Raw genomic sequence first — 49,880 nt, 5'->3', positions numbered from 1 at the left:
CAACTGCATCGACAACGGCGCCACCGAGCAGGTCTTCGGCCATATCAAGGACGAGTTCTTCCGAGGCCGGAGGTGGCCGAGTTTCGAGGAATTCAAGCGAGACCTCGACGCGTACGTGATTCATTGGAACACGAGGCGGAGGCAGGTTAAACTGAAAGGACTGACCCCGGAGGAGTTCCGGAATCAGTCCTTAGCGGCCTAGCCGCTCTTTATTTAGGCCGTCCAAGTTTTGGGTTGCAGTTCACGGGGGGGTCGGCGCCTTGTCGTATGTTGGGGAATACTCAGCGGCTGCGGAGCGGCTTGTTGCCGTTGCGGAATACGAGATAGCTGTAGGCGTAGGTCCCGATGCTCGAGGCAAGCACCGACCCCAGGAGAATCCACAGCGAGGCCTGGCCATGCCAGATCGAGATCAGGCCCCCTGCGATGGTGGCGAAGCCCGAGATGACGAACGCCGTGCCGCAGAAGCGATGGGTAAGACGCCAGTTCCATTCGTCGTGGAGTGCCCAGGGGGTCTTGCAGCCGAACGTGTAGTTGCGCTTGATCTTGGGCATGTAGTTGCCCAAGAGAATGAAGCCCATGCCGACCACCAAAGTCGTGATCGTGCCTATGGGGCTGCCGTTTTCGGGCAGGATACCGAATACGGTGAGCTCGGAGGTCCAGGTCATCCCGACCATGAAGAGCGTGAACAGGACGACAAAGCCGTTGTAGAACGACCCCATGCGCATATAGGCCTGGCCCCGTGGATCCATGCCGGGGAGATAACGGAGCATGGCGAGCAACAGGAGCGGCAGCGCATCGAGACCGATGATCGCGACGCGCCCGGTGTATCCGTTGACGTTGCCGGCGCTGTCCCAGTGCGTGGGGATCATCTCGGGCATATGGGGCAGGAGCACGAGATGACCGATGAAGCTTGCGACGCATATCGCAACGAGCACGAGGAACGTCCGACGACCGACGGGGTTTATCTTGGCCGGGGCCGCCTGCTGGGTCTTTGCCGCCTGTTCGCTGGATTTCGTCGAGACGTCGAGGTTCTTATCGCTCATGATCTTCGCTCCTATCGGTGAATGTGTAAAACCAGCCCATAAGGTCCTGCAGGACCGAGGTGTTCAGGCTGTAGATGATGTTTTGGCCGTCTCGCTCGGCGTCGACCAGACCGGCCGTTTTGAGGGCGTTCAGATGGTGGCTGAGCGAAGGCTTGGTCATGTCGAAGTGCTCGGCGATTTCGCCGGCGGTAAGGTCCTTGGTGCGTAGCAGTTCAAGGATGTGCCTGCGTGTTGGATCGGCAAGCGCCTTGAAGGCTTCTCCTCCCATATCTCCTCCTTAAAGATTCGTAGGTGTGCGCGGTCTCACGTCGTTGATGCGCCGGCACCGTGCACATGTGCCAAGCGGTTGTACGGACAAATCGACTCGCGGTTGAACGTTAGACAATTAGACACTCATCTAATAATGAAGTCAAGAAGTATTTAGACAAACTTCTAATCATCTATATGGTCTGGATGAAAAGGCAGGGGTCCGATTATTCCCAGCGATAGTGCCGGTAGGCCTTGCAGGTGGGGGCGTAGAGGAAGCGCGGGACCGGGCATGGCGCGATGATGAGGTCCGATGAGTTTTGATTGGGCAGGGCGCTCACGCCGCAGCTCGAGCGTATGGCGGCAATGAGCATGTCGATCGCCTCGGAGCGGCGTCGGCGCATGCGGCCCATACGCGGGCTGCGCACGGAGGCGCTCACGAGCAGGCCTCCGCCCACGGCGATGCCTCCGCCCCAGGGGACATCTTCCGCACGGCAGGCGGAACCGAGGTGTTCGAGTGCCATGCGGGCTTGGATTAAGCCGTGCTTATCCGCGCATGCAATCGCGTACAGCAACGGCGTGCGTGCGTGACCGGCATGCTCGTCGCTGTGTAGCTGCGCGCAAAGGGATGTCCAGGTGCGGGAGGTGTCTGCATCGGCGGGGGAGAGGGTGTAGACACGCGAGTCGATGACGCGCGCGGCACCGTAAGCGGACAGGGGGATGTGGTGCTCGTAGACATCGAGCGCTTCAAGCAGGTCGTGGGAGAGATGGTCGAGACATGCGTGGGGGTCGGACAGCCCCGCATCAACGAGGGCGAGTCGGACGGGAAGCGCGGTGCGCTCGCGCGGCGGCTCCTCGCGTTCGATGGGGGTGTGTGCCATGGTCTCGCCCTTTCTATCCCGAGAGCCGTACGGAGTACTGTACCCCGTGTCGACTCCCCGTGCCACGCGCATGCTCGAGCCAATGTGAAGGTGCGGCGGAGTGCAAAGGTACGACGGAGCAGGTGCGGCGGAGTGCAGAGGTGCGGCGGAGTGCAGAGGTGCGGCGGGGCGGGTACGCGCACGTAGCATCATGAGCGCGCAAGGGAATGGTCGTAAAGTGCCAATCTGATGCAGCCTGGCATTTTACGGCCATTTCTGAGGGCAATTGGGCTGGAAAACGGTCGTAAAATGCCATTCTGTGACAGCTTGGCACTTTGCGACCAAAATATACGGTCGCACGCGGTTGGGAGAACGTTGCCGTGGAATCACGAGTTCTCGCCCTCGCGGCGGGGCTTTGCAAACGCGGCCGATGCGCGCCGTCGGACGTGTCGATCCTCATCCGCTGTGTCGCTCGCCCGCTGCGGCACCTCATAGTCGAACCCTGGAGGAGCATCCATGTTTACAACGTTGTATCTCGTGCGTCATGGTCAGACGGTGTTCAACACCCGACTGCTCATCCAGGGTCGCTGTGATTCCCCGCTCACGGATCTGGGCCGTGAGCAGGCCCGCGCCGCGGCATTGTGGCTGGGAGAGCGCGGCGTGCGCTTTGATGCGGCGTTCAGCTCGCCTGCCGAGCGCGCGTGCGGCACGATGGAGCTGCTGTGGGGCGGTGCGTATCAGCGTCTCGAGGGATTGCGCGAGCGTTCGTTCGGCGATCTTGAGGGCACCGACGTGCTGGCCCTGCCCAAACCCATGGGGGATTATCCCGTGTCGTTTGGCGGCGAGCCGGAGTCGAAGCTCGAGGCGCGCCTGACCTCGACGCTCGCGGCGGTGATGCGCGGGGACTACGAGGCGAGACCGGTCTCCGCGCCGAAAGGCGTTTTGTCAGGCCAGTCGATCGGTCCGCGCAACCCCGTGCCCGGCCGCACGGATGCGCCGGTCGAGTCCTGCGCGGTACGTCCGCTCGATGAGGGTGCCCCGTGTTCAGGTAACGTGCTCGCGGTGAGTCATGGTGCGGCTTGCAAGGCATTCGCCCGCGCCTGGGAGCATACCGCCGAGGTGGAGCTCCCCAGTCCCTTCCCCAATTGCTGCGTGCTGGTGTATCGCTTCGACGGTTCGTCGTTCACGCTGGTCGAGGTCGCCGACCCGGCGGCGCATCTGGGCGGGGAGGGGCTGCCCATCTAGCTGATGCGCGACGTGTCGGATGGCCGCCTTTCGATGGGGGCTTGTCATGCCGGATCGTTCGTCCGCCCGTCGAGTGCGGCCAATATGGAAAGTTTGCCATGCGTGACATCGTTTGCATGCGTGGGTAGTATGAAGGCTGTTGGAATTTGGCCGCCCGTTGCGGCTGATCGACCATGGGGCGCATCGGGGCGATGCGCCCGTGAGGGGATTGTGCGATATGAGGCTCGACAGGCTTGAGATCGGCAAGGACGCCATCGTGGCATCGGTCGACTCCGATGACGCGGCGCTGTATCAGCATATCTTGGACATGGGTCTGACCCCGGGCACGGAGGTCACCATGATGAAGCACGCCCCCATGGGCGATCCGGTGGAGATTCGGCTTCGTGATTACGAGTTGACGCTGCGCCTCGCCGATGCCGCGCGCATCGAGCTCGTCGACGTGCACGATGCCCATAACGCCCCGCGTGAGAATCCCGCCCCTGCGGCATCCGAACATCCCGCCATCGGAGAGTGCGTCTGTCGGCCGCGCGCAGGCCGGCAATGCGCCCCTGCCGACGAGCCTTTGCGGTTCGCGCTTGCCGGCAACCAGAATTGCGGTAAGACGACCCTGTTCAACCAGCTCACCGGTTCGAACCAGCATGTCGGCAACTTTCCCGGGGTGACCGTCGACCGCAAGGACGGCCGCATACTGGGGCACGACAATGTGACTATCACGGATCTGCCCGGGATTTACTCGCTCTCCCCTTATACCAGCGAGGAGGTCGTGAGCCGTCGGTTCATTCTCGAGGAGGAACCCGACGCCATCATCAACATCGTCGACGCGACTAACATCGAGCGCAATCTCTACCTCACCTTGCAGCTCATGGAGCTCGACCGTCCCATGGTGCTCGCTCTCAACATGATGGACGAGGTGGCCGCGAACGGCGGCACCATCGACGTGAACCGCCTCGAGGGCATGCTCGGCATCCCGGTGGTGCCCATTTCCGCTGCAAAGGGCGAGGGGATATCCGAGCTCGTCGAGCACGCCCTGCACGTGGCGCGCCACCGCGAGCTGCCCGGGCGTCAGGATTTTTGCCCCGCCGACGGTCCGGACCACGGAGCCCTGCACCGTTGCATCCACGCCGTCATCCATCTCGTCGAGGATCATGCGGTGCGCGCGGGCTTTCCGCCCCGTTTCGCCGCGACCAAGCTCGTCGAGGGGGATGCGCTGGTGCGCGAGGCGCTGGGCCTGGACGAAAACGAGCTCGAGGCTCTCGAGCACGTCATCAGCCAGATGGAGGGGGAGTCGGGCAAGGAGCGCCTCTCCGCGCTGGCCGACATGCGCTTCGGTTTCATCGGCGGCGTCTGCCGTGCGTGCGTGGTCAAACCGCGCGAAAGCCGCGAGCACAAGCGCTCAGTGGCGATCGACCGCATCCTCACCGGCCGGTACACGGCGTTCCCGGCGTTTCTCCTCATCATGGCGCTTGTCTTTTGGCTGTCGTTCGGCTCGGTGGGCGCGTGGCTCAAGGGCCTTATGGAAGTCGGCGTGGCGCAGGTCACGGCGATGGTCTCAGATGGCCTCGTTTCGATGGGGGTCAACCCCGTGGTGCGCTCGCTCGTGATCGATGGCATCTTCGCCGGCGTGGGCAGCATGTTGTCCTTCCTGCCCCTGATCGTGGTGCTGTTCCTGCTGCTGTCGATGCTCGAAGATTCGGGCTATATGGCGCGCGTCGCGTTTGTAATGGACAAGGTGCTGCGTCACTTCGGCCTGTCGGGCCGCAGCTTCGTGCCCATGCTCGTGGGATTTGGCTGCAGCGTGCCGGCCATCATGGCCACGCGGACCCTTCCATCCGAGCACGACCGCAAGATGACCGTCATGCTCACCCCGTTTATGAGCTGCTCAGCCAAGCTCCCGGTTTACGGTCTGCTCACCTCCGCGTTCTTCGCGCGGGGGAGCGTCTTGGCCATGGTCTCGCTGTATGTGCTGGGCGTGGTCGTGGCGGCGGTCATGGCGCTGATATTCAAACGGACGGCCTTCCGCGGCGAGCCGGTGCCTTTCATCATGGAGTTGCCGAATTACCGCCTGCCGAGTGCGAAGACGACGGTCATGCTCGCCTGGGATAAGGCCAAGGATTTCCTCCAGCGGGCGTTCACGATCATTTTCGCGGCGAGCATCGTCGTGTGGTTCCTGCAGACCTTCGACGGCCAGCTCAACGTGGTAGCCGACCAGTCGCACAGTCTGCTCGCCGGTTTGGGCGGCATCATCGCGCCGGTCCTCGAGCCGTTGGGATTCGGCGATTGGCGTGCGAGCACCGCCCTCGTGACGGGGCTGCTCGCCAAGGAGAGCGTGATATCCACCTTGGCGGTGCTGCTGGGCACCGAGTCCGCCGCCGCGCTCACGGGATTGTTCACCCCGCTCACCGCGTACGTGTTCCTCGTATTCACCCTGCTCTATCCGCCGTGCGTCGCCGCCATCGGCGCTGTGAAGAACGAGCTCGGCCCCCGTTGGGCGGTCGCCGTCTTCGCCTTGCAGTGCGTCGTGGCATGGGTGGTCGCCTTCATAGTGCGCCTCGTCGGCCTCGCCCTCGGCTTTGTGTAATTGGGGACGGGTGCAATTGGGGACGGGTGCAAATTGCACATGGCGCGCCATTGGCGCTCCGCATGTGTGCAAGCTGTGCATACGTTCTCGATCGCGTCGGCCGTCTTGACGCAATCGGCGGCGGCTGCGATACTACCAAATCGCACACGCACGATTGCTGCCAGAGACAGCCGGTTCCAGCGTGCCCGCGCAAGCGAGCACCACGGAGTAAAGGGGAAACCCGCCAGCCGAGGTGGTTGAGTAGCACTTGTCTTCTCGCCCCCGTCGCTCAAGCAGCGCGGGGGCTTTCTTTTTCGAGGCATGCCCCCGCCCACATCCTGGCGGTCGTGCCCGGAAAAGAAAAAGAAGGAGGTGTACCACATGCCAAAGCAGTACAAGATCGATGCAGTTGCCGAGATCGAGTCCAAGATCGAGTCCAACGCCGGCGTTTACGTCGTGAGCTACAACGGCCTCACCGTTCTTCAGGCTCAGGAGCTTCGCAAACAGCTCCGTGAGGCTGGCGCTCAGATGAAGGTTTACAAGAACAACCTCGTCCGCATCGCCCTGGAGAACAAGGAGCAGCCGAACCTGGACGAGATGCTGGTCGGCCCGCTCGCCTACGTGTTCTTCGAGGAGGAGCCCGTCAGCGCCGCCAAGGTGCTCAAGGAGTTCGCTAAGAAGTCCAAGGGCGTCCTGGAGATCAAGGGCGGTATCTCTGACGGTCAGGCTGTTTCCGCCGCCGAGGTCGACGCCATCGCCGAGCTCCCCAGCAAGGATCAGCTCCTGGGTCAGATCGCCGGTCTCATCAACGGCTTCGCTCGCGACATCGCTGTCTGCGTCAACGGCGTTTCCTCTGGTCTCGCCCGCACCGTTCAGCAGATCTCCGAGCAGAAGGCAGCCTAGTCGGCGGCCTTCCCGCGGCCGCTTGACGGTCGCGACCCCTGGCGCACAACGCGCCGTACTTTAGTTTTGATCTCCCTGCCAAACGCAGGGAAACCGAAAGGACTTAGAAATGGCTAAGCTTACCACCGATGAGATCATCGAGGCTCTGAAGGAAATGACCCTGCTCGAGGCTTCCGAGCTCGTCAAGGCTATCGAGGACACCTTCGGCGTTTCCGCCGCTGCTCCTGCCGCCGTCGTGGCCGGCCCTGTCGCCGCCGCTGAGGAGGCCGAGGAGAAGACCGAGTTTGACGTCGTGCTCGAGGGCTTCGGCGACAACAAGATCCAGGTCATCAAGGTCGTCCGTGAGCTCACCTCCCTCGGCCTGAAGGAGGCCAAGGAGGTCGTCGAGAACGCTCCTAAGGCCGTCATCGAGGGTGCCAAGAAGGAGGACGCCGAGGCCGCCAAGGAGAAGCTCGAGGCTGCCGGCGCTGCCGTTACCCTGAAGTAGTTTCCGCGCAGGTGCATCACCTGCGGACTGCTTGAGCCATATCGCGCTCATATAGGCGGGATCCACGTTGGTGGGTCCCGCTTTTTTCGTAAAACGGCGGCCCGTGACGGGGTATTGCAAAATACTTGCGGGATATCCGTGTGGAATTCGATAAATCGTTCTCGGACGAGTAACATAGCCAAATGTATGCACATTGCGCATTTTAATTCGCGTGCGACGAGCGCGCGTCGTGCTGAAAGGACAGTCAATGAAGGCTATCATCCCCGCCGCCGGCCTCGGCACCCGCTTCCTGCCCGCCACCAAGTGCACCCCCAAGGAGATGCTGCCGGTCCTCGACAAGCCGGTCATCCAGTACGTGGTGGAGGAGGCCCTCGACCCTGAGGAGGTCGACGCCGCCATCATCGTGACGAGCCCCGGCAAGCCCGAGCTGCTGAGTTACTTCCAGCCCGACCGCTCCCTGGAGACCCTGCTGCGCGAGCGCGGCAAGGCCGGCTACGCCGACGCGATCGCCCACGCCGGCAACATGCCCGTGGACTTCCGCTACCAGTACGAGCCCAAGGGCCTGGGCCACGCCATCCGCTCCGCCGCCGACGCCTGCGCCGGCGAGCCCTTCCTGGTCCTGCTGGGCGACTACGTGGTGCCCGCCAAGGACATCTGCGACAAGATGCTCGAGGTCTCCCGCGCCCACGGCGGCGCGTCCGTGATCGCCGTGGCGCCCTGCGCGCCCGACCAGGTGGACCGCTACGGCGTCATCGCCGGCGACTTCGTGGGCACGCTCGAGGGCTGCGAGGGCGCGGGGGAGACCGAGCCGGGCGCCGTGTGGCGCATCGGCGGCCTGGTCGAGAAGCCGAGCCCCGAGGCGGCCCCCTCCAACCTCTACATCGTGGGCCGCTACCTGCTGAGCCCGCTCGTGATGGAGCTGCTCGCCAACCAGCAGCCCGGCAAGGGCGGCGAGATCCAGCTGACCGACGCCATGGCGCGCAGCCTGGACCGCGAGGCCATGTACGCCGTCGTCATCGACCCGCTGTCCGGCTACGACACCGGCACCCCCTCCGGCTGGATCGCCACCAACGCCCTCATGGCCGCGAGCGACCCCCGCTTCGCCGGCGAGTTCTGGGCGGCCGTCGACGAGCGCGGTGGGCTCAGCCGCTAGGACTTGTGCCTGCAGGTTCCTCAATCCTCATATGGCGGGCGCACGTCGCCCTTCCTTGTCCCGCACGGGTTGTTCCGTGCGGGATTTCTGTTTTCGCGTTGCGTCGTGAAACCCCGCGTTATAATTCACAGGTAAAATTCTCATAGACCTACTGAGCTTATGAGAGATTATGAGAAGGGCGCGCCTTTGACCGCGCGTCCGCATATCGAGGACTTCGGTCCTCAGTTGGGGGTTTTATGAACCGTGCAATTGTTAAGACCGGCGCGGCGCTTGCCGTCGTGGCGGGTCTCATGGGGGGCGTTGTCGCTGCGCCTGTAGCCTACGCTGATGCTCCTATCGTCGAGGTTCAGCAGGTGTCCAAGGGGCAGCTGCAGCAGATGGTGGACAAGGTTGCCGCAGCGCAGCCGTTTGTGACTTCTGAGTCTTGGGCCACGAGCAAAGTCGGAAACGCCCTTACGAGCGCCCACTTGATACTGACCGACCAGATAAGTGGCACATACGAGCAGGCTTTCAAGAACCTTGACGATGCGTATGGCACGCTCAAGCCTGGTAAGAACCTCTCCCTGTTCACCGACCCCAAGAGCGATGCAATCCTTGGCGACAATGCTGACGATGCGAATATGGGCACTTCCGACCTGCTTCGCGCTTACTGGCTTGATTCGAGCGTGAGCAATAATCAGCCCACCTATAGGCGTAATCCCCTCAAGCAGGCCGTGAATGGCAAGGCCGTGTGGCGAGAGGGCTCCTTTGCTGGCACTGCGCACGTTGGCGGAAAGGGCATGAAGGCTCCCGTCTATATCCAGTTCGACCTCAAGGCAAGCGAGTCCATCGACACCTTCACGCTGTGGCGCAAGCCGATTGATGGCGCTAGCTATGCGCACACGGCTCTCGTGGTTTCCGACGACCCGAATTTCGCCAGCAAGTCCGTTGTGTATTATTCCGCTGACGATAAGGCCGACGTGTTCAAGCTCGGCGTGAATCCGACCGACTCGTATTACGAGGAGACTGCTGCCGGCAAGGATCTCATGGCCGGCAAGGACCCTGTCAAGGGCCGGTACGTGCGCCTGTATCTCAACGGCACCACAAAGGACAAGGGTGGGGATAGCTATATCCTCGAGGCGGCCATCACCGGCGCTGAGAAGATCGACCAGACCCAGGCTTATGACACGAAGGATCTTGAGGCCACCATCGCCCGCGTCCGCGCCCTCCTGCGCGATCATGCCGGCGACTACTCCGCCGAGACCGTGAAGGCTCTCGAGGAGACCCTTGCCAAGGCCGAGGACCTGCTCGCCCGCATCAAGGCCGGCACCGCCACCGAGAACCTGGGCGCCGTGAGCGACCTCAACGCTGCCATCGCCCAGGCTGAGGGCAACCTCGTCAAGGCCTACACCGTGACCTTCGATGACAAGATCGAGGGCACCGAGGACACCGCCGTCGAGGCCGTCGAGGGCGCCGCCGTCACCCTGCCCGCCAACCCGGTCCACCCCAAGGGCTATGTCTTCGGGGGCTGGTTCCTGGACAAGGACGGCAAGGACGCCTTCGACCCGGCCAAGCACACCTCCGGTGACATTACCGTGTACGCCAAGTGGAGCACTCCGGCCGCCGAGCTCAAACCCGCCGATCCGGTTAAGCCTGAGGTTAAGCCTGAGGTCAAGCCCGAGCATAAGCCGGAGAATGGCGATAAGCCCGCCAAGGGCGACAAGCTCCCCCAGACCGGTGACGCCTCCATGATCGCGGTCGCCGTCTCCGCCCTCGGCTCCGCTGCTGCCTTCATGGCCGCCCGTCGTCGCAAGTAGGACGCGCATCGAGCCCAGGGGCCGAGCGCCATCACGTTGAGCCATCCCGGCCCCACGGTTTCGACCGTGGGGCCTTTTTCGTGCGCCGTTCGTCCGTTCGGCGGTGCCATGCAAAGCCCGTTCACTCAAAACACATGAACAGGTGTTCGATTTGGCTCATCTACCTGCAGAGTTGTCGAAAAGATTTTCTTTAACCCAAAAAGAATCCATAGTCAAGACTTTTATTGCCGAACGAAATTGACCTGATAAACTAGTAGATTGCATTACCTGGCGGAGCTATGCCTATTGCCGGTGTATGTGCGTGCGAGGACGGTAGCATGTGTAATTTGCACCCGTCCCAATTGCACATCGCAGGGCGAGGGGCACGGATTCCGTCGGATCAACCGCCTTTCCCAAGAAGGAGGAAACACCTGGTGCCGAAAGCAAACGCCACACAGACCGTGACCGCCACCGAGCGCACACGCGTCAACTTCGGGAAGATCCCGGAGACGATGGAGCTGCCGAACCTCATCTCCGTGCAGAAGGAGAGCTTCGAGCGCTTCATGGACGAGGGCCTGCGCGACGCCTTCAAGGAGTCCAGCCCCATCCAGAGCCAGAACCACCAGCTCGAGGTGACCTTCGGTCACCATCAGTTCGGCGACCCGTCCCACACCGTGGACGAGTGCCGCGAGAAGGACATGACCTATCAGGCCCCGCTTCTGACCGAGGTCCGTCTCACCAACCTCGAGACGGGCGAGATCAAGGAGCAGCTCGTCTTCATGGGCGACTTCCCCATGATGACCGACCAGGGCACCTTCATCATCAACGGCACCGAGCGCATCGTCGTCTCCCAGCTCGTCCGCTCCCCGGGCGTGTACTACGGCTCCGAGATGGACGGCGGCAAGCAGGTCTACAAGGCCCAGGTCATCCCGGCCCGCGGTGCTTGGCTCGAGTTCGAGGTCGACAAGCGCGACCAGCTCGTGGTCTCCATCGACCGTAAGCGCAAGCAGTCCGCCACCATGTTCCTGCGCGCGCTGGGCATCGCCGTCACCAACGACGAGATCTTCGAGCTCCTCGGTGACTCTGATGTCGTGAAGCGCACCATCGAGCGCGACACCGCCCTCACCCGCGAGGATGCCCTTATCGAGATCTACCGTCGTCTGCGCCCCGGCGAGCCGCCGACCGTCGACGCCTCCCGCAGCCTGCTCGAGGGCCTGCTGTTCAACCCGCAGCGTTACGACCTCGCCCGCGTCGGCCGCTACAAGGTCAACAAGAAGCTCAACCTCACCACGGAGGAGGACGTCACTGTCCTCACCGATGAGGACATCATCGCCACCCTGCGTTACCTGCTGTCCCTGGCCGCGGGCGAGCACGGTTTCAAGGTCGATGACATCGACCATTTCGGCAACCGCCGCATCCGCACCGTGGGCGAGCTGGTGGCCAACCAGTTCCGCATCGGCATGAGCCGCATGGAGCGCGTCGTGCGTGAGCGCATGAGCTCCCAGGACGTCGACGAGATCACGCCCCAGAGCCTCATCAACATCCGCCCGATCGTGGCCTCTATCAAGGAGTTCTTCGGCTCCTCCCAGCTCTCTCAGTTCATGGACCAGGCCAACCCGTTGACGGGTCTCACCCACAAGCGCCGTCTGTCCGCACTCGGCCCCGGTGGCCTGGCCGGTCACAAGTCCGGCTCCAGCCGCCGTACCAACGTGCCGACCGCCGTCCGCGACGTCCACAACTCGCACTACTCCCGTATGTGCCCCATCGAGACGCCTGAAGGCCCCAACATCGGCCTGATCGGTTCGCTGGCCCTGTACGCCCGTGTGAACGAGTACGGCTTCATCGAAGCTCCCTACCGCAAGATCGAGAACGGTGTCGCCACCGACCAGATCGACTGGATGACCGCCGATGAGGAGGAGCTGCACATCATCGCTCCCGCCAACACGCCGATCGATCCCGAGACCAACGAGCTCGTGACCGTCGACGCCGATGGCAACCTCGTGCGTCCCCACACCGTCGTCGCCCGTACGCGCGACTTCGACGGCTCCTTCGGCGCTCCCGCCGACGTGCCGGTCGAAGACGTCGACTACATGGACGTCTCCCCGCGTCAGATGCTTTCCGTCGCGGCCACGCTCATCCCGTTCCTCGAGCACGACGACGCCAAGCGTACCCTCATGGGTGCCAACATGCAGCGTCAGGCCGTGCCGCTGGTCCACCCGGTCGCCCCGTACGTCGGCACCGGCATGGAGAAGCGCGCCGCCATCGACTCCGGCGAGGTCACCCTGGCCAAGCGCGCCGGTGAGGTCATCTTCGCCGACGCCGCCAAGATCACGGTGAAGACCGCCGAGGGCCTGGACACCTACAAGATGCCCAAGTACCAGCGCTCCAACCAGTCCACCTGCATCAACCACCGCCCGCTCGTGCGCGTGGGCGATCAGGTCACGCAGGGCCAGCCCCTGGCCGACGGCCCCTCCACCGATCACGGCGAGCTCGCCCTCGGCCAGAACCTGACCGTGGCCTACATGCCGTGGGAGGGCTTCAACTACGAGGACGGTATCATCGTCTCCGAGCGCCTCGTCTCCGAGGACCTGCTCACCACCATCAACATCTCCCGCTACGAGCTCGATGCCCGTGACACCAAGCTCGGCCCCGAGGAGATCACCCGCGAGATCCCGAACCTGTCCGAGGACATGCTCGCCAATCTCGACGAGGACGGCATCATCCGCATCGGCGCCGAGGTCAAGGCCGGCGACATCCTGGTCGGTAAGGTCTCTCCCAAGGGTGAGTCCGCGCTGACCGCCGAGGAGCGCCTGCTCCGTGCCATCTTCGGCACCAAGGCCCATGATGTCCGCGACACCTCCCTCAAGATGCCCCACGGCGCTGAGGGCCGCGTCATCGACGTCGTGCGCTTCAGCCGTGAGAACGGCGACGACCTCGCCCCCGGCGTGAACGAGCAGGTTCGCGTGTACGTCGCGCAGCGTCGTAAGATCCAGCAGGGCGACAAGATCGCCGGTCGCCACGGCAACAAGGGTGTTATCTGCGAGGTCCTGCCCGTGGAGGACATGCCCTACATGTCCGACGGCACCCCGGTCGACGTCATCCTGAACCCGCTGGGCGTCCCCTCCCGTATGAACGTCGGCCAGCTCCTCGAGTGCCACCTCGGCTGGGCTGCCGCCTGCGGTTGGGACACCGAGTCCGCGGATTCCGACAAGTACATCCCCGGTCCGTTCTTCACTGCGACGCCCGTCTTCGACGGCGCCCACGAGGACGAGATCGCCGAGGTCATCCGTCGCGCCAACCGCAACATGGTGAACCTGGCCACGGAGCGCTTTGGCGAGCACATGAACCCCGCGTTCGTGACCCAGCTCGACGAGCGCGGCAAGACCGTGCTCTACGACGGCCGTTCCGGCGAGCAGTTCCGTGAGCCCATCACCATCGGCACCTCCTACATCCTGAAGCTCGGCCACATGGTCGACGACAAGATCCACGCTCGCTCGACCGGCCCCTACAGCCTCGTCACCCAGCAGCCGCTGGGCGGTAAGGCCCAGTTCGGCGGCCAGCGCTTCGGCGAGATGGAGGTCTGGGCGCTGTACGCGTACGGCGCCGCCAACGTCCTCCAGGAGATCCTCACCGTCAAGTCCGACGACACCGTCGGCCGCGTGAAGACCTACGAGGCCATCACCAAGGGTGAGAACGTCCCCATGGCCGGCATCCCCGAGTCCTTCAAGGTTCTCGTCAAGGAGATCCGCTCGCTCGCGCTCGACATCGAGCCCATTCGCGACGCCGAGCCCGCGCCTGCGCCGGCTCCCGCCGCCGAGGACTCCGAGCTCGACCTGCCCTCCATCGATGAGGCCGACACCTCCGCCGACGCGGCCGACGCCATCCTCGATGAGCTCGCCGCCACCACGACCGATAAGGAGTAGTTGACTGTGGCAGATTTCGAAGCTACTGATTTCGACTCGGTAAAGATCTCGCTTGCTTCCGCCGACAAGATCCGCTCGTGGTCGCGCGGCGAGGTCAAGAAGCCCGAGACCATCAATTACCGTACCCTCAAGCCCGAGAAGGACGGCCTGTTCTGCGAGAAGATCTTCGGTCCCGCCAAGGACTGGGAGTGCTCCTGCGGCAAGTACAAGGGCATCCGTTTCAAGGGCATCGTCTGCGAGCGCTGCGGCGTCGAGGTGACCACGGCCAAGGTGCGCCGCGAGCGCATGGGCCACATCGAGCTGGCGGCCCCCGTCAGCCACATCTGGTACTTCAAGAGCCCGACCTCGTTCCCGATGAGCCGCATGCTCGACATCAAGTCCAAGGATCTTGAGAAGGTCCTGTACTTCGCGAGCTACATCATCACCCACGTCGACTATGAGGCCCGTGAGGCCGACGCCGACGACCTGCGCGAGGAGCTCGCCGCCGACCTCGAGGAGATCGACGCCGAGTGCGCCCGTCAGATCGAGTCTCTGAAGGAGCAGGGCAACCCTGAGAACTTCGATGAGTTCTCCGATGAGGAGCCTCTGACCCCCGAGGAGATCGCTGCCGGCATCGTCGACATCGAGGAGGAGTGTCGCGACGAGAAGGACCTCCGTTCCGAGGCCTTCCAGGCGTTCATGCAGCTCAATGAGCGCGATCTCGTCTCCGACGAGCCGCTGTTCCGCGAGATGAAGCGCTACTACTCCATGTACTTCAAGGGCGGCATGGGCGCCGAGGCCATCCGTGACCTGCTCGACGCCATCGACCTTCCGCAGGAGGCCGCGACCCTCAAGGCCATCATCGCCGACGAGGACAGCCAGAAGCAGAAGCGCGAGAAGGCCGTCAAGCGCCTCGAGGTCGTCGATGCCTTCCTCAAGGGCGGCAACAGCCCCGCCAACATGATCCTCGACGTGATCCCGGTCATTCCGCCGGATCTGCGCCCGATGGTCCAGCTCGACGGCGGCCGCTTCGCCGCGTCCGACCTGAACGACCTGTACCGTCGCGTGATCAACCGTAACAACCGACTCAAGCGCCTGCTCGACCTGGACGCCCCTGCGATCATCGTGAACAACGAGAAGCGCATGCTCCAGGAGGCCGTCGACGCCCTGTTCGACAACGGCCGTCGTGGTCGCCCGGTCTCCGGCCGTGGCGGTCGCCCGCTGAAGTCGCTGGCCGAGGCCCTCAAGGGCAAGCAGGGCCGCTTCCGCCAGAACCTGCTCGGCAAGCGCGTCGACTACTCCGGCCGTTCGGTCATCGTTACCGACCCGAAGCTCAAGCTGCATCAGTGCGGTCTGCCCAAGACCATGGCCCTGGAGCTGTTCCAGCCCTTCGTCATGAAGCGCCTGACCGAGCTCGGCAAGGTCGAGAACATCAAGGGTGCCAAGCGCGCCATCGAGCGTCGCGCCTCCTTCGTCTGGGACATCCTGGAAGAGGTCATCGACGGCCGTCTGGTGCTGCTCAACCGCGCACCGACGCTGCACCGCCTCTCCATCCAGGCCTTCGAGCCCGTGCTGGTCGAGGGTAAGGCCATTCACCTGCACCCGCTCGTCTGCGCCCCGTTCAACGCGGACTTCGACGGCGACCAGATGTCCGTCCACGTTCCGCTGTCCGTCCAGGCCCAGGCCGAGGCTCGCATCCTGATGATGAGCTCCAACAACCTGCGCTCCCCGGCTTCCGGTAAGCCCGTGAACATTCCTTCCCAGGACATGATCATCGGCGTGTACTACCTGACCCAGGCTCGCGACGGCATGGCCGGCGAGGGCCATGTCTTCGCCAGCTTCGACGACGCCCTGCGCGCCTACGACTGCCGCGCCGAGGCCGGCGTCGACCTGCAGGCGAAGGTCCAGGTCCGCGTTTCCGAGGCCGAGGCCAACGTCGAGCTCGAGGACGGCACCAAGCTCTTCCGCGTGAAGACCGGCAAGAACTCCATCGAGGACTACGACGTGACCGGTTCCAAGACCGCTCGCTTCGAGACCACGATCGGCCGCATCATCTTCAACCGTCAGTGCCTGCCGGCCGACTACGAGTTCATCAACTACAAGATGGTCAAGGGCGATATCGCCAAGCTCGTCTCCGACTGCTGCGATCGCTACCCCGAGGCCGAGGTCGCTCCGATCCTCGACGCCATCAAGTACTCCGGCTTCCACTACGCCACCATGTCCGGCCTCACCATCTCCGTGTGGGACGCCCTGATCCCGGACGACAAGTGGCAGGTCCTCGACCGCGCCCAGAGCAACGTCGACCAGATCAACGCGTACTTCGAGGAGGGCTTCCTCAACGAGATGGAGCGCCATATCGAGGTCGTTAACGAGTGGACCGCCGCCACCGACGAGGTCGCTTCCAAGATGCTGTCCATGTTCGACGAGGAGAACCCCATCTACATGATGGCCGACTCCGGCGCTCGAGGCTCCAAGGCCCAGCTGCGTCAGCTCGGCGGCATGCGCGGCCTGATGGCGGACATGTCCGGTGAGACCATCGACCTTCCCATTAAGGCGAACTTCCGCGAGGGCCTGCTCCCGCTCGAGTACTTCATCTCCACCTACGGCGCTCGTAAGGGCCTCGTCGATACCGCTTCGCACACCTCCGACTCCGGTTACCTTACCCGTCGTCTCGTCGACGTGGCTCAGGACGTCATCGTGCGCGAAGAGGACTGCGGCACCACCGAGGGCTGCGCGTACAACCTCATCATCCCCGGTACCGAGGACCTCAACGCCGACCTCGTGGGCCGTTGCTTCCTGGACGACGTCGTCGCCCCGGATGGCACCGTGCTCTTCGAGAAGGATGCCTACATCACCTGCGTCGACGACCTCCAGAAGATGGTCGACGCCGGCCTCAAGAAGGTCTCTCTGCGCGCGCTGCTGACCTGCCGCTCCAAGTACGGTGTCTGCCAGAAGTGCTACGGCTGGGATCTGTCCACCCGTCGCCCGGTTGCCATCGGCACCGCGGTCGGCATCATTGCCGCCCAGTCCATCGGCGAGCCCGGCACCCAGCTTACGATGCGTACGATTCACTCCGGCGGCGTCGCTGGCGTTGCGGACATCACCCAGGGTCTCCCGACCGTTTCCCGTATGTTCGACATCGTCGGCAACGTCAACGAGAAGATCCTCGGTCGCGAGGCCGATCTGGCCCCGTTCTCCGGTCACCTCGCCATCAAGCCCGAGAAGTCCGAGTACGTGCTCACGCTCACCGACACGGACGACCCGAGCCGCATCCTGGACGAGAAGCGCGTCCCCGCTGCCGTCCAGTTCATGCCCGGCATCGAGGATGGCTGCGAGGTCCGCGCCGGTGACCAGATCACCAAGGGCTTCGTCAACTTCCGCAACCTGCGCCAGCTGACCGACATCGAGTCCACGATGCACACGTTCGTCGAGAACGTGAAGGAGGTCTACAACTCTCAGGGCGTCGACCTCAACGACAAGCACATCGAGGTCATGGCTCGCCAGATGCTGCGCCGCGTCCAGATCACCAACCCCGGTGACTCCAAGTACCTGCTCGGCCAGTACGTCGACCGCTACGAGTTCGCCGACGAGGTCGAGCGCGTGGCGCGCGAAGGCCTCAACCCGCCTGCGGCCGAGCCCGCGATCCTGGGTACCCTCAAGGTCGCTTCCTCGATCGACTCCTGGCTGTCCTCTGCGTCGTTCATCCGCACCGCGGGCGTCCTCACCGAGGCCGCCATCGAGGGCAAGGTCGACCACCTGCTCGACCTCAAGTCCAACGTCATCGTGGGCAAGAAGATCCCGGCGGGTACCGGCCTCAAGCCGTATGCCAAGGCCGGCATGACCTACCGCACCGAGGAGGGCTACGTCCCGGTGGACAACCCGTCCTCTCCGCACGCCAAGGTCCTGCCCGAGTGGGCTCCGGAGGAGCTCAAGGAGCTCGATACCGTCCTGCCTCAGCAGCTCGACTTCGGCGGTGGCGACTTCTCGGCCGACGGCGGTCACATCACCCGCAACGGCCGCACCATCTCCGCCGAGGATGCCCGTCTGTACCTCTTCGACGACCTGGGCGTGTCCCAGCGCTGGACCAACAAGTTCAGCGAGGTCGGCATCGAGGTCGTCGGTGACCTGGTTGGCAAGTCCGAGGAGGACCTGCTCCGCATCGACGGCATCGGCGCCAAGGCCATCGAGGAGCTCCGCGACGGCCTGGAGGAGCACAACCTCCTCTACATCCTCGAGAACACCGAGGACGTCGCCGACGAGGAAGACCTCTCCCAGCTGCTGCAGATGGTCTTCTCCCCGGATGGCCCCGACGACATCCTGCTCGGCACGAGCGCCCCGCGTCATCACCTCGACACCGATGAGGAGATGATCGGTGCCCCGGCCCAGTCCAAGGATGGCAACGGTGTCATCAACGAGGACATGGCCTCCCTCGACGAGCTGCTGAACAAGCTCGTCGACACCGATGAGGTCTATCCCGAGGAGCAGGAGGACTAGTTCCTGGCCCGGCTTCCTGGCGTTCGTAGGCGACTTGCGCCTGCAGCCGGCAATCCTGATTGCAGAGCCCGCCTTTCCCGAAAGGGGAGGGCGGGCTTTTGCATGTGCGCATATATGGGGATATTTGCGCGTGTCGATGTATGGGTACCGTGGTGATTGTCGTCGTAGGCGACGTTATCGCCACCCCCCCAACATCGACGAAGATTGCCTATGGAAATCTTCCGTTAGGAATTGATCAAACGGCATGCAAGCATAGGCAATCTCAAAGCTGCCATAGGCAATCGGGACACCGCCATGGGTAATCGGGACACTGCCATAGGCAATCGGGCAGAGCCGTTCAAAACTGTCAGCGCGATGGACGTCTCATTTGTGGTTTATGGAGACTCTACGGAATATGCTCCAAAATAGGAAACGCCCGGGCGCGTGGTCTGTTGACCGTCCAGGTACGCGCGCGTATCATAGCGAACTGCGTGTTTTGTGGGCGGATGCTGACGCCCCTTAATATGCCGTTGCACATGGAATGGAAGCTGGATATTTCGAGAAGGAGTACGCTTTGCCTACTATCAACCAGCTGGTTCGCCAGGGCCGTCGCTCGGTCCCCAAGAAGTCCAAGAACGCCGCTCTCAAGAGCAACTCTCAGAAGCGCGGTGTGTGCACCCGCGTGTTCACCACCTCTCCTAAGAAGCCGAACTCCGCTCTTCGCAAGGTCGCCCGTGTGCGCCTCGTGAACGGCATCGAGGTCACTGCTTATATCCCCGGTGAGGGTCACAACCTGCAGGAGCACTCCATCGTGCTCGTCCGCGGCGGCCGTGTTCGCGACCTGCCCGGTGTGCGTTACCACATCATCCGCGGCTGCTATGACTGCGCCCCGGTTGCCAACCGCAAGCAGGCTCGTTCCCACTACGGTGCCAAGCGCCCGAAGTAGTCTCGCGAGTAGACCCGATCATATTCAGATAGAGGAGATATAACATGCCGCGTCGTGCAGCTAAGAATCACCGCCGCGAGGTTCAGCCTGATGCTGTTTACAACAACCGCCTCGTGACGCAGCTCATCAACAAGGTCCTTCTTGACGGCAAGAAGGCCACCGCTGAGCGTATCGTTTACACCGCCTTCGACATGGTTGCCGAGAAGACCGGCGAGGACGCCCTCTCCGTCTTCAAGAAGGCCATGGACAACATCAAGCCCACGCTCGAGGTTAAGCCCAAGCGCGTCGGTGGCGCCACCTACCAGGTCCCCATGGAGGTCAACGCCCGTCGTTCCACCCAGCTGGGCATCCGCTGGATGGTTAACTTCTCCCGCGCCCGCAAGGAGAAGACCATGGCCGAGCGTCTGGCCGCCGAGATCCTCGACGCCTCCAACGGCGTTGGCGCTTCCGTGAAGAAGCGCGAGGACGTCTTCAAGATGGCCGAGGCCAACCGCGCGTTCTCTCACTACCGCTGGTAATTCAGGGAAGGGACTTAAGACATGGCTAAGCCCAAGTACAAGCTTTCCGATACCCGTAACATCGGCATCATGGCTCACATCGATGCTGGTAAGACCACCACGACCGAGCGTATTCTTTACTACACCGGTAAGACCCACAAGATCGGTGAGGTCCATGAGGGTGCTGCCACCATGGACTGGATGGTTCAGGAGCAGGAGCGCGGCGTAACCATTACCTCCGCTGCTACCACGTGCTTCTGGAACAAGGACGGTAAGGACTACCGCATCCAGATCATCGACACCCCGGGCCACGTTGACTTCACCGCCGAGGTCGAGCGCTGCCTGCGCGTCCTCGATGGCGCTGTCGCCGTCTTCGACGCCGTTGCCGGCGTTCAGCCCCAGTCTGAGACCGTTTGGCGTCAGGCTTCTACCTTCAACGTCCCCCGCATCGCCTTCATCAACAAGTATGACCGCGTGGGCGCTGACTTCTTCAACGCTATCGAGACCATGAAGGATCGTCTCGACGCTAACGCCGTGGCTGCTCAGGTCCCGATGGGCGCCGAGGACAACTTCTGGGGCGTCATCGACCTGGTCACCATGACTGCATGGGACTTCAAGGCCGACGCGAAGGGCATGACCTACCCCGAGCCGATGGACGAGATCCCGGCTGAGTTCGCTGACATCGCTGCCACCAAGCGCGAGGAGCTCCTCGACGCTGCTGCCAGCTTTGACGACGAGCTCATGGAGAAGATCCTCATGGAGGAGGACTTCACCGTCGAGGAGCTCAAGGCTGCTCTGCGCAAGGGCGTTCTGGCCAACGAGCTCAACCTCGTCTTCGTGGGCTCCGCCTACAAGAACAAGGGCGTTCAGGAGCTGCTCGACGCTGTCGTCGACTACCTGCCCAGCCCGATCGACGTCGAGGCCGTCACCGGTACCGATCCGGACACCGGCGAGGAGATCGAGCGTCATCCTTCCTTCGACGAGCCCTTCTCCGGCCTGGTCTTCAAGATCATGACCGACCCGTTCGTCGGTAAGCTCACCTATGTTCGCGTTTACTCCGGCCGCGCCGAGTCCGGCTCCTACGTGGTCAACGCTTCCAACGGCCAGCGCGAGCGTCTCGGCCGCATCCTCGAGATGAACGCCGCCGAGCGTATCGATCGTGACGACGCCTGTGCCGGCGACATCGTCGCTTGCGTCGGCTTCAAGAACTCCACCACCGGTGACACCCTGTGCTCCGAGGGCAAGGAGATCGTCCTCGAGAAGATCGAGTTCGCTAAGCCCGTTATCGACGTTGCCATTGAGCCCAAGACCAAGGCCGAGCAGGACAAGATGTCCCTGGCTCTGACCAAGCTCGCCGAGGAGGACCCGACCTTCACGGTGTCCACCAACCACGAGACCGGCCAGACCATCATCGCCGGCATGGGCGAGCTGCACCTCGAGATCATCGTCGACCGTCTGCTCCGCGAGTTCAAGGTTGACGCTAACGTTGGTAAGCCCCAGGTTGCCTACCGCGAGACCGCTGGTCACGACGTCGAGAAGGCTGAGGGCAAGTTCGTCCGTCAGTCCGGCGGTCGCGGTCAGTACGGCCACGCCGTCATCAAGCTCGAGAAGATGGAGGAGGGCTTCGGCTACGAGTTCGTCAACGCTATCGTCGGCGGCGTCGTGCCCAAGGAGTACATCCCGTCCATCGATAAGGGCATCCAAGAGGCCCTGAACACCGGTGTTATCGCCGGCTTCCCGGTCCTCGACGTTAAGGTCACCCTGTTCGACGGTTCTTACCACGAGGTCGACTCCTCCGAGGCCGCCTTCAAGATCGCCGGTTCCATGGCTATCAAGGACGCCCTCAAGAAGTCCGATCCGCAGCTGCTCGAGCCGATCATGGCTGTCGAGGTCGAGACCCCCGAGCAGTACATGGGCGACGTTATGGGCAACCTCTCCGGTCGCCGCGGCAAGATCGAGGGCATGGAGGATCGCAGGAACAGCAAGCTCATCCGTGCCAAGGTGCCGCTGGGCGAGATGTTCGGTTACGCTACCGACCTTCGCTCCCAGACCCAGGGCCGTGCTACCTACACCATGCAGTTCGACTCCTACGAGCCGGCTCCCAAGTCCATCGTGGACGAGGTCATGGCCAAGAACGGCACCAACTAAGGTCTGTCGCCTGTACTTGTAAACACACCGCGAGGCTGCCCTCGCTATCCATTGTTGGAGGTTAAGTTGTCCAGCCAGAAGATCAGGATTCGCCTGAAGGGCTATGATCACGAGGTCGTGGATCAGTCCGCCAAGCTCATCGTCGACACCGCTCAGAAGACCGGTGCCCGCGTCTCCGGCCCCATTCCGCTGCCGACCGAGCGCAACCTGTACACCGTCATCCGCTCTCCTCACGTGAACAAGGACTCTCGTGAGCAGTTCGAGATGCGCACCCACAAGCGTCTGATCGACATCCTCGATCCCACGCCCGGCACCGTCGATTCCCTCATGCGTCTCGACCTGCCTGCCGGCGTCGACATCGAGATCAAGCTCTAAGGTCTAGTCTTACCGCTTGAATCGCGTTTCGCGCTTTTGAAATGGCCGCTGCCCATGGGGTGGCGGCCATTTGCCATTGCCACAGAATGCCTAATGCTGTGGATATGACTCAAAACATTCGCCAGAGGCGAGTGTTCCTGGCGGATATGTGCTCACAGGCCTCGCCTCTGGCGAACGTTTTGCCGTAGTTTCTCTTATCGAAGGAAGGGGTACCTTTGATCGAATGGATTATCGCCAGATCCGAAGGCGACCGTGGTAGGGTCGGCGCCTTGGCGGGGGTTGTCTGTATCTCGTTGAATGTGCTGCTCTGCATCGCAAAGGCCCTGGTTGGCATCCTGTCAGGGTCGGTCTCGATCGTTGCCGACGCGCTCAACAATCTGAGCGACGCGAGTTCCAACATCGTGAGCGTTCTCGGATTCAAGCTCGCCAGCAAGCCGGCTGACCCCGAGCATCCCTACGGCCATGGTCGCTTTGAATACCTATCCGGTCTCGTCGTTGCCGTGCTCGTCCTCATGATCGGTGTCGAGCTCGTCAAATCTTCAATCGACAAGGTGTTGAATCCAAGTCCAGTCGAGTTCTCTCTCGCTTTGGTGGTGGTCCTCGCGGGGTCCATGGCGGTTAAGCTTTGGATGGCGCATCTCAACCGCGTGCTCGGCGAGCGCATAAAATCCGAGACGCTTCTTGCCACGGCCCAGGATTCCAAGAACGACGTTATCGCCACAGGCGCAGTGCTTGCGTGTGCCATCATCGCTTATGTGGCGGGCATCGAGCTCGATGCGTGGGTCGGACTCGCGGTCGGCCTGTATATCGGTTGGAGCGGCATCGAGCTCATTCGCGACACGGTCAACCCGCTTCTCGGGCAGGCTCCCGATCCCGAGCTCGTTGCCCACATCCGCTCGAAGATCATGTCCTATCCAGGTGTCTTGGGCACTCATGACCTCATGGTTCACGACTATGGCCCGGGTCGGCAGTTTGCGAGCGCCCATGTGGAAATGGCCGCCGAGACCGATCCCATGGAGAGCCACGACACGCTGGATAACATCGAGCAGGCATTTAAAGACGATGACGGCCTCATCGTCACGCTGCACTACGACCCGATCGTTACGAACGACCCACATGTCGTTGATATGCGTAATAAGATCGACGCCATGGCGAAGAGTATCGATGGCGAGGCGAGTATCCATGATCTGAGATGCGTTCCCGGCCCGACTCACACGAATGTGATTTTCGACTGCCTGCATCCGGTTGAGTGTGCATTGAGCCCGTCTGAGTTCAAACGAAAGCTCGGCGACATGGTCGTTGAGGAGTATCCCGAAGCGGTTCCAAAAATCACCGTCGACGAAGACTATGTGAGCGCCGAGCAGTAAGAGAATGCGGCGCATCATGATGGCGCCCATGCAGCCCGCGACGAATTACAACACCTATGCAGCTGTGTCGACGGACTAGGAGCGCGATCGATCGCGTCCCGTGAACACCTGATACAGCAAGGCCCTCTCGTAAGAGAGGGCCTTGTGGTTTAGGGCGCATTGCTTGAGGGGCTCTGAATGCTCATCTCGCATAGATGAGCTGCGGGCTCATGCCGTCGGGTGGAAAGGCGCGTCGGTGCCTGTCTGCGTCAGCGTATCGTATCTGAGCTATCGGCAAAGATGCTCATCGATCCAGGAGATGATGTCGCTGGATTCATAAAGCGGCTTGCCGTCGATGAACAGGCAGGGCACCTGCTGTTTGCCGCCGACTTCAATCAGGGTGGCTGCCGCATCGCGATCTTGAGAGATATCGATTAAGGGAATCGTCACGCTCTTGCGGTCAATGAAGTCGAGCACCTTGATGGAGAAGGGGCAGGTCGGGCGATAATACAGGGCGAGTTCATGATTGGCGTTCATGCGGTTTCCTTTCGTTGAAATACTACTGAACGGGTAGTCTATACCCCAAAGTCTGCGTCGTGAATGCGCGACGACTCTATCGCCATGAAAGCAATCGTCGATCTGTGGGGCGATCGTTGATAAGGGTCCGGGGCGGAGTGGACATCGTGGCTAGTGCGGGCTTACCGCGCCTTTGCCGTTCGGGATGCGCCGTCCCGCCTTGCCGGAGATATGCTCGAGGTCGATAGCCCAGACGGCGGTCGCGGGCAGCTCCCATTCGATGGCATCTCCGATCTTGTCTCGATGCTCGGGGCAGTATTTGAGGCAGAGCTGGGCGAGCGCGCGGCGCGCGCAGGCTGGTTCAACGACGCGGCGAACCGTGCCGGTTGCGATGACGCTGGCATATCGCGTGGCGAAGAACCCCGGCTCGCCGTTTTCCTTCACATAGACGGGCTCCATATCCATGGCCACGGTCACGCACACGCGTGGGTCGCGCGTCCAATTGTCCGTTTTCTGACCGCCGGCGATACCGGTATGGATAAGAAGGGAGTCGCCGTCGAGGACGTAGGAGAGAGGCGTGGCGTAAGGATGACCGTCTTCATCGACGGTGGCGACGACGCAGTATTCGCCCATACGGAGGATGTCGCGGGCTTCCTGTTCGTCAATGGCGCGCTCGGGGAGTTGTTTCATGGGGTGGTTCATGTCATTCCTTTCGATGTGCGGAACAAGGAGGCGCCGCATGATGAGCACGTCACGCTTGCCTGCCGGATAAAGGACGCCAGTGGTTTGCGTGCGGACAGGCGAAAGGCCGCACTTCTCCATGACGCGGTGTGACTGGGTGTTCTCGAGGAAGTGGTCCGCGTAGATGGCCCGAGCGCCCAGGGAATCGCGAGCGTGGTCGATGAGGCGCTGAAGGGCCTCGGCGGCAAAGCCTTGACCCCAATAGGGCACACCGATCCAATAGCCGACGGAATACTCATCGTCCGCCTCGAGATAATCGCAGGCATCGCCTGTTAAAAGACCGATTGCGCCGATGAGCTCGCCGCTTTCGCGCAATGTAATGGCGTATTGCTCGGGCCCTTGTAGGACATTACGAAGGATGTCGAGGCTCTGTTCTTCGCTCGTATGTGGCGGCCAGCCTGCAGCGGTTCCGACGCGCGGGTCGCGTGCGAGCTCGAAGAGGGCCGGGGCGTCAGCGTCTGCCCAGGGGCGCAGGGCAAGGCGGGTGGAGAAGAGCTCCATGGATGTGCCTTTCAGGGTTGGGAGGGTGGTCGGAGTGTGGTTGTGAGGGCTGTTTGCAAGCTTTTGCGGGCTACGATTGAGAACATGAGGGGGATGCGGGGGAGAGTCGCGGGCATGCGCCACGACTCGTCTTCTGATCGATGCCGAGTGGGTTACGGCTAGGATGCCCGTCCGCGAGCAAACGTATCAGGCAACTTATCTGCGAGCGCAAAGCTGTTCGTAGCGTCTCGATGATATGGCGGACAGCGGAGTTTGCCGTGTCGGCGAGAAGGCAAAAGCGCCGCCGACCGTGATGGCCGACGGCGCTTGAGCGTCAGTGAGCAGACGGAGGGGCTGCGAGGCGTTTAGCCGAAGTAAGCCACACCGCTCTCGAACAAGGGCATGAACTTCTCGCCGGGGACGTTCTTGTACAGACCGTCGCCGCGACGCTCGACGTGGCCCATCTTGCCGAACACGCGGCCGTCGGGGCTGGTAATGCCCTCGATGCAGGCGACGGAGCCGTTGGGGTTCACGTCGAGGTCCATGGAGGGCATGCCCGCCACATCGACGTACTGCGTGGCGATCTGGCCGCCGGCACGGAGCTGATCCAGGACCTCGTCGCTGGCCACGAAACGGCCCTCGCCATGGGAGATGGCAACTGTGTAGAGCTCATCGAGGTCGCACTGGGACAGCCAAGGCGAAAGGTCGCTGCAAATGCGGGTGCGAACCAGACGGCTCTGGTGACGGCCGATCTCGTTGAAGGTCAGCGTCGGGGCTTCAGGCGTGGCGTCCACGATGTCGCCGTAGGGCACAAGGCCCAGCTTGACGAGCGCCTGGAAGCCGTTGCAGATGCCGAGCATCAAGCCATCGCGGGACTGCAGCAGGTCGCGAACGGCCTCGGTGACCTCGGGTGCGCGGAAGAACGCGGTGATGAACTTGGCGGAACCGTCGGGCTCGTCGCCACCGGAGAAGCCGCCCGGGATCATGACAATCTGGGACTCGCGAATGCGGTGCGCAAGCTCGCGGGTGGACTCGGCGACGTTCTCAGGCGTGAGGTTGTTGATCACGAAGACATCGGCCTCGGCGCCGGCGGCGCGGAAGGCGCGCGCGGAGTCGAACTCGCAGTTGTTGCCAGGGAAGACAGGGATGATCACGCGGGGCTTGGCAATCTTGAGGCCGCCGTAGGTCGCGCGGATGCGACCCTCCTCCTCGCAGCGGTAGCGCTCCTCGGGGATGAGCTCCTCGGGGGCATCGACATCGTCGGCGGCGCTGCGGTAGGGGAACACGCCCTCGAGCGCGCTCGCCCAGGCCTCCTGCAGTTCGGCCAGATCGAGCGTCTCGCCGTAGGCGGTGAACTCGTAGGGCTCGCAGGTCACGCCGAGCTCGACCACGCACACGCCGTCGGCCTCGGGCAGGGCAGCGCCCTCGTCGAGCTCAACGACGAAGCAACCGTAGGAGTGGTCGAACAGGTCGCGGGCGTCGGCTTCGTAGTAGGCCTCGGACACCTCGAAGCCCAAGCGGTTGCCCAGGCAGGCCTTGAACAGGATCTCGGCCAGGCCGCCAAAGCCCGCGGTGGACACGGAGAGCGCCTTGCCCTCGCGCACGAGGCTCTCGACGGTGCGGAAAGCGGTGAGCAGGGAAGCGGACTCGGGCAGGAGGTCGTCGACCTGATAGGTGGGCTGGATCAGCGCGACGCGGTGGCCGGCGCCCTTGAACTCGGGCGACACCACGTTGGCGAGCTTGTCCACGGCCACGGCGAAGGAGACGAGCGTCGGCGGGACGTCGAGGTCCTCGAAGGAGCCGGACATGGAGTCCTTGCCGCCGATGGCGCCGGCGCCGAGCTCGACCTGGGCCATGAGGGCGCCCAGCACGGCGGCCATGGGCTTGCCCCAGCGCTCGGGCACGTCGCGCAGACGCTCGAAGTACTCCTGGAAGGACAGGTAGACCTTCTCATGGTCGAAGCCAGTGGCCACGAGGCGGGAGATGCTCTCGACGACGGAGAGGTAAGCGCCGCGATACTGGTCGGCGTCCATGATGTAGGGATTGAAGCCCCAGGCCATGCCGGAGACCGTGGTGGTCTCGCCGTCGACCGGGAACTTGGCGACCATGGCCTGGTTCGGGGTGAGCTGACGCTCGCCGCCGAAGGGCATGAGCACGGTTGCGGCGCCGATGGTGGAGTCGAAGCGCTCGGACAGGCCCTTGTTGGAACACACGTTGAGGTCGCTCACGAGCTCGACCATGGCGTCGTGGAAGGAGTCGCAGGTCTCGGCGCCCGGCACCATGGGGACGGTGCTCTCGTAGATGCCGTCGAGCGTGCCGAACTCCTCGAGTGCGGCCTCGGCCAGCTCGCTCTCGGGGTCGATGGGGGCGATGCCCTGCGCCACGACGTGGACGTCCTGGTACTTGGGCGCGCCGTTGGAGTTGAGGAAGTCGCGGGAGAGATCGACGATCGCGTCGCCCTGCCAGGCCATGCGGACGCGGGGCTCGCAGGTGACCTCGGCGATCACGGTCGCTTCGAGGTTCTCCTCGGCGGCGTAGCCCATGAACTCCTCGACGTCGGCCTCGGCCACGGCCACGGCCATGCGCTCCTGGGACTCGGAGATCGCGAGTTCGGTGCCATCGAGGCCGTCGTACTTCTTGGTGACCATGTCGAGGTCGATGTAGAGGCCGTCGGCCAGCTCGCCCACGGCGACGGACACGCCGCCCGCGCCGAAGTCGTTGCAGCGCTTGATCAGGCGGCAGGCGTCGCCGCGGCGGAACAGGCGCTGCAGCTTACGCTCCATGGGGGCGTTGCCCTTCTGGACTTCGGCGCCGTCCTTCTCGATGGATTCGACGTTGTGGGCCTTGGAGGAGCCGGTGGCGCCGCCGATGCCGTCACGGCCGGTGCGGCCGCCGAGCAGGATGATCTTGTCGCCGGGCGCGGGGCACTCGCGGCGGACGTGGCTCGCGGGCGTGGCGCCCACCACGGCGCCGACCTCCATGCGCTTGGCCATGTAGCCGGGGTGGTAGAGCTCGGAGACCTGGCCGGTGGCAAGGCCGATCTGGTTGCCGTAGGAGGAATAGCCGGCGGCTGCGGTGGTCACGATCTTGCGCTGGGGCAGCTTGCCGGCGATGGTCTCGGAGACGGGGACGGTCGGGTCGGCCGCACCGGTGACGCGCATGGCCTGGTAGACGTAAGAGCGGCCGGAGAGCGGGTCGCGGATCGCACCGCCCACGCAGGTGGCCGCGCCGCCGAAGGGCTCGATCTCGGTGGGGTGGTTGTGGGTCTCGTTCTTGAAGAGGAACAGCCAGTCCTGGTCCTCGCCGTCGACGTCGACGGTCACCTTGACGGTGCAGGCGTTGATCTCCTCGGACTCATCGAGGTTGGTGAGGATCCCCTGCTTCTTAAGCCACTTGGCGCCGATGGTGCCCATGTCCATGAGGCAGACGGGCTTCTCGTCGCGGCCGAGCTCGTGGCGCATCTCCATGTAACGGTTGAAGGCGGCCTCGACGGCGGCGTCGTCGATCTCGATGTTCTCGAGGTTGGTGCCGAAGGTGGTGTGGCGGCAGTGGTCGGACCAGTAGGTGTCGATCACGCGAATCTCGGTGATGGTGGGGTCGCGGTCCTCATCCTTGAAATACTGCTGGCAGAACGCGATGTCGGCCTCGTCCATGGCAAGACCGCGCTCGGCGATGAAGGAGGCGAGCGCGGTCTCGTCCATCTCGCGGAAGCCGTCGATGATCTCGACCGGCTCGGGGTCGGGAATCTCCTGGGTGAGGGTCTCGGGGCACTCGAGCTCGGCGAGGCGGGACTCGACCGGGTTCACCACGTAGCCCTTGATAGCGTCGAAGTCCTCGGTGGAAAGATCGCCGGAGAGCAGGTAGACCTTTGCGGAGCGAACGGTGGGGCGCTCGCCCTGGGAGATCAGCTGCACGCACTCGGCGGCGGAGGCGGCGCGCTGGTCGAACTGGCCGGGCAGCGCCTCGACGGCGAAGACGGTCGCGCCGGGCTCCTCGGGGAGCTCGTCATAGGCGAAGTCGACCTGCGGCTCGGAGAACACGGTGGGCACGCAGGAGCCGAACAGCTCCTCGTCGATGCCCTCGACGTCATAGCGGTTGATGACGCGCAGGCCCGTGAGCGCCTCGATGCCCAGGGTGTCGCGAAGCTCGGCGAGCAGCTGCTGCGCCTCGACGTCAAACCCGGGTTTCTTCTCTACGTACACGCGAGAGACCATTGAGTCCTGCCCTTCTTTCTGTACGGGTCGGTCCGTCGGCGGCGGTTGCACGACCTTGAGCCGAACGGTTTGCTAACCCTTCAATAATACGCCACCGTCCAGGCCTATCTGCCGTGCGTATGTGTGCAATTTGGGGACGGGTGCGTTTTTACACGCGCGGGCTCGCGCCCGCGTTCCTCCACGCGAATGGATGATTCGTCCGCGACTTCAGTACTTCATAACCACTCTTACGCAAACGTCACCCGGCGGTAAGGATGCGCAAAGCTTCGACGGGCACAATGGGGCGCAGCATCAAGACGAGGCCTCCCCGTATCTCCCGAAGTCATGCTTGCCAAAACAGCGTCGGGGGGGGGGGTAGGGCTCTCGGACACGGCGCCCATGGCGCCCGTGTGGAACCGAAGGGATGGGATGACACGTGAAGTACTTGGAGAACATCGAGCGAGTCGCCCGCGAGTGGCCCTGCCGGACCGCCGTGCGCACATCGACGGGGATGAGCCTGACCTATCGAGAGCTGTGGGCGGCGTCTGGGGCGCTCGCCGAGCAGGTGGGCAAGCTTGTCGAGCGCGGTATGCCCGTCATCGTGTACGGCAACAAGGACCCGTTCATGGTCGTATGCTTTCTCGCCTGCATGAAGGCCGGGTGCCCCTACGTTCCCATCGACGGCAACTCCGTGCCGCCGCAGCGCACCGCGTCGATCGCCACGCAGATCCGTGCCTCCATGACGGGCGACGCGGGCATTGAGGCCCCGCTCGTGCTGGCGGTGGGAAGCTTCCCCACATGTGACGACATGCCGCCCGTTACCGTCATCGAGCATCGCGCCATCGACGACCTCGTGGCGGCCACGGGCCACTCCGACCGCGGTCGCTGGATCGATGGGGAGGACCTTGCGTACATCCTGTTCACCTCCGGTTCGACCGGTGCGCCCAAGGGCGTCGAGGTCACGGCGGCCTGCTTTGACAACTTCTGCGCATGGGACCTCGAACTCGCCCACGGCAACACCCCTGAGCGCTCGGATGGTCGCGTGTGGCTCGATCAGGCGCCCTTCTCGTTCGACCTGTCGGTGTTCGAGCTCGCCGGCACCCTCGGCGGTGGCGGCACGTTGTACTCGCTGGCCGCCGAGACGCAGCTCAGCATGGCGGCTCAGTTCGCCGCGCTCAAGGAGAGCGGCGCGGATATCTGGGTCTCGACCCCGTCGTTTGCCGAGCTTTGCCTTGCGAATGCCGATTTCGACCAGGGCGCCATGCCCGAGCTCAGGCTCTTCTTGTTCTGCGGCGAGACGCTACCGAACGCGACGGCCGCGCGCCTGCTCGAGCGCTTCCCGCGGGCTCGCGTGGTCAACACCTACGGTCCAACCGAGTCGACCGTCGCCGTCACCTCGGTTGAGGTGACGACCGAGATGGCGGCGAGCCCCGAGCCCTTGCCCGTGGGCGCCCCGCGCCTCGGCACGCGTATCCGCATCGTCGATGAGGAGGGGCGTTCCGTTCCCGCCGGCGCCTTCGGCGAGGTCGTCATCGAGGGCGATACGGTCGCCCGCGGCTACTTTGGGCGGTCCGACCTCACGACGCGAGCCTTCGACACAGCCGTGCTCGACGGCGCCGCCGTGCGTGCCTACCGAACCGGCGATGAGGGTTATCTCGATGCCGAGGGCATGCTGCATTTCCGCGGCCGCCTCGATCTGCAGGTCAAACTCAACGGCTTTCGCATCGAGCTCGGCGAGATCGAGGGCCATCTGCGTCGCCTGCCCGAGATCGCCGCCGCCGCGGTCGCCCCGGTGTATCGGGACGGGAAGATCTCGCATCTTGTGGCGCATGTCGTGCCGTCCGAACCGCTTGGGGACACGCCGTTTCGCGCGGGTCTCGCGCTTAAGGAGCGCCTGGCCGAGTTCCTGCCCCATTACATGGTTCCGAAGAAGGTCGCGTTCCATGAGTCCTTGCCCATGACCGGCAACGGCAAACTCGACCGCCGTGCCCTCACCGAGAAGAAATAGGCACCGATGGGCTTTTATACCTCCCCGTCGTTTTTCATGGCGCTCGCCGCAGCGGTGGTTCCCGCCGCAGTGCTCGGCTTCATGGAAAGGCGCATCAAGTATTACGGCTTCGCGGCCTCATGCGTGATGGTCGGTCTGCTCTTCGCGGGCAGCCCCGCCGGTGCCGTCGCGTTCGCGGTGTTTCTCACGGTGGCGTTCGCGTCCATGCGTGCGACGCTCGCCAGCTGGAAGAGCGGCCGCAAGAGCATGGCGGTGTACCGCGCATCGCTTGTCGCGACCATCGCTCCGCTCGTCATCTACAAGGTGGGGGCGGTGTTCGATGCGAACCTGCTGGGCTTCATCGGCATCAGTTACCTCACCTTCAAGGCGGTGCAGGTGCTCATCGAAATCCGCGATGGGCTCATCGACGACCTCGGCGTCGTTGACTACCTGTACTTCCTGACGTTTTTCGCGACGTTCACCTCGGGGCCGATCGATCGGTCGCGTCGGTTCCGAGAAGACGCCGACAGACGGCTTTCCCGATCCGAGTACGCCGACCTCTTCAGTCGGGGCATCTTGTTCCTGCTCGCCGGAGCCGTGTCGCAACTGGTGCTGGCAACGATTGCGCAGACGGCCCTCGACCCTTCCGCCACCGCGCAGCTCGCGGGCGTGCCGGCGGTGATCTCGATTCCCGGGCCGGCGCCGGTGCGCACCATCGCCCGCGCGTACGTCTACGCCCTGTATCTCTTCTTCGACTTTGCCGGCTATTCGCTCATGGCAGTGGGGGCGAGTTACTGCTTCGGCATCGCCACGCCCCAGAATTTCCGCGCCCCGTTTGCGGCGCAGGACATGAAGGACTTTTGGAACCGTTGGCACATCACGTTGTCCACGTGGCTGCGCGACTTCGTCTTCATGAGGTTCGTGCGCATGGCCTCCAAGCGAAAGCTCTTCTCGAGCCGCCTGCACACGGCGTGCGCGGCCTACCTGGTCGACATGCTGCTCATGGGCGCGTGGCATGGGTTGACCGTCGACTACCTTGCGTACGGCCTGTATCACGGCGTGTTGCTCGCGCTCACCGAGGTCTACCAAAAGCGGTCGACCTTCTACAAGCGGAACAAGCGCAAGCGTTGGTACCGGGCGCTGTCGTGGTTCGTCACGATGCAGCTCGTGGTCATCGGCTTCGCGCTCTTCTCCGGTCAGCTCACCCACATCATCGAAAGGATCATCAATGGATAGGAACGAACTCGAGGCAGAGGTCCTCGACATGCTGGAAGACATCTGCGACGACGAGGCCGTGCGCGAGGAGCGCGACATCGACCTGTTCGCGGCTGGCCTGCTCGACTCCCTCGCCGCTATCGAAGTGCTCGTCGAGATCGAGGAGCGCTTCGGTGTGGACATCGCGCCCACCGCGGTCGAGCGCTCGGAAATGAACACGGTGAACAAGATCATCGAGCAGATCGCGGTGAGACTGTGATGAGCGCCGAGGGCCGTCCGGGCGAGGCCGTGCGCGCCGCGGGGCATAGCGCGTCTGCGTTTGCGTGCCTGCGTTCCTTGACGCCCGAGCGCGTGCGCACATGGTTCTACTCGGACGCGGCTTCGGCGGCCGTCGCTTGGTTTGCGGCCGTCGTGGTGCTCGTGGCGGTGCTCGGGTGGTTTTTCGTGCTCTCTCCGTATGGCGCGCCGGCAAGCCCGGTGTATGCAGAGTTCTAGGGGGTTGTCATGAGAAGACGCATCATCGCCCTGGCCCTGGCTGCGACGCTCGCCGTCGGCGGCGGCGCCGCGTATGCCTGGGAGAGTCGGCTGACAGATGAAGATGTGCCTTTCGTGGGCTATCCCACGGCGCAAGAGGTGTCGAGCTGGCAGCTCATGCGGGGTCAATACGAACGCAGCGTCGACCGCGGCGAGTCGGTCGCCCCGGTGTTCGGGTCTTCGGAGCTCAACCCGGGGCCGGCGGGCTTCTCTCATCCGGGCAACCTGCTTGCTCCCGGTACCTACGATGTGGGCGCGCTGATGGCGGGCCGCGCGGGTTGCGCGGACCTGTGGCAGGCAATCGAGATCGGTGCCTTTGCCTCAGTGGCGGATGCCCCGCGCCGCGTGGTGCTTTTCCCGAGCATCCAATGGTTCATGACGTACCGCCGCCCCGCGCGTGATTTTCCCGACGTATATTCATCCGGGGCTTTCGAGGCGTTCATGGCGAATGGCGATATATCCGATGGGTTGAAGCGTCGCGTGGCTCAGCGCGCGGCCGAGTACGGCGCCGGAGAGCCGGCGAACGAGGGGCCCGTCGAGCGCATCGTGCGCGATGTGGATGAGGCGGCGAAGACCCTTGCATCCGATGTACGCCTCGCTCACGACCTGGCCCTCGACGGTCGGGGTTCTGGTGTTGCAGGCGACGCGACCGCCCCGCGTCCGCCCCGCGCGACCGGCGGCCCCGATTGGGACGCGGTGTTCACCGAGGCCGATCGCGCCGCCCGGGCTCAGGCGACGGGCAACGACCTTGGAATGAGCGACGCCTGGTACGGCAAGCATTTCAAGACGTGGCTGGAGGGCGCGAACAAGAGCTGGAAGGTGCGGGGTGACGAGTACTTCAGCTCGCAGGAGTTCGAGGACTTCAAGATGGTTCTCAATGTGTGCCGTGAGACGGGGGTCGAACCGCTCATCGTGATCCAGCCCGTCAAGGGAGCGGCCTACGACCAGACCGTTTACACGTGTGAGGTCCGTCAGCAGTACTATCGCATGGTGCGCGATGCGGCCGCCGATGCGGGATTTCAGGTCGCGGATTTCTCCGGCCATGAGTACGACCGATATTTCCTACGCGATTACTCCCATCCCTCGGAGCTCGGGTCGGCGTACTATTCGAAGGCCATTTACACCTTCCTGAAAACCGGTTATGCCGACACCGGTCCGTCTGGAGACGTCCTGTTGGCGGGTGCTTGAGTGCGCGCGGGAGGGCGAGCGGCCGTGTGATGGGTTCAAAAGATTGGGTATAAGGCCCAAAACCGTGTGGCACCCGAGGTCTCGATGGACCGCGGGTGCCGCCCTCATGTAAGGATGCCCATGTTCGACGAGAAATCGCGCCGCGCCGCCTCGCTGATCGCGTTCGGCGTTTGTCTCTATGCCGCCGTCATGCACCTCGACGTGGTGATCGGCGCCTTGTCCGCCGTCATCAACATCTTCTTCCCGGTGCTGCTCGGCCTTGGATTCGCCTTCGTGCTGAACGTGCCCGTTTCGGGCATGGAGCGCATGCTCGGCCGCCTGGTCGAGCGCCTCCCGGAGGAGAAGCGTCCTCAGCCTGGTCTTGTGACCGTGGTGAGCATCGTGCTGGTGCTCATCGCCATCGCTGGTGTGGCCGTCATGGCCGTCACGATGCTCGTGCCCGAGCTCATCGCCTCCGCTCGCACCGTCGCGCCCCTGCTCGCCGAGCGCCTGCCCGAGATCGAGCGCGTCCTGGCGGCCGAGGGCGTGGACGTGGACAAGCTCATGGCCTGGCTACAGCCCGCCGCCGGTTCTGCCTCCCGCTCGCAGGGCCTGCAGGGCCTGATGAACTTCGGACTCGGCTCCATCGCCACCTCGGTGTTCGCCGCTGCGCGCTCCACCGTCTCGGTTGTCTCGAGCACGGTGTTCGCCTTCGTCATCGCCGTGTACGTTCTGGCGAGCAAGCGCGTGCTCGGCCGTCAGGTCAACCGTATGATGGATGCCCATCTCGCCCCGCGACACGCATCGCGCATCCGCCACGTCGCGGCGTTGGCAACCGATACGTACTCCAAGTTCCTCTCGGGGCAGTGCCTGGAGGCGTGCATCTTGGGCACGCTTATCTTCATCGCGTTCTCCCTCTTCCGCCTGCCGTATGCCGGGCTCATCGGCTTCCTCACCGCGGTCTTCGCCTTCGTGCCGTATGTGGGCGCCTTCGCGTCGTGCGCCATCGGCGCGTTCCTCACCCTGCTTGCTTCGCCCGGTCAGGCGATCATCTGCGTGATCGTGTACCTGGCCGTCCAGTTCGTCGAGAATCAGTTTATTTATCCCCATGTGGTGGGTTCCTCCGTGGGCCTCTCCGCGCTGTGGACCCTCATCGCCGCGCTCGTGGGCGGCAAGCTCTTCGGCATCGTGGGCATCGTATTCTTCATTCCCATCGTGGCGGTGCTCTACGAGCTCGTCCGCCAGTGGACCAACACCCGCCTCGCCGAGCGCATGGCCGCGGGCGAGCTCTCGGAATAGGCCTTTGGGCTGATTCGCCCGCTGGCACTACCGGTGCAGCGGTTCGCGATTTCCTGGCGGCCCGTCTCGCCGATGCCACATAAGGTCTTTGTATCGCGTCCCCACGTTCGCCTAAACGCGGGGAATGTGGGTACGAAAAGCGAATATGACATCACGTGGATAGGCTGCGCATGATCGAGATTCGCGACATCACCAAGACATATAAGACCGGGGACCTGGTCCAGCGCGCCCTGGACGGTGTCTCCGTCACCTTTAGGGAGAGCGAGTTCGTGGCGGTTCTGGGCCCATCGGGTTCCGGCAAGACTACGTTCTTGAACATATTGGGCGGCTTCGACCACGCCGACTCGGGCGATATCGTGGTGAACGGAACCTCGACTCGTGACTATACGGATGCGGAATGGGACACGTACCGCAACCACCGCGTGGGCTTCATCTTCCAGAGCTACAACCTCATTCCGCACCAGACGATCCTGGCCAATGTGGAGCTCGCGCTCACGTTGGCGGGCGTGGACCGCGCTGAGCGGGAGCGCCGTGCCCGCGCCGCGCTCGAGCGCGTGGGCCTGGGCGCGCATGTGAACAAGAAGCCATCGCAGCTCTCGGGCGGCCAGATGCAGCGCGTCGCCATCGCACGAGCGCTGGTGAACGACCCCGAGATCGTTCTCGCCGATGAGCCCACGGGCGCCCTCGATACCGAGACGGGCATCCAGGTGATGGATCTGCTCGCGGAGGTCGCGCGCGAGCGGCTCGTGATCATGGTCACGCACAACCCGCAGCTCGCCGAAGATTACGCGACGCGCATCGTGCGCATCAAGGACGGGCGTCTTGCCGGGGACACGTGCCCCGTGCCGGAGGATGAGGTCGAGGCCGCGCGTGCGGCCGCCGTCGCCCATCCCGACGAGGGCTCCGCGCACCGCTCGTCGATGGGCTTGCTCACGGCGCTCTCCCTGTCCTTCAACAACCTCATGACCAAGAAGGGCCGCACCATCATGACGGCTTTCGCCGGGTCGATCGGCATCATCGGCATCGCGGCGATTTTGGCGCTCTCCAACGGAGTGAACGGCTACATCGCCAAGGTCGAGCAAGACACATTGTCGAGTTATCCGCTCACGATCGCGCGGCAGAGCTACGACCTCACGAGCATGATGACGGGGGATGCCGGCACACCTGAGGAAGAGGTGTCCGGGGATGGGGCCGACGGCTCCGAGGCGCCGTCTGCCGACGCCGACGGAGGCCGCAAAGTCGACCTGAAGGAGCCTATTCCGATATTCACGATGCTCTCCGATATGTTCGCGAGCGTGAAATCCAACGATATGGCGAGTTTCAAGGGCTTTTTGGATAAGGACGCCAAGGAACTCGATGGCGAGGTTTCGGCCATCCAGTATGACTACGGCATCACACCGCTCGTGTATCGATCCGATACCTCGGAGGGGCCGGTGCGCCTGTCGCCCAACGCAATGACGACCGCCATGACCGGCGGGGCGTCGAGCGCCGCGATGGCGGGCACCATGATGACGGGCACTACGGCGTTCAACGAGATGATCGACAATCCCAAGCTGCTCGACGAGCAGTACGACGTGGTCGCCGGCCGATGGGCCAAGGCGGCCGATGAGTGCGTCCTCGTGCTTTCGCCTCGTGGCAAGATATCGGACTTCACGTTGTACAGCATGGGCGTGCTCGACCCCGCCGCCCTCGATCGCATGGTCGAGCGCACCATGAGCGGCTCGGGGGAGGTGCATGTCCCCGAGGTCGATGCGGATTTCACCTACGACGACGCGCTCGGCACGACGTTCAAGGTTCTCGCCGCTTCCGACTCGTATCGCCGCAACGCCGAGACGGGTGGTTGGACCGACATGTCCGACGACGCCTCGTTCATGGCGGACCAGGTGAGCCAGGGCCTGGACCTCAAGATCGTGGGTATCGTCCAGCCGAGTCCCACGGCAAAGTCCGCCGCGCTCTCGCAGGGCATCGCCTATACCAGCGGCCTGACCGACGAGCTCATGAAGCGCGCTGCGAATTCGGAGATCGTGCGGGCACAGCTCGCCGAGCCCGAGGTTGATGTCTTCACCGGGAAACCGTTCGCAACGTTGCAGGAGGAGGCCAAGCGCGGCGTTGATTTGGCGAGCCTGTTCTCCGTGGACGAGGCGGCGTTGCGTGCGGCGTTCAAGGTCGATACGTCCAAACTCGGTGCGGGGCTCGATCTTTCGGGCTTCGATTTCGCGGGGCTCGACATGGGCGGGGTGGACATAGACATCTCCGCCGCGCTCGATTCGGTCGATCTCTCGACCATCTTGGGGGATGTCCCGCCTCTCGATTTCGACGGGATCCTGGGCGAGCTTGGAAAGGACCCGGTCCTCGATGAAAACCAGCTCAAGCAGGTCATGGATCTTTCGAGCGAGTTCGTACGGCGATTCGTGACGGAGTGGCTCGCGAGACCCGGTCAGGGTCTCGATCCGAGCTCCCCGGATTTCGGTCGGGATCTCGTCGGGCAGTTCATCGCGTATGCCGAAAGCGATGCGCCCGAGGGCGGCGCCGCCCTGCTGGAGCGGGTTGCGGCCATCGCGGGCGAGCCCGTCGCGAACCGGCTCGAGGAGATCGTCCGGGCTTATGTCGAGAGCGACTTCGCCGCGTACGTCAAAAAGGCGCTTGACGATATCGCCGCCCAGATCGGCGGCGAGCTCTCCACCGCTATCGGCGCGCAGCTCCGGGAGGGCCTGGGTCGGGCAATGGCGGCGATGGCCCCTCATCTCGCCCAGCGTCTTGCTGCCAACATGCAGCAGGCGTTCTCGGTCGACGGCGGGGCCTTCGCGCGCGCCATCCATTTCAACATGGATGCGGAGGACCTCTCTTCCCTCATGGCGAGCTATGCCAACGCCGGCAGGCTCACCTACGACAACAACTTGGCGACGCTCGGTTACGCCGATGCGGCCGACCCGCAGGCGGTCAGCATCTATCCCATTGACTTCGAGGCCAAAGACGCGGTGCTCGGGGCGATCGACCGTTACAACGAGGATATGCGCGCCGCGGGGGAGGACGATAAGGTCATCGTCTACACGGATTACATGGGCGTGCTCATGGGCAGCGTGACGAGCATCGTCAACATGATCTCGCTCGTGCTCATCGCTTTTGTGAGCATCTCGCTCGTGGTGAGCTCCATCATGATCGGCATCATCACCTACATCAGCGTGCTCGAGCGTAAGAAGGAGATCGGTATCCTGCGCGCGATGGGCGCCTCCAAGCGCAATATCGCCAACGTCTTCAACGCCGAGACCTTCATCGAGGGCCTCATCGCGGGCGTGCTCGCCATAGCGGTGGTCGTGGCCGTCTCATTCCCCGTGAACGCGTGGGCGCTCGCCGTGCACCACGTGGAGAACGTGATGCGCCTGCCCATCTCATCGGCTCTCATCCTCATCTTCATCAGCGTGGCCCTCACCGTCATGGCCGGGCTCATCCCCAGCCGCAGCGCCGCCCGCCGCGACCCCGTGGAGGCTCTTCGCAGCGAGTAGCCTCAATTTAGGGACAGTCCCTAAATTGAGGTTCGGCAAGGGGATGGCAGCTTGGGTTCCGCGAGGGGCGGCGTCGGATTTCGTAGATTCCGCACGAGCAGAAGCATCCAGTGGACGCTTCGTCGCGAGCAGGACTTGACCGAGCGAAATCCGACGCTGCCCCTCGGCGGAGCAGGCAACGCCCTTCACCTGCAAAAACATTGCGAAGACAATATGGAGACGCCCGCGGGCGTGTATACTAATCAAGCTGTGTTCACTAGGAGGATTCTACCTAGGCCATCTACCTGCGCAAATGGGTTGCCGCGCACAAGAGGTCAAAGCGAATGCAAGGAGTGGCGCGCAAGTCCGTATGTGGTCCTCTAGGGGCACGCGCAAGGGGCGCGTGCAATGTCCCAAGACCACCGAGAGTTGGAGATCGAATGATCAACATGATTCTCGGCCGCAAGATCGGCATGACCCAGGTTTGGGACGAGGACGATAACGTCGTCCCCGTCACGGTCATCCAGGCTGGCCCCTGCACCGTCTCGCAGGTTAAAACTGAGGCGACCGACGGCTACAACGCCGTCCAGATCGGCTTCGGCGACATCAAGTCCAAGCACGTGAACAAGCCCATGGCTGGTCACTTCGCTAAGGCTGGCGTCGAGCCCGTCCGTTACCTTCGTGAGGTCCGCGTCGAGAACGGCGAGGAGCACAAGGTCGGCGACGTCGTCACCGTCGCTGATTTCGAGAACGTCGCCAAGGTCGACGTCATCGGTACCTCCAAGGGTAAGGGCTTCCAGGGTCGCATTAAGCGCTGGAACCAGCGCCGCGGTCCCATGACCCACGGTTCCCACATCCAGCGTCACCCCGGCTCCATCGGCCAGTGCGCTTACCCGGCCCGCGTCCTCAAGGGCGTCAAGATGGCCGGCCACATGGGCAACGCCCGCGTGACCGTGAAGAACCTCTCCGTTGTCCGCATTGATGCTGAGCAGAACCTCATGCTTGTCAAGGGCGCTGTGCCCGGTGGCAAGAACGGTCTGGTCGCCATCCGCATGGCGTAAAGGAGGACCGTCGCTATGTCTAAGTTTGAAGTGAAGAACGCCGAGGGCAAGCAGGTCGCCGAGGCCGAGCTCGCCGACGCCGTGTACGGCATCGAGCCGAACATCCACGTCATGCACCACATCGTCAAGTGCCAGCAGGCCTGCTGGCGTCAGGGCACCCAGTCCACCAAGGGCCGTTCCGAGGTCTCCGGTGGCGGCAAGAAGCCTTGGCGTCAGAAGGGCACCGGCCGTGCCCGTCAGGGCTCCATCCGCGCCGCTCAGTGGCGTGGTGGCGGTGTGATCTTCGGGCCCAAGCCCCGCACCTACGTGAAGCGCATGAACAACAAAGAGGTCAAGCTCGCCATGCGCTCCGCCCTGTCCGCCAAGCTTCGCGACAACGAGCTCGTTCTCGTTGACGACTACGGCTTCGAGAAGCCTTCCACCAAGGCCGCCGTTGCCATGCTCAAGGCTCTGGGCATCGAGGGCAAGCGTCTGACCATCATCGTTCGCGAGGATGACATCAACGCTTACCTCTCCTTCCGCAACATCCCCAAGACGTTCATCATCACGCCTGCCGAGGCCAACACCTATGACCTCGTCAACAACGGCGCTCTGCTGATGCCCGCCGACATCGCCGCTCACTTCGGGGAGGTGCTCGCCTAAATGACCGCTCACGAGATCATCATCCGCCCGATCGTGTCCGAGCGTTCCTACTCCGCCATGGAGGAGAACAAGTACACCTTCGAGGTTGCCAAGGACGCCAACAAGTTCCAGATCAAGGACGCCGTCGAGGAGATCTTTGGCGTGAAGGTTGTTCGCGTTAACACCCTGAACGTCAAGCCCAAGACCAAGCGCGTTCGCTATGTTGCTGGCAAGACCCGTTCTTGGAAGAAGGCCATTGTCACCGTGGCCGAGGGTCAGACCATCGAGGTCTTCGGCACCCAGGCGTAATTCACGCCTCTGTTAGTTCTTGACGCTTGCCTCTTCGAATGGGGGAGGCAAGCTCAAGTGCTCCGTGCGTATTAATAGGAAACGCCCGGAGCCGTGGTAATCCGGTGTCACTGCATCCACGATCCCGGCTTGCAGTGGCCAACGGACCGATATGAAAGGGATAAGGAATGGCTGTAAAGCACCTTAAGCCGACCAGCGCCGGCCGTCGCTGGCAGACGATCGCGGACTTCTCCGAGATCACCTGCACCACGCCCGAGAAGTCTCTTCTCGAGCCGCTGCCGGTCAAGGCCGGTCGTAACAACGCCGGTCGCATCACCATGCGCCACCAGGGTGGCCGCGTGAAGCGCCAGTACCGCGTTATCGACTTCAAGCGCAACAAGGACGGCGTGCCGGCCAAGGTCGCTACCATCGAGTACGACCCGAACCGCTCCGCTCGCATCGCCCTGCTCCACTACGTGGACGGCGAGAAGCGCTACATCCTGGCCCCCAAGGGCCTCAAGGTCGGCGACACCGTCATCTCCGGTGCCGGCGCCGACATCAAGCCGGGCAACGCCATGCCGCTGTCCGAGATTCCCGTGGGTACCCTCATCCACGCCATCGAGTTCCAGCCTGGCAAGGGCGCTGCTATCGCCCGTTCCGCTGGTACCGCCTGCCAGCTCATGGGTAAGGAGGGCAAGTACGCGATCATCCGCATGCCTTCCTCCGAGATGCGTCGCGTTCTCGTGACCTGCCGCGCCTCCATCGGCGAGGTCGGCAACTCCGAGCACGCCAACATCGTGATCGGTAAGGCCGGCCGTCATCGCAAGATGGGCGTCCGCCCGACCGTCCGTGGTACCGTCATGAACCCGGTCGATCACCCGCACGGCGGTGGCGAGGGTCGCTCGCACACCTCCGGTCGTCCGTCCGTCTCTCCGTGGGGCACCCCGTCCAAGGGCTACCGTACCCGCAACAAGAAGAAGACGTCCAACGACCTCATCATCCGTCGTCGCAAGAAGTAATCGATACCCGTTAGGAGAAAGCACTTATGAGCAGAAGTCTCAAAAAGGGCCCGTTCGTAGAGGCGCGCCTCCTCTCGCGTATCATCGCGATGAACGAGGCTGGCAAGAAGGACGTCGTGAAGACCTGGTCCCGCGCGTCCACCATCTTCCCCGAGATGGTCGGTCACACCATCGCCGTTCACGACGGCCGCAAGCATGTTCCCGTGTACGTCACCGAGTCCATGGTTGGTCACAAGCTGGGCGAGTTCGCGCCCACCCGTACCTTCCGTGCGCACAAGGCCAAATAGGGGGTTTAGGTAAATGGCTACTACTTCCACCGAGACCCGCGGGGTCCGCGCCACGGCTAAGTACGTGCGCGTTTCCCCCGGCAAGGCTCGCCTCGTGATCGACCTGATCCGCGGCAAGAACGTCGCTCAGGCCTTCGATATCCTCCACTTCTGCACGCGCTCCGTCGCCGTGGACGTGGAGAAGGTCCTGCGCTCCGCCGTCGCCAACGCCGAGCACAACAACCAGATGCGCGCCGACGACCTGGTCGTCAAGGCCGCTTATGTCGACGAGGGCCCGACGCTCAAGCGTATCCGTCCTCGTGCCAAGGGCTCCGCTTCCCGCATCCTGAAGCGCACGAGCCACATCACCGTCATCGTTGCTCCTCGAAAGGAGGCTTAAGCGTCATGGGTCAGAAAGTCTATCCCACTGGCTTCCGCCTCGGCATCACCGAGAACTGGCGCTCCCGCTGGTTCGCTGAGAAGGATTACGCTAAGACTCTCGGCAACGATATCGAGATCCGTCGCTTCCTCGAGAAGCGTCTCGCCCGCGCCGCCGTCTCCCGCGTTGAGATCGAGCGCGCCGGCGACAAGGTGAAGGTCATCATCCTCACCGCTCGTCCTGGCGTCGTCATCGGCAAGAAGGGCTCCGAGATCGACGGTCTCCGCACCGAGCTCGAGAAGGTCGCCGGCGTCTCCAAGGGCAACCTGTCCGTCGACGTGATCGAGGTCAAGCGTCCCGAGCTCGACGCCGTGCTGGTGGCTCAGTCCATCGCCGAGCAGCTCGAGGGCCGCGTCGCCTTCCGTCGCGCCATGCGCAAGGCCGTTCAGTCCGCTCGCAAGGCCGGTGCCAAGGGCATCCGTATCCAGTGCTCCGGTCGTCTCGGCGGTGCTGAGATGGGTCGCCGCGAGTGGTACCGCGAGGGTCGCGTGCCGCTGCACACCCTCCGCGCCAAGATCGACTACGGCACCGCCACCGCCCGCACCACCATGGGCTCCTGCGGCGTCAAGGTCTGGATCTATCAGGGCGAGAAGCTCCCGGGTCAGCCTGTTCCCAACATGGCTCTCGAGGGTACCTCCCGTCCGCGTCGTCGCAACAACGATAGGAGGAATCAGTAATGCTCGCTCCTAAGCGTATTCTTCACCGCAAGGTGCAGCGTGGCTCCATGAAGGGCCAGGCCAAGGGCAACACCGAGCTCCATTTCGGTGAGTACGGCATCGTCGCTCTCGATCGTCACTGGATCACCAACCGTCAGATCGAGGCCGCTCGTATCGCCATGACCCGCTACATGAAGCGTGGAGGTAAGGTCTACATCACCATCTTCCCCGACAAGCCCATCACCAAGAAGCCCGCGGAGACCCGCATGGGCTCCGGTAAGGGTAACCCCGAGGAGTGGGTGGCCGTCGTCAAGCCGGGTCGCGTTATGTTCGAGATCGCCGGCGTGTCCGAGGAGATCGCACGCGAGGCCCTGCGTCTTGCCCAGCACAAGCTGCCGATCAAGACCAAGATCATTACCCGCGCTAAGAACGGGGAGGACAAGTAATGAAGCCCGCAGAGATTCGTGAGCTTTCCGACGAGGCCCTGGCTGAGAAGCTGAAGGATTGCCGCGCCGAGCTCTTCAACCTTCGTTTCCAGATGGCCACCAGCCAGCTGGACAACACCGCTCGCGTGACCACCGTGAAGAAGGACATCGCTCGTGTCCTCACCGAGCAGCGTGCCCGTCAGATCGCAGCGGAGAAGTCCGCTGCCACCGAGTAGCACAGGAGTAGATAATGGCTGAAGCAACTGAGCGCAACGCGCGCAAGGTCCGCCAGGGTATCGTTTCCTCCATCATGGGCAACAAGAGCATTGTTGTGACCACCACGGAGCGCAAGCGTCACCCCAAGTACGGCAAGATGATGACCAGCACCAAGAAGTTCCACGTCCACGACGAGGAGAACACCGCTGGTGTCGGCGATACCGTCCGTATCATGGAGACCCGTCCGCTGTCCGCCACCAAGCGTTGGCGTCTCGTCGAGATCATCGAGCGCGCCAAGTAAGCTTGTCGATGTAAGTTTTCCGGTGATGTGCGCCCGCTCGGATACCTCGGGTATTCACCAAGGGCGGTCGCACCTCTCACTGGCCTAGCTTCGGAAAGGTTCCAACCATGATTCAGATGCAAACCATGCTGAACGTTGCCGACAACTCCGGTGCGCGCAAGGTTCGTTGCATTAAGGTGCTGGGCGGCTCTAAGCGCCGTTACGCCGGCATCGGTGACGTCGTCATGGCCGCCGTCCAGGAGGCCACGCCTGGCGCGAACGTCAAGAAGAAGGATGTTGTTCGCTGCGTTATCGTGCGCACCGTGAAGGAGGTCCGCCGTAAGGACGGTTCCTACATCCGCTTCGATGACAACGCTGCCGTCGTCATCAACAAGGATGGTTCGCCTGTCGGCACCCGTATCTTCGGGCCCGTCGCTCGCGAGCTTCGTGACAAGAAGTACATGAAGATCGTCTCGCTCGCACCCGAGACCCTATAACGTAAGGGAGAGACCACTATGTCTATGTCCATCAAGAAGGGCGACAAGGTCGAGGTGCTCTCCGGCAAGGATCGCGGCAAGCAGGGCGTCGTCCTGCGCGCGCTGCCTTCCGAGGGCAAGGTCATCGTCGAGGGCGTCGCCGTCGCCAAGAAGGCCGTCAAGCCCAACGCTGCCGGTCAGCAGGGCGGCATCGTCGACAAGGAGATGCCGATCGACGTCTCCAACGTCCAGCTCATCTGCCCCGAGTGCGGCAAGCGCACCCGTGTTGGCCACGAGGCTGGCGAGCTCGACGGTCACAAGACCAAGCTCCGCATTTGCAAGAAGTGCGGTCACAAGTTCTAAGATTTAGCATCTAGAGCGCCTTCGTACCCCCTGGACTGCCTCACGCAGTTCAGGGGGTATTTCGTTTTTATGCCTGAAATTGATAAGTGTACGTTTTGGGGGAAGTTTTGGGGCTGTTCGGTCGAAATCAGGGTCGATGCCAAATCCTATCCTGGGCAAACATCGAGTGATCCGATTCCAATATCTGATTTACAGGTAAAACCTCCCCCAAAACGTACACTTTTAAAAAGTGAATCGAACCTTCTATGAGAGGGTTCACTAAGAGTTTCTTCTTACATGGACCGTGTTGAGACTTGCTCCTTGTGCCACAATTGCATCGTAGTGATCAATCATGGAAATGGGGTACATATGGATGCACAGAATACTCTCAATGCTGCGCCCTTGGACGCTGCTGCTGCAGCAAAGGCTGCGTTTGCCGCTGTTGATGGATTGCCGTTCCCGGATGATATCTTCACCGCGCCTGAGCTGAGGTGGGCGGTTATTGGTTGTGGCGTGATTGCCAATCAGATGGCCCAATCGCTTGCACTTGCTGGACGCAAGGTTTACGGCGTGGCAAATCGCACGCTGGAAAAGGCCGAAGCATTCGCTACTGAGTACGGCGTTGAACGTGTATATCGCTCGGTTGAAGATCTATATGCAGATCCAGCGGTTGACGCCATCTACATCACCACGCCTCACAACACACATATCGAGTACCTGCGTGGAGCTTTGTCGGCTGGAAAGCACGTGCTTTGCGAGAAGGCGATCACCCTTAATTCTGATGAGCTGGCTGAGGCGCGTGCTATTGCCGATGAACATCACGTTGTGCTTATGGACGCAACGACGGTCCTGCACATGCCCCTCTATGTCGAGCTCATGCGTCGTGCGCGTGAGGGAGAGTTTGGCCGACTTCGTCTTGCGCAGGTCAACTTCGGTAGTTTCCATGATTATGAGGACGTGCAGAGCCGTTTCTGGAACCGTTCGCTTGCCGGCGGTGCGATGCTGGATATCGGCGTGTACGCGCTCTCGGTTGCGCGCTTGTTCATGGAGAGCCAACCCAACGAAGTCGTGTCTTTGGCCAACCTCTTTAAGACGGGGGTGGATGAAGAGAGCGGGTTCATCACGCGCAATGCGCAGGGACAGCTCGGCGTGTTCTCCCTCACCATGCACGCCAAGCAGCCCAAGCGCGCTGACCTGTGCTTCGACGATTGCTACGTTGAGATCATGGCGTACCCGCGCGCGGACCGAGCGACGATCACTTGGACGGCCGACGGTCGCCGCGAGGAGGTCACGGCTGGTGTTGAGGCGTATGCGCTGTGCTACGAGATCGCCGACCTGGAGAAGGCAGTTGCCGGGGATGAGTCAAAGCTGAAGCTTATCGATTACGCTTCGGATGTGATGGAGACGATGACCCGTCTGCGCAGTGATTGGGGCGTTGTGTACCCCGAGGAGGAGTAGTGCGGGGGAATGCACTGTTCGCATGGGCTGCCACACGGCTTGAGCCTTGTGCTGAAGGGCGTACGAGCGGGACGTCATCGTGCTTCGAACAACGACTCAGAGGGCAATCAGAACATATCGACAAGTATCGATATGTGGTCCAAACCGAACGTTGCATATAGGTCAAATACAGGCAGCCACAAAAACAGGGGAGCGGGGTGTGAAGTCCCGCTCCCCCTTGACATGCGATTCGAGGCGATCCTATTCAACGCCTTGGAACAGGCAACCAGAGCTTGTACCAGGAAGACGTTTGTCAGGCGTGCGCCCGGATCGAGCGGCTTCCAGGGCGCGATTGGTCCGTGCAACAGAGCGCGATAACATATCGATATTCATCAATGTGCCGTCAACGAGGAAGCGCGTAACGCCGGCGCGAAGCAGCTGCGGAATCTGTGGGGTGGCATCGAGCTGAACGCCGTCGTAGAGGTGGCTACGGCCGTTGAGGACCGTTCGGACGGGCAGCATGCGCCCGTCGATGTTCTTGAGCTTGAAGTCGCGGACGCGCAGACGGCAGTTCGCGCAATCGTGGATGCAGGCGCCGGCGACCTGCAGGATGCAATGCTCGCTCGTCATGACGCGGGGAGCGCCGAGCACCATGAGGCCCAGCGTCATTTCGCCGCGCTGCGGGGCGATACGTTCGATCTCGGCGAGGGTGAGCTCGGGTGAGAGCCATGCTGCGTGCGCACCACGGGCGGCGAGCTCACGCATGCACGGGACGTTATGCACGGGGATGCAGCTGCGAAGCTCCACAACGGAACAGATCTCTGCGCCGAGCGCGAGTTCGGAGATGGTGCCAACGGCCGCGGGTGCACCGGGGGTGAGCCACGGGTCGAGTCGCTCGTGGTCGAGTTCGCGGGAGACCTCATCGAGCACGGGGATGACGCCCTCGGCGGAGCAGCTGGCAGGGGAGAGCCCTTCAGCGAGCAGGTCGTCAACGGTCATGTACACGCGTGCCGCCCCCGCCTTGCGTGCCGCCGCGGCGGCATTGAGTGAGGTGACGAGCGCACAGACCTCCCCGAGGTCGTTCAAGTCCGCCGGGCACACAGGGTCGCTCTGCACCATCAAATGGTTTAGGCGCTCAGCGTACGGCGCGAGGATGGATCGTTCCAGCGCTTCGCATGCAGCGGCGCGCACCTTGTGGACCGCAGAAAATCCCATACCGCAGCCCTCGTCAAGTTGGATGTCGAAGCTTACCGCCTCAAATGGCGACGAGCCCATGCGGCCCACGTGCTCGACCAGGTCTTCCGCTGATACGGCGCGGGTCTTGGCGGACTCCACCGTGAAGCCCTCCGCGCGTCCGGAAAGCGCTGGATCGTCGATGCAGGTCAGTTCAACGGCAAACGGCTGCCCCAGGTGGGCCACAACGCGCACATCCACGGCGCGCTTGCGGGCGACAGGGCGCTTGAGCGCAGCCTCTGCAGCGTCGAGCGCGGCCTGGCTGCGGATAAGGCGTACAAGGGCGCCTGCGGGCATGGGGCGGGCGGTGCGGCACTCGATGCTATCGCCTGCCCGGGCATCCTCGGGGGCAATTGCGGTGAGGAACTGATCGAACTCATCGTCGTGGCGCAGCTCGAGTAGGTCGCCCTTGCTCACGGGCTCGGAAAGGCGCAGCTTCGTCCAGGCGGCGCGACGGCGCTTGTCGTCGGGTTTCAGGCCCTTTGTGTTGCCGAGTGGCTTGCTACCGAGCACCTCGCCCACGATTTGGCCTCGGTTGTTCGAGCGCTCGTAGCTCATCATCTCATCGCCCGAACGACCCTCCTGATACTCGGAGGTGAAATCGCGATTGAAGCAGCGCTTGAGTTGGCGGTAACGGGCCTGCGCGGTCTCGTCTGAGATTTCGCGGCCGGCGAGGATGTCATCGAGCTGCGCACGGTAGGCGCTCACGATGGAGTGCACGTAGTCGGGGGCCTTCATGCGCCCTTCGAGTTTCAGTGCGTGAGCGCCGGCATCCAGCAGACGGGGAAGCTTATCGGCGGTGCAGGTGTCGCGCGGGCATAGGGCGCGCTCGCGACCGGGCTTCGACCAGGAGCGTCCCGTTTCGTCAATCAGCTCGTAAGGCAGGCGACAGGGCTGTGCGCACATGCCGCGATTAGCCGAGCGCCCCCGGGAGGTGAAGCTGGAAAGCAGGCAAACGCCCGAGTAGCAAAAACAGATGGCGCCGTGTGAAAACACTTCGAGCTCTATATCCACGGCGTCGTGGATGATGGCAACCTCGTCGATGGAGAGCTCGCGAGAAAGCGTGACGCGATCTGCACCGGCTTCTTTGCACCAGGCGGTACCCCGGGCGTCGTGAATATTCGCCTGTGTCGATATATGGGTCTCCACCTCGGGCATGAGGCGGCGAATCTCAAAAAACAGGCCCCAGTCCTGGATGATGAAGGCATCGGCACCGAGCCTCCAGCAACGGTCGACAAGAGAGAGCGCCTCGGACATCTCCTCGTCTTTAATAACGATGTTGACGGTCACATAGACACGCGACCCAGCGAGATGCGCCGCACGGCAGGCTGCCTCGAAAGACTCGTCAGTGAAGTTATCGGCCTTGCGTCGGGCGTTGAACGACCCCATGCCGCAGTAGATGGCATCCGCGCCGGCCGCGAGCGCCGCGTAAAACGGCTCCGGTCCGCCGGCAGGCGCGAGGAGTTCTGGTTTGGAAAAACGTGTCGAAGGAGAAGAAGGCATGAAAACCTCCGGAGTAGCGGTTGATTCGCAACAAGTATAGAGTGGCGG

The 49,880-nt window shown here is 63.1% G+C and carries 41 protein-coding genes; 34 read left to right on the top strand and 7 right to left on the bottom strand.

From position 1 onward, the window contains the following. Positions 1-202 (top strand): IS3 family transposase (locus tag COLINT_RS03955; RefSeq protein ID WP_006723085.1); only part of this gene is annotated, 202 nt, incomplete at its 5' end. Between the two features lie 79 nt (positions 203-281). Here COLINT_RS03955 and COLINT_RS03950 read toward each other — a convergent pair. From COLINT_RS03950 to COLINT_RS03940, 3 genes are all read right to left on the bottom strand, one after another. Next, positions 282-1,043: an SdpI family protein gene (locus tag COLINT_RS03950; protein ID WP_006723084.1), complete on the bottom strand. Its 762-nt coding sequence runs from the start codon at positions 1,041-1,043 to the stop codon at positions 282-284. Next, entirely contained in the window at positions 1,033-1,311 is a 279-nt protein-coding gene (locus tag COLINT_RS03945; RefSeq protein ID WP_006723083.1) for an autorepressor SdpR family transcription factor, read from the bottom strand. The genes COLINT_RS03950 and COLINT_RS03945 overlap by 11 nt, the downstream gene beginning before the upstream one ends. A gap of 205 nt (positions 1,312-1,516) precedes the next feature. Continuing rightward, complete coding sequence (locus COLINT_RS03940; protein WP_039910335.1) at positions 1,517-2,170, bottom strand: hypothetical protein; 654 nt, start codon at positions 2,168-2,170, stop codon at positions 1,517-1,519. 495 nt (positions 2,171-2,665) lie between these two features. Between COLINT_RS03940 and COLINT_RS03935 the strand changes: the two genes are divergently transcribed. The 13 genes from COLINT_RS03935 to COLINT_RS03875 all read left to right on the top strand — a co-directional run bounded on the left by COLINT_RS03935 (position 2,666) and on the right by COLINT_RS03875 (position 23,977). Then, entirely contained in the window at positions 2,666-3,394 is a 729-nt protein-coding gene (locus tag COLINT_RS03935; RefSeq protein WP_006723079.1) for a histidine phosphatase family protein, read from the top strand. Positions 3,395-3,611: 217 nt separating this feature from the next. Beyond that, positions 3,612-5,972, top strand: coding sequence for a ferrous iron transport protein B (gene feoB / locus COLINT_RS03930; RefSeq protein WP_006723077.1), 2,361 nt, complete (start codon positions 3,612-3,614; stop codon positions 5,970-5,972). A gap of 360 nt (positions 5,973-6,332) precedes the next feature. Continuing rightward, positions 6,333-6,854 (top strand): 50S ribosomal protein L10, encoded by a 522-nt coding sequence (gene rplJ, locus COLINT_RS03925; RefSeq protein ID WP_039910334.1) that lies wholly within the window; start codon positions 6,333-6,335, stop codon positions 6,852-6,854. A gap of 109 nt (positions 6,855-6,963) precedes the next feature. Further along, complete coding sequence (gene rplL, locus COLINT_RS03920) at positions 6,964-7,341, top strand: 50S ribosomal protein L7/L12 (RefSeq protein ID WP_006723075.1); 378 nt, start codon at positions 6,964-6,966, stop codon at positions 7,339-7,341. 247 nt (positions 7,342-7,588) lie between these two features. Then, on the top strand, positions 7,589-8,494 hold the full coding sequence (locus COLINT_RS03915; protein ID WP_006723074.1) for a UTP--glucose-1-phosphate uridylyltransferase: 906 nt from the start codon (positions 7,589-7,591) through the stop codon (positions 8,492-8,494). Between the two features lie 236 nt (positions 8,495-8,730). Then, positions 8,731-10,290, top strand: coding sequence for an InlB B-repeat-containing protein (locus COLINT_RS03910; RefSeq protein ID WP_006723073.1), 1,560 nt, complete (start codon positions 8,731-8,733; stop codon positions 10,288-10,290). A 413-nt stretch (positions 10,291-10,703) separates the two neighbouring features. Beyond that, complete coding sequence (gene rpoB, locus COLINT_RS03905) at positions 10,704-14,192, top strand: DNA-directed RNA polymerase subunit beta (RefSeq protein WP_006723071.1); 3,489 nt, start codon at positions 10,704-10,706, stop codon at positions 14,190-14,192. Between the two features lie 6 nt (positions 14,193-14,198). Further along, positions 14,199-18,665: a DNA-directed RNA polymerase subunit beta' gene (locus COLINT_RS03900; RefSeq protein ID WP_182282029.1), complete on the top strand. Its 4,467-nt coding sequence runs from the start codon at positions 14,199-14,201 to the stop codon at positions 18,663-18,665. Between the two features lie 553 nt (positions 18,666-19,218). Continuing rightward, positions 19,219-19,590: a 30S ribosomal protein S12 gene (gene rpsL / locus COLINT_RS03895; protein WP_039910333.1), complete on the top strand. Its 372-nt coding sequence runs from the start codon at positions 19,219-19,221 to the stop codon at positions 19,588-19,590. 44 nt (positions 19,591-19,634) lie between these two features. Beyond that, positions 19,635-20,108, top strand: a complete 474-nt coding sequence (rpsG, locus tag COLINT_RS03890) for a 30S ribosomal protein S7 (RefSeq protein WP_006723068.1) — start codon at positions 19,635-19,637, stop codon at positions 20,106-20,108. A 21-nt stretch (positions 20,109-20,129) separates the two neighbouring features. Next, positions 20,130-22,235 carry an elongation factor G gene (gene fusA / locus COLINT_RS03885; protein ID WP_006723067.1) on the top strand — a complete coding sequence of 702 codons (2,106 nt, stop codon included), beginning with the start codon at positions 20,130-20,132 and terminating at the stop codon, positions 22,233-22,235. Between the two features lie 66 nt (positions 22,236-22,301). Next, positions 22,302-22,610 (top strand): 30S ribosomal protein S10, encoded by a 309-nt coding sequence (gene rpsJ, locus COLINT_RS03880; RefSeq protein WP_039910332.1) that lies wholly within the window; start codon positions 22,302-22,304, stop codon positions 22,608-22,610. 215 nt (positions 22,611-22,825) lie between these two features. Beyond that, on the top strand, positions 22,826-23,977 hold the full coding sequence (locus COLINT_RS03875; protein WP_006723065.1) for a cation diffusion facilitator family transporter: 1,152 nt from the start codon (positions 22,826-22,828) through the stop codon (positions 23,975-23,977). 267 nt (positions 23,978-24,244) lie between these two features. On the opposite strand, the gene COLINT_RS03870 is transcribed toward COLINT_RS03875, so the two are convergent. From COLINT_RS03870 to COLINT_RS03855, 3 genes are all read right to left on the bottom strand, one after another. Next, positions 24,245-24,493: a glutaredoxin family protein gene (locus COLINT_RS03870; RefSeq protein ID WP_006723064.1), complete on the bottom strand. Its 249-nt coding sequence runs from the start codon at positions 24,491-24,493 to the stop codon at positions 24,245-24,247. Between the two features lie 150 nt (positions 24,494-24,643). Beyond that, positions 24,644-25,714, bottom strand: coding sequence for a GNAT family N-acetyltransferase (locus COLINT_RS08140; RefSeq protein ID WP_006723063.1), 1,071 nt, complete (start codon positions 25,712-25,714; stop codon positions 24,644-24,646). A gap of 344 nt (positions 25,715-26,058) precedes the next feature. Beyond that, positions 26,059-29,907 (bottom strand): phosphoribosylformylglycinamidine synthase, encoded by a 3,849-nt coding sequence (locus COLINT_RS03855; protein WP_006723061.1) that lies wholly within the window; start codon positions 29,905-29,907, stop codon positions 26,059-26,061. A 415-nt stretch (positions 29,908-30,322) separates the two neighbouring features. Here COLINT_RS03855 and dltA point away from each other — a divergent pair, with 415 nt between their 5' ends. The 20 genes from dltA (at position 30,323) to COLINT_RS03755 (ending at position 47,117) form a co-directional block, all read left to right on the top strand. After that, on the top strand, positions 30,323-31,894 hold the full coding sequence (dltA, locus tag COLINT_RS03850) for a D-alanine--poly(phosphoribitol) ligase subunit DltA (protein WP_006723060.1): 1,572 nt from the start codon (positions 30,323-30,325) through the stop codon (positions 31,892-31,894). Between the two features lie 6 nt (positions 31,895-31,900). Next, complete coding sequence (gene dltB, locus COLINT_RS03845) at positions 31,901-33,109, top strand: D-alanyl-lipoteichoic acid biosynthesis protein DltB (RefSeq protein WP_006723059.1); 1,209 nt, start codon at positions 31,901-31,903, stop codon at positions 33,107-33,109. Further along, a complete protein-coding gene (gene dltC / locus COLINT_RS03840; RefSeq protein ID WP_006723058.1) occupies positions 33,102-33,347 on the top strand; it encodes a D-alanine--poly(phosphoribitol) ligase subunit DltC in 246 nt (81 codons plus the stop codon). Before dltB ends, dltC begins: the two co-directional genes overlap by 8 nt. Continuing rightward, positions 33,347-33,583 carry a hypothetical protein gene (locus tag COLINT_RS03835; RefSeq protein WP_006723057.1) on the top strand — a complete coding sequence of 79 codons (237 nt, stop codon included), beginning with the start codon at positions 33,347-33,349 and terminating at the stop codon, positions 33,581-33,583. The genes dltC and COLINT_RS03835 overlap by 1 nt, the downstream gene beginning before the upstream one ends. Before the next feature lie 9 nt (positions 33,584-33,592). Further along, positions 33,593-34,810: a D-alanyl-lipoteichoic acid biosynthesis protein DltD gene (gene dltD, locus COLINT_RS03830; protein ID WP_006723056.1), complete on the top strand. Its 1,218-nt coding sequence runs from the start codon at positions 33,593-33,595 to the stop codon at positions 34,808-34,810. Between the two features lie 120 nt (positions 34,811-34,930). Beyond that, on the top strand, positions 34,931-36,088 hold the full coding sequence (locus COLINT_RS03825) for an AI-2E family transporter (RefSeq protein ID WP_156780321.1): 1,158 nt from the start codon (positions 34,931-34,933) through the stop codon (positions 36,086-36,088). 170 nt (positions 36,089-36,258) lie between these two features. Then, on the top strand, positions 36,259-39,591 hold the full coding sequence (locus COLINT_RS03820; RefSeq protein ID WP_006723053.1) for an ABC transporter ATP-binding protein/permease: 3,333 nt from the start codon (positions 36,259-36,261) through the stop codon (positions 39,589-39,591). 419 nt (positions 39,592-40,010) lie between these two features. Then, on the top strand, positions 40,011-40,631 hold the full coding sequence (gene rplC, locus COLINT_RS03815) for a 50S ribosomal protein L3 (protein WP_006723052.1): 621 nt from the start codon (positions 40,011-40,013) through the stop codon (positions 40,629-40,631). Between the two features lie 15 nt (positions 40,632-40,646). Then, positions 40,647-41,273 (top strand): 50S ribosomal protein L4, encoded by a 627-nt coding sequence (rplD, locus tag COLINT_RS03810; protein WP_006723051.1) that lies wholly within the window; start codon positions 40,647-40,649, stop codon positions 41,271-41,273. After that, a complete protein-coding gene (rplW, locus tag COLINT_RS03805; protein ID WP_006723050.1) occupies positions 41,274-41,561 on the top strand; it encodes a 50S ribosomal protein L23 in 288 nt (95 codons plus the stop codon). It begins immediately after the preceding gene. A gap of 167 nt (positions 41,562-41,728) precedes the next feature. Next, the gene (gene rplB / locus COLINT_RS03800) at positions 41,729-42,559 is read left to right on the top strand and encodes a 50S ribosomal protein L2 (RefSeq protein WP_006723049.1); all 831 of its coding nucleotides are present in this window, start codon (positions 41,729-41,731) and stop codon (positions 42,557-42,559) included. A 26-nt stretch (positions 42,560-42,585) separates the two neighbouring features. Next, on the top strand, positions 42,586-42,846 hold the full coding sequence (rpsS, locus tag COLINT_RS03795) for a 30S ribosomal protein S19 (RefSeq protein ID WP_006723048.1): 261 nt from the start codon (positions 42,586-42,588) through the stop codon (positions 42,844-42,846). A 13-nt stretch (positions 42,847-42,859) separates the two neighbouring features. Then, the gene (rplV, locus tag COLINT_RS03790) at positions 42,860-43,225 is read left to right on the top strand and encodes a 50S ribosomal protein L22 (protein ID WP_006723047.1); all 366 of its coding nucleotides are present in this window, start codon (positions 42,860-42,862) and stop codon (positions 43,223-43,225) included. A gap of 5 nt (positions 43,226-43,230) precedes the next feature. Further along, positions 43,231-43,941: a 30S ribosomal protein S3 gene (rpsC, locus tag COLINT_RS03785; protein ID WP_006723046.1), complete on the top strand. Its 711-nt coding sequence runs from the start codon at positions 43,231-43,233 to the stop codon at positions 43,939-43,941. Then, the gene (gene rplP / locus COLINT_RS03780; protein WP_006720292.1) at positions 43,941-44,366 is read left to right on the top strand and encodes a 50S ribosomal protein L16; all 426 of its coding nucleotides are present in this window, start codon (positions 43,941-43,943) and stop codon (positions 44,364-44,366) included. Before rpsC ends, rplP begins: the two co-directional genes overlap by 1 nt. Beyond that, entirely contained in the window at positions 44,366-44,581 is a 216-nt protein-coding gene (rpmC, locus tag COLINT_RS03775; RefSeq protein WP_006723045.1) for a 50S ribosomal protein L29, read from the top strand. The genes rplP and rpmC overlap by 1 nt, the downstream gene beginning before the upstream one ends. Positions 44,582-44,595: 14 nt before the next feature. Beyond that, positions 44,596-44,862: a 30S ribosomal protein S17 gene (gene rpsQ / locus COLINT_RS03770; RefSeq protein WP_006723044.1), complete on the top strand. Its 267-nt coding sequence runs from the start codon at positions 44,596-44,598 to the stop codon at positions 44,860-44,862. Between the two features lie 107 nt (positions 44,863-44,969). Beyond that, positions 44,970-45,338: a 50S ribosomal protein L14 gene (gene rplN, locus COLINT_RS03765; RefSeq protein WP_006720295.1), complete on the top strand. Its 369-nt coding sequence runs from the start codon at positions 44,970-44,972 to the stop codon at positions 45,336-45,338. Positions 45,339-45,356: 18 nt separating this feature from the next. Continuing rightward, positions 45,357-45,680: a 50S ribosomal protein L24 gene (gene rplX, locus COLINT_RS03760; RefSeq protein ID WP_006723043.1), complete on the top strand. Its 324-nt coding sequence runs from the start codon at positions 45,357-45,359 to the stop codon at positions 45,678-45,680. Positions 45,681-46,028: 348 nt separating this feature from the next. Further along, positions 46,029-47,117, top strand: a complete 1,089-nt coding sequence (locus tag COLINT_RS03755) for a Gfo/Idh/MocA family protein (protein ID WP_006723041.1) — start codon at positions 46,029-46,031, stop codon at positions 47,115-47,117. A gap of 240 nt (positions 47,118-47,357) precedes the next feature. Here COLINT_RS03755 and COLINT_RS03750 read toward each other — a convergent pair whose 3' ends face one another. After that, on the bottom strand, positions 47,358-49,832 hold the full coding sequence (locus tag COLINT_RS03750; RefSeq protein ID WP_039910331.1) for a U32 family peptidase: 2,475 nt from the start codon (positions 49,830-49,832) through the stop codon (positions 47,358-47,360). Positions 49,833-49,880 lie beyond the last annotated feature (48 nt).

This window comes from Collinsella intestinalis DSM 13280 (assembly GCF_000156175.1).
GTDB classification, from domain to species: domain Bacteria; phylum Actinomycetota; class Coriobacteriia; order Coriobacteriales; family Coriobacteriaceae; genus Collinsella; species Collinsella intestinalis.
This window is presented reverse-complemented; position numbering and strand designations above follow the sequence as displayed.

Excerpts from the sequence above, each read along its gene's own strand:
- rplP (WP_006720292.1), top strand. The coding sequence starts at position 43,941 with ATGCTCGCTCCTAAGCGTATTCTTCACCGCAAGGTGCAGCGTGGCTCC.
- COLINT_RS03935 (WP_006723079.1), top strand. The coding sequence starts at position 2,666 with ATGTTTACAACGTTGTATCTCGTGCGTCATGGTCAGACGGTGTTCAAC.
- rplC (WP_006723052.1), top strand. The coding sequence starts at position 40,011 with ATGATCAACATGATTCTCGGCCGCAAGATCGGCATGACCCAGGTTTGG.
- COLINT_RS03825 (WP_156780321.1), top strand. The coding sequence starts at position 34,931 with ATGTTCGACGAGAAATCGCGCCGCGCCGCCTCGCTGATCGCGTTCGGC.
- rplD (WP_006723051.1), top strand. The coding sequence starts at position 40,647 with ATGTCTAAGTTTGAAGTGAAGAACGCCGAGGGCAAGCAGGTCGCCGAG.
- COLINT_RS03870 (WP_006723064.1), bottom strand. The coding sequence starts at position 24,493 with ATGAACGCCAATCATGAACTCGCCCTGTATTATCGCCCGACCTGCCCC.
- rplV (WP_006723047.1), top strand. The coding sequence starts at position 42,860 with ATGGCTACTACTTCCACCGAGACCCGCGGGGTCCGCGCCACGGCTAAG.
- fusA (WP_006723067.1), top strand. The coding sequence starts at position 20,130 with ATGGCTAAGCCCAAGTACAAGCTTTCCGATACCCGTAACATCGGCATC.
- rpsG (WP_006723068.1), top strand. The coding sequence starts at position 19,635 with ATGCCGCGTCGTGCAGCTAAGAATCACCGCCGCGAGGTTCAGCCTGAT.
- dltD (WP_006723056.1), top strand. The coding sequence starts at position 33,593 with ATGAGAAGACGCATCATCGCCCTGGCCCTGGCTGCGACGCTCGCCGTC.
- COLINT_RS03940 (WP_039910335.1), bottom strand. The coding sequence starts at position 2,170 with ATGGCACACACCCCCATCGAACGCGAGGAGCCGCCGCGCGAGCGCACC.
- COLINT_RS03855 (WP_006723061.1), bottom strand. The coding sequence starts at position 29,907 with ATGGTCTCTCGCGTGTACGTAGAGAAGAAACCCGGGTTTGACGTCGAG.
- feoB (WP_006723077.1), top strand. The coding sequence starts at position 3,612 with ATGAGGCTCGACAGGCTTGAGATCGGCAAGGACGCCATCGTGGCATCG.
- rpmC (WP_006723045.1), top strand. The coding sequence starts at position 44,366 with ATGAAGCCCGCAGAGATTCGTGAGCTTTCCGACGAGGCCCTGGCTGAG.
- rpsC (WP_006723046.1), top strand. The coding sequence starts at position 43,231 with ATGGGTCAGAAAGTCTATCCCACTGGCTTCCGCCTCGGCATCACCGAG.
- COLINT_RS08140 (WP_006723063.1), bottom strand. The coding sequence starts at position 25,714 with ATGGAGCTCTTCTCCACCCGCCTTGCCCTGCGCCCCTGGGCAGACGCT.
- rpsQ (WP_006723044.1), top strand. The coding sequence starts at position 44,596 with ATGGCTGAAGCAACTGAGCGCAACGCGCGCAAGGTCCGCCAGGGTATC.
- COLINT_RS03945 (WP_006723083.1), bottom strand. The coding sequence starts at position 1,311 with ATGGGAGGAGAAGCCTTCAAGGCGCTTGCCGATCCAACACGCAGGCAC.
- COLINT_RS03750 (WP_039910331.1), bottom strand. The coding sequence starts at position 49,832 with ATGCCTTCTTCTCCTTCGACACGTTTTTCCAAACCAGAACTCCTCGCG.
- rplW (WP_006723050.1), top strand. The coding sequence starts at position 41,274 with ATGACCGCTCACGAGATCATCATCCGCCCGATCGTGTCCGAGCGTTCC.
- rplJ (WP_039910334.1), top strand. The coding sequence starts at position 6,333 with ATGCCAAAGCAGTACAAGATCGATGCAGTTGCCGAGATCGAGTCCAAG.
- rplN (WP_006720295.1), top strand. The coding sequence starts at position 44,970 with ATGATTCAGATGCAAACCATGCTGAACGTTGCCGACAACTCCGGTGCG.
- dltC (WP_006723058.1), top strand. The coding sequence starts at position 33,102 with ATGGATAGGAACGAACTCGAGGCAGAGGTCCTCGACATGCTGGAAGAC.
- rplB (WP_006723049.1), top strand. The coding sequence starts at position 41,729 with ATGGCTGTAAAGCACCTTAAGCCGACCAGCGCCGGCCGTCGCTGGCAG.
- COLINT_RS03755 (WP_006723041.1), top strand. The coding sequence starts at position 46,029 with ATGGATGCACAGAATACTCTCAATGCTGCGCCCTTGGACGCTGCTGCT.
- dltB (WP_006723059.1), top strand. The coding sequence starts at position 31,901 with ATGGGCTTTTATACCTCCCCGTCGTTTTTCATGGCGCTCGCCGCAGCG.
- rplX (WP_006723043.1), top strand. The coding sequence starts at position 45,357 with ATGTCTATGTCCATCAAGAAGGGCGACAAGGTCGAGGTGCTCTCCGGC.
- rpsS (WP_006723048.1), top strand. The coding sequence starts at position 42,586 with ATGAGCAGAAGTCTCAAAAAGGGCCCGTTCGTAGAGGCGCGCCTCCTC.
- COLINT_RS03910 (WP_006723073.1), top strand. The coding sequence starts at position 8,731 with ATGAACCGTGCAATTGTTAAGACCGGCGCGGCGCTTGCCGTCGTGGCG.
- COLINT_RS03950 (WP_006723084.1), bottom strand. The coding sequence starts at position 1,043 with ATGAGCGATAAGAACCTCGACGTCTCGACGAAATCCAGCGAACAGGCG.
- COLINT_RS03820 (WP_006723053.1), top strand. The coding sequence starts at position 36,259 with ATGATCGAGATTCGCGACATCACCAAGACATATAAGACCGGGGACCTG.
- rplL (WP_006723075.1), top strand. The coding sequence starts at position 6,964 with ATGGCTAAGCTTACCACCGATGAGATCATCGAGGCTCTGAAGGAAATG.
- COLINT_RS03915 (WP_006723074.1), top strand. The coding sequence starts at position 7,589 with ATGAAGGCTATCATCCCCGCCGCCGGCCTCGGCACCCGCTTCCTGCCC.
- COLINT_RS03835 (WP_006723057.1), top strand. The coding sequence starts at position 33,347 with ATGAGCGCCGAGGGCCGTCCGGGCGAGGCCGTGCGCGCCGCGGGGCAT.